The sequence below is a fragment of the Micromonospora sp. NPDC052213 genome (genome assembly GCF_040679695.1).
Taxonomy (GTDB): domain Bacteria; phylum Actinomycetota; class Actinomycetes; order Mycobacteriales; family Micromonosporaceae; genus Micromonospora.
In genome coordinates this window covers 1-53,276 of the sequence record NZ_JBFAVI010000031.1, presented here as the reverse complement: position 1 = coordinate 53,276, position 53,276 = coordinate 1, and the positions used below count along the sequence as shown (strand labels likewise).

Annotated in this window: 46 protein-coding genes and 1 pseudogene; 25 read left to right on the top strand and 22 right to left on the bottom strand. The window is 74.9% G+C overall.

Translation table 11 applies throughout. From position 1 onward, the window contains the following. Nucleotides 1-68 precede the first annotated feature (68 nt). The gene (gene thrS, locus AB0L34_RS11000; protein ID WP_363703874.1) at nucleotides 69-1,286 is read right to left on the bottom strand and encodes a threonine--tRNA ligase; all 1,218 of its coding nucleotides are present in this window, start codon (nucleotides 1,284-1,286) and stop codon (nucleotides 69-71) included. Between the two features lie 547 nt (nucleotides 1,287-1,833). Here thrS and AB0L34_RS10995 point away from each other — a divergent pair. Together AB0L34_RS10995 and AB0L34_RS10990 are read left to right on the top strand one after the other, a co-directional pair. Further along, nucleotides 1,834-2,502, top strand: coding sequence for a DedA family protein (locus AB0L34_RS10995; RefSeq protein ID WP_363703872.1), 669 nt, complete (start codon nucleotides 1,834-1,836; stop codon nucleotides 2,500-2,502). A gap of 72 nt (nucleotides 2,503-2,574) precedes the next feature. Next, a complete protein-coding gene (locus AB0L34_RS10990; RefSeq protein WP_363703870.1) occupies nucleotides 2,575-3,222 on the top strand; it encodes a DUF998 domain-containing protein in 648 nt (215 codons plus the stop codon). Here AB0L34_RS10990 and AB0L34_RS10985 read toward each other — a convergent pair. Then, complete coding sequence (locus tag AB0L34_RS10985) at nucleotides 3,200-4,603, bottom strand: NAD(P)H-quinone dehydrogenase (protein ID WP_357458426.1); 1,404 nt, start codon at nucleotides 4,601-4,603, stop codon at nucleotides 3,200-3,202. The genes AB0L34_RS10990 and AB0L34_RS10985 overlap by 23 nt on opposite strands. Nucleotides 4,604-4,709: 106 nt before the next feature. Between AB0L34_RS10985 and AB0L34_RS10980 the strand changes: the two genes are divergently transcribed. Beyond that, nucleotides 4,710-5,165, top strand: a complete 456-nt coding sequence (locus AB0L34_RS10980) for a gamma-glutamylcyclotransferase (RefSeq protein ID WP_350703507.1) — start codon at nucleotides 4,710-4,712, stop codon at nucleotides 5,163-5,165. A 90-nt stretch (nucleotides 5,166-5,255) separates the two neighbouring features. On the opposite strand, the gene AB0L34_RS10975 is transcribed toward AB0L34_RS10980, so the two are convergent. The 4 genes from AB0L34_RS10975 to AB0L34_RS10960 all read right to left on the bottom strand — a co-directional run bounded on the left by AB0L34_RS10975 (nucleotide 5,256) and on the right by AB0L34_RS10960 (nucleotide 8,716). Further along, nucleotides 5,256-6,218 (bottom strand): GNAT family N-acetyltransferase, encoded by a 963-nt coding sequence (locus AB0L34_RS10975; RefSeq protein ID WP_363703868.1) that lies wholly within the window; start codon nucleotides 6,216-6,218, stop codon nucleotides 5,256-5,258. A 131-nt stretch (nucleotides 6,219-6,349) separates the two neighbouring features. Then, entirely contained in the window at nucleotides 6,350-7,093 is a 744-nt protein-coding gene (locus AB0L34_RS10970) for a hypothetical protein (protein WP_357458432.1), read from the bottom strand. Between the two features lie 37 nt (nucleotides 7,094-7,130). After that, on the bottom strand, nucleotides 7,131-8,081 hold the full coding sequence (locus tag AB0L34_RS10965; protein WP_363703866.1) for a hypothetical protein: 951 nt from the start codon (nucleotides 8,079-8,081) through the stop codon (nucleotides 7,131-7,133). 5 nt (nucleotides 8,082-8,086) lie between these two features. Beyond that, nucleotides 8,087-8,716 (bottom strand): MBL fold metallo-hydrolase, encoded by a 630-nt coding sequence (locus AB0L34_RS10960; RefSeq protein WP_363703864.1) that lies wholly within the window; start codon nucleotides 8,714-8,716, stop codon nucleotides 8,087-8,089. A gap of 117 nt (nucleotides 8,717-8,833) precedes the next feature. On the opposite strand from AB0L34_RS10960, the gene AB0L34_RS10955 reads away from it, so the two are divergent. Beyond that, nucleotides 8,834-9,829, top strand: coding sequence for a DUF4349 domain-containing protein (locus AB0L34_RS10955; protein WP_363703862.1), 996 nt, complete (start codon nucleotides 8,834-8,836; stop codon nucleotides 9,827-9,829). Here the strand turns inward: AB0L34_RS10955 and AB0L34_RS10950 are convergent. Next, the gene (locus AB0L34_RS10950) at nucleotides 9,786-11,045 is read right to left on the bottom strand and encodes an amidohydrolase (protein WP_363703860.1); all 1,260 of its coding nucleotides are present in this window, start codon (nucleotides 11,043-11,045) and stop codon (nucleotides 9,786-9,788) included. The genes AB0L34_RS10955 and AB0L34_RS10950 overlap by 44 nt on opposite strands. Before the next feature lie 638 nt (nucleotides 11,046-11,683). After that, the gene (locus AB0L34_RS10945; RefSeq protein ID WP_363703858.1) at nucleotides 11,684-13,267 is read right to left on the bottom strand and encodes a methylmalonyl-CoA mutase family protein; all 1,584 of its coding nucleotides are present in this window, start codon (nucleotides 13,265-13,267) and stop codon (nucleotides 11,684-11,686) included. A 206-nt stretch (nucleotides 13,268-13,473) separates the two neighbouring features. Between AB0L34_RS10945 and AB0L34_RS10940 the strand changes: the two genes are divergently transcribed. Next, the gene (locus AB0L34_RS10940) at nucleotides 13,474-15,630 is read left to right on the top strand and encodes a serine/threonine-protein kinase (protein WP_363703856.1); all 2,157 of its coding nucleotides are present in this window, start codon (nucleotides 13,474-13,476) and stop codon (nucleotides 15,628-15,630) included. A gap of 47 nt (nucleotides 15,631-15,677) precedes the next feature. Further along, nucleotides 15,678-17,402 (top strand): phospho-sugar mutase, encoded by a 1,725-nt coding sequence (locus tag AB0L34_RS10935; protein WP_363703854.1) that lies wholly within the window; start codon nucleotides 15,678-15,680, stop codon nucleotides 17,400-17,402. 179 nt (nucleotides 17,403-17,581) lie between these two features. Here AB0L34_RS10935 and AB0L34_RS10930 read toward each other — a convergent pair whose 3' ends face one another. The 4 genes from AB0L34_RS10930 to upp form a co-directional block, all read right to left on the bottom strand. Then, nucleotides 17,582-18,259, bottom strand: a complete 678-nt coding sequence (locus tag AB0L34_RS10930; protein WP_363703852.1) for a GPP34 family phosphoprotein — start codon at nucleotides 18,257-18,259, stop codon at nucleotides 17,582-17,584. A 142-nt stretch (nucleotides 18,260-18,401) separates the two neighbouring features. Next, nucleotides 18,402-19,463 (bottom strand): hypothetical protein, encoded by a 1,062-nt coding sequence (locus tag AB0L34_RS10925; protein ID WP_363703850.1) that lies wholly within the window; start codon nucleotides 19,461-19,463, stop codon nucleotides 18,402-18,404. A 10-nt stretch (nucleotides 19,464-19,473) separates the two neighbouring features. After that, nucleotides 19,474-20,013: a sigma-70 family RNA polymerase sigma factor gene (locus tag AB0L34_RS10920; RefSeq protein WP_363703848.1), complete on the bottom strand. Its 540-nt coding sequence runs from the start codon at nucleotides 20,011-20,013 to the stop codon at nucleotides 19,474-19,476. Nucleotides 20,014-20,186: 173 nt separating this feature from the next. Further along, entirely contained in the window at nucleotides 20,187-20,819 is a 633-nt protein-coding gene (gene upp, locus AB0L34_RS10915) for a uracil phosphoribosyltransferase (protein WP_334558303.1), read from the bottom strand. Between the two features lie 134 nt (nucleotides 20,820-20,953). Between upp and deoC the strand changes: the two genes are divergently transcribed. The 10 genes and pseudogenes from deoC (at nucleotide 20,954) to AB0L34_RS10865 (ending at nucleotide 32,352) form a co-directional block, all read left to right on the top strand. Next, nucleotides 20,954-21,913, top strand: a complete 960-nt coding sequence (deoC, locus tag AB0L34_RS10910) for a deoxyribose-phosphate aldolase (protein ID WP_357458465.1) — start codon at nucleotides 20,954-20,956, stop codon at nucleotides 21,911-21,913. Nucleotides 21,914-21,919: 6 nt separating this feature from the next. After that, entirely contained in the window at nucleotides 21,920-23,350 is a 1,431-nt protein-coding gene (locus AB0L34_RS10905) for an aldehyde dehydrogenase family protein (protein ID WP_363703845.1), read from the top strand. Continuing rightward, the gene (locus AB0L34_RS10900; protein ID WP_357458470.1) at nucleotides 23,343-24,167 is read left to right on the top strand and encodes an aldehyde dehydrogenase family protein; all 825 of its coding nucleotides are present in this window, start codon (nucleotides 23,343-23,345) and stop codon (nucleotides 24,165-24,167) included. Before AB0L34_RS10905 ends, AB0L34_RS10900 begins: the two co-directional genes overlap by 8 nt. 189 nt (nucleotides 24,168-24,356) lie before the next feature. Continuing rightward, complete coding sequence (locus AB0L34_RS10895; protein ID WP_363703843.1) at nucleotides 24,357-24,821, top strand: BlaI/MecI/CopY family transcriptional regulator; 465 nt, start codon at nucleotides 24,357-24,359, stop codon at nucleotides 24,819-24,821. A 10-nt stretch (nucleotides 24,822-24,831) separates the two neighbouring features. Next, nucleotides 24,832-25,734, top strand: a complete 903-nt coding sequence (locus AB0L34_RS10890; RefSeq protein ID WP_363703841.1) for a M56 family metallopeptidase — start codon at nucleotides 24,832-24,834, stop codon at nucleotides 25,732-25,734. 136 nt (nucleotides 25,735-25,870) lie between these two features. Beyond that, nucleotides 25,871-27,121, top strand: a complete 1,251-nt coding sequence (locus AB0L34_RS10885) for a cytochrome ubiquinol oxidase subunit I (RefSeq protein ID WP_363703839.1) — start codon at nucleotides 25,871-25,873, stop codon at nucleotides 27,119-27,121. A gap of 9 nt (nucleotides 27,122-27,130) precedes the next feature. Then, nucleotides 27,131-28,138 carry a cytochrome d ubiquinol oxidase subunit II gene (cydB, locus tag AB0L34_RS10880; protein ID WP_363703837.1) on the top strand — a complete coding sequence of 336 codons (1,008 nt, stop codon included), beginning with the start codon at nucleotides 27,131-27,133 and terminating at the stop codon, nucleotides 28,136-28,138. Next, the gene (gene cydD / locus AB0L34_RS10875) at nucleotides 28,135-29,814 is read left to right on the top strand and encodes a thiol reductant ABC exporter subunit CydD (protein WP_363703835.1); all 1,680 of its coding nucleotides are present in this window, start codon (nucleotides 28,135-28,137) and stop codon (nucleotides 29,812-29,814) included. Before cydB ends, cydD begins: the two co-directional genes overlap by 4 nt. Before the next feature lie 47 nt (nucleotides 29,815-29,861). Beyond that, nucleotides 29,862-31,592, top strand: a pseudogene (gene cydC / locus AB0L34_RS10870) (thiol reductant ABC exporter subunit CydC); the annotation flags it as partial. A 91-nt stretch (nucleotides 31,593-31,683) separates the two neighbouring features. Next, nucleotides 31,684-32,352, top strand: coding sequence for a permease prefix domain 1-containing protein (locus tag AB0L34_RS10865; protein WP_363703833.1), 669 nt, complete (start codon nucleotides 31,684-31,686; stop codon nucleotides 32,350-32,352). A gap of 121 nt (nucleotides 32,353-32,473) precedes the next feature. On the opposite strand, the gene AB0L34_RS10860 is transcribed toward AB0L34_RS10865, so the two are convergent. Further along, entirely contained in the window at nucleotides 32,474-32,815 is a 342-nt protein-coding gene (locus AB0L34_RS10860; protein WP_350703543.1) for a helix-turn-helix transcriptional regulator, read from the bottom strand. Between the two features lie 117 nt (nucleotides 32,816-32,932). On the opposite strand from AB0L34_RS10860, the gene AB0L34_RS10855 reads away from it, so the two are divergent. From AB0L34_RS10855 to AB0L34_RS10845, 3 genes are all read left to right on the top strand, one after another. Further along, nucleotides 32,933-33,871 (top strand): DNA primase, encoded by a 939-nt coding sequence (locus AB0L34_RS10855; protein ID WP_363703831.1) that lies wholly within the window; start codon nucleotides 32,933-32,935, stop codon nucleotides 33,869-33,871. Nucleotides 33,872-33,911: 40 nt separating this feature from the next. Then, nucleotides 33,912-36,257, top strand: coding sequence for a transposase (locus tag AB0L34_RS10850; RefSeq protein WP_363703829.1), 2,346 nt, complete (start codon nucleotides 33,912-33,914; stop codon nucleotides 36,255-36,257). Between the two features lie 129 nt (nucleotides 36,258-36,386). Then, entirely contained in the window at nucleotides 36,387-37,610 is a 1,224-nt protein-coding gene (locus AB0L34_RS10845) for an ABC transporter substrate-binding protein (RefSeq protein WP_363703827.1), read from the top strand. Nucleotides 37,611-37,698: 88 nt separating this feature from the next. On the opposite strand, the gene AB0L34_RS10840 is transcribed toward AB0L34_RS10845, so the two are convergent. The 4 genes from AB0L34_RS10840 to AB0L34_RS10825 all read right to left on the bottom strand — a co-directional run bounded on the left by AB0L34_RS10840 (nucleotide 37,699) and on the right by AB0L34_RS10825 (nucleotide 42,771). Next, nucleotides 37,699-38,292: an ATP/GTP-binding protein gene (locus tag AB0L34_RS10840; protein WP_242796714.1), complete on the bottom strand. Its 594-nt coding sequence runs from the start codon at nucleotides 38,290-38,292 to the stop codon at nucleotides 37,699-37,701. A gap of 1 nt (nucleotide 38,293) precedes the next feature. Next, nucleotides 38,294-38,671: a DUF742 domain-containing protein gene (locus AB0L34_RS10835; RefSeq protein WP_030329021.1), complete on the bottom strand. Its 378-nt coding sequence runs from the start codon at nucleotides 38,669-38,671 to the stop codon at nucleotides 38,294-38,296. 93 nt (nucleotides 38,672-38,764) lie between these two features. Beyond that, a complete protein-coding gene (locus tag AB0L34_RS10830; protein ID WP_007455462.1) occupies nucleotides 38,765-39,169 on the bottom strand; it encodes a roadblock/LC7 domain-containing protein in 405 nt (134 codons plus the stop codon). Then, nucleotides 39,166-42,771, bottom strand: coding sequence for a nitrate- and nitrite sensing domain-containing protein (locus tag AB0L34_RS10825; RefSeq protein ID WP_363703825.1), 3,606 nt, complete (start codon nucleotides 42,769-42,771; stop codon nucleotides 39,166-39,168). Before AB0L34_RS10825 ends, AB0L34_RS10830 begins: the two co-directional genes overlap by 4 nt. Before the next feature lie 459 nt (nucleotides 42,772-43,230). Here AB0L34_RS10825 and AB0L34_RS10820 point away from each other — a divergent pair, with 459 nt between their 5' ends. Further along, on the top strand, nucleotides 43,231-43,569 hold the full coding sequence (locus AB0L34_RS10820) for a hypothetical protein (RefSeq protein WP_350712086.1): 339 nt from the start codon (nucleotides 43,231-43,233) through the stop codon (nucleotides 43,567-43,569). A 21-nt stretch (nucleotides 43,570-43,590) separates the two neighbouring features. On the opposite strand, the gene AB0L34_RS10815 is transcribed toward AB0L34_RS10820, so the two are convergent. From AB0L34_RS10815 to AB0L34_RS10805, 3 genes are all read right to left on the bottom strand, one after another. Continuing rightward, nucleotides 43,591-44,670 (bottom strand): adenosine deaminase, encoded by a 1,080-nt coding sequence (locus AB0L34_RS10815; protein ID WP_363703823.1) that lies wholly within the window; start codon nucleotides 44,668-44,670, stop codon nucleotides 43,591-43,593. A gap of 110 nt (nucleotides 44,671-44,780) precedes the next feature. Then, the gene (locus AB0L34_RS10810) at nucleotides 44,781-45,194 is read right to left on the bottom strand and encodes a PPOX class F420-dependent oxidoreductase (protein ID WP_363703821.1); all 414 of its coding nucleotides are present in this window, start codon (nucleotides 45,192-45,194) and stop codon (nucleotides 44,781-44,783) included. After that, nucleotides 45,191-45,457 carry a hypothetical protein gene (locus AB0L34_RS10805; RefSeq protein WP_363703819.1) on the bottom strand — a complete coding sequence of 89 codons (267 nt, stop codon included), beginning with the start codon at nucleotides 45,455-45,457 and terminating at the stop codon, nucleotides 45,191-45,193. Before AB0L34_RS10805 ends, AB0L34_RS10810 begins: the two co-directional genes overlap by 4 nt. 57 nt (nucleotides 45,458-45,514) lie before the next feature. On the opposite strand from AB0L34_RS10805, the gene AB0L34_RS10800 reads away from it, so the two are divergent. The 5 genes from AB0L34_RS10800 (at nucleotide 45,515) to AB0L34_RS10780 (ending at nucleotide 51,010) form a co-directional block, all read left to right on the top strand. Further along, the gene (locus AB0L34_RS10800) at nucleotides 45,515-45,988 is read left to right on the top strand and encodes a MarR family transcriptional regulator (RefSeq protein ID WP_357457330.1); all 474 of its coding nucleotides are present in this window, start codon (nucleotides 45,515-45,517) and stop codon (nucleotides 45,986-45,988) included. Between the two features lie 115 nt (nucleotides 45,989-46,103). Beyond that, a complete protein-coding gene (locus AB0L34_RS10795) occupies nucleotides 46,104-48,287 on the top strand; it encodes an MMPL family transporter (RefSeq protein WP_363703817.1) in 2,184 nt (727 codons plus the stop codon). Next, nucleotides 48,284-49,501, top strand: coding sequence for a sensor domain-containing protein (locus tag AB0L34_RS10790; RefSeq protein WP_363703815.1), 1,218 nt, complete (start codon nucleotides 48,284-48,286; stop codon nucleotides 49,499-49,501). The genes AB0L34_RS10795 and AB0L34_RS10790 overlap by 4 nt, the downstream gene beginning before the upstream one ends. Then, the gene (locus AB0L34_RS10785; protein ID WP_350712079.1) at nucleotides 49,489-50,133 is read left to right on the top strand and encodes a response regulator transcription factor; all 645 of its coding nucleotides are present in this window, start codon (nucleotides 49,489-49,491) and stop codon (nucleotides 50,131-50,133) included. The genes AB0L34_RS10790 and AB0L34_RS10785 overlap by 13 nt, the downstream gene beginning before the upstream one ends. A gap of 1 nt (nucleotide 50,134) precedes the next feature. Then, on the top strand, nucleotides 50,135-51,010 hold the full coding sequence (locus AB0L34_RS10780; protein WP_363703813.1) for a putative RNA methyltransferase: 876 nt from the start codon (nucleotides 50,135-50,137) through the stop codon (nucleotides 51,008-51,010). A gap of 42 nt (nucleotides 51,011-51,052) precedes the next feature. Here AB0L34_RS10780 and AB0L34_RS10775 read toward each other — a convergent pair whose 3' ends face one another. Both AB0L34_RS10775 and AB0L34_RS10770 read right to left on the bottom strand, forming a co-directional pair. Next, nucleotides 51,053-51,733: a DUF4272 domain-containing protein gene (locus tag AB0L34_RS10775; RefSeq protein ID WP_357457322.1), complete on the bottom strand. Its 681-nt coding sequence runs from the start codon at nucleotides 51,731-51,733 to the stop codon at nucleotides 51,053-51,055. 110 nt (nucleotides 51,734-51,843) lie between these two features. Further along, nucleotides 51,844-53,124, bottom strand: coding sequence for a thymidine phosphorylase (locus AB0L34_RS10770; protein WP_363703811.1), 1,281 nt, complete (start codon nucleotides 53,122-53,124; stop codon nucleotides 51,844-51,846). Between the last annotated feature and the right edge of the window lie 152 nt (nucleotides 53,125-53,276).

Sequence of the window (53,276 nt, the reverse complement as noted above, 5' to 3'; positions counted from 1 at the left end):
CCCGGGCCCGGGACGCCGGCCTCGGCACCGACCGGCGGTGACGGCGCCGGCCGGTGCCGGGCCCTCGGTCAGCCGACCGGCAGCAGGTCGTGGGCGCGCTCGGCCACCACCGCGCCGATCAGCCGGAGGGCGTCGGCGGCGGGCATCGGGTCCAGGGCGCGGCCGCCGCGCAGGCGCAGCGAGACGTCGCCCTCGGCCGCCTCGCGGGGACCGATCACGGCGGCGTACGGGACCCGGGCGCGGGCGGCGTCGCGGATGCGGGCGCCCAGCGAGCCGGCCGACTCCACCTCGACCCGCAGCCCCGCCGCGAGCGCGTCCCGGGCGAGTCGGGCAGCCGCCCCGGCCTGGTCGTCCCCGACCGGCAGCACGACCAGCTGCACCGGGGCGTACCAGGCGGGAAAGGCGCCCTCGTGCACCTCGATCAGGTACGCGAACAGCCGCTCCATGCTGCCGACGAGGCTGCGGTGCACCATCACCGGCCGACGCCGCCCCCCGGTCGGGTCGGTGTACGACAGGTCGAACCGCTCCGGCTTGTCGAAGTCGAGCTGGACGGTGGAGAGGGTGGACTCCCGCCCGGCGGCGTCCAGCACCTGGATGTCGATCTTCGGCCCGTAGAACGCCGCCTCCCCCGGGGCCTCGGTGAACTCCACCCCGTCGAGCGCGGCACGGAGCAGTTCCTCGGCCCGCGCCCACTGGTCGTCGTCCCCGACGTACTTCTCCCCCGGCCCGCGCAGCGACAGCCGGAACCCCGCCGGCCGTACGCCGAGCGCGGCGTGCGCCTCGCGGATCAGCCGGAGGATCTCCGCCACCTCCTCGCCCACCTGCTCCAGTGCGCAGAAGTTGTGCGCGTCGTTGAGCGAGATGGCCCGCACCCGGGACAGCCCGCCGAGCACCCCCGAGCGCTCGGCCCGGTACATGCCGCCCAGCTCGGCGATCCGCAGCGGCAGTTCCCGGTAGGAGCGGCCCCGGGCCCGGTAGACGAGGGCGTGGTGCGGGCAGAGCGCCGGGCGCAACACGAACTCGTCGTCGGCGGAGAGCTTCATCGGGGGGAACATGTCGTCGGCGAAGTAGCCGAGGTGGCCGGAGAGCTCGAACAGCTCCCGTTTGCCCAGCGGCGGGGTGTGCACGTGCCGGTAGCCGGCCCGGCGCTCCAGGTCGCGGACGTACTCCTCGACGGCGTGCCGGGCGGCGGCGCCGGCCGGCAGCCAGAGCGGCAGTCCGGCGCCGGCCAGCGGGTCGGAGACGAACAGGTCCAGCTCCCGGCCGAGCCTGCGGTGGTCGATCATGTCGCGCTCCTTGATCGGGTACGACCCGGAAGCGACCCGGTCACCGGACGCCACGAGGCCCCGGGGCGGATCGCCCCGGGGCCTCGTCGACGGTCAGGTCAGTGCGGCGCGCCAGGGTCTCCCGGCGTCGTCGTCAGCACCGCACTGCTCATGCGGCGACGGTACGCCCGCCCGCGCGGGTGCGGCAGCCGATTTTTCGCGGGCGGCGCGGCACCTCGCGCCCTGCCCGGGGTCGCGGGAGCGGGCGGCCCGCGGAACGGGGGCGGGCCGCCGGCACGGGACCTGCCGGCGGCCCGCGGCGGCCCGGTCGTCGAGAACGGGGGACCCGACGGTGGTGGGGCCGCGCGCCGACAACGGTACGCCGACCGACGCGGATCCGCCGACCCTCGGCGGTACGCCGTCGCGTCACCTTCGCCGACGCCCGCTCGTTGGTCCCGGGTAGCCCTGCCGTGTCGGCGGTCACCACGAGCCAGGGCCGTGCCCGGTGACGCCGGACACGCCGTCAGGCTCGACACACCGATCGGCCCCATCCGGCGAGGTGGCAGTGGTGCCCGAACTACTCACTGAGGTCGCGTCGCCGACCTGGGCGTACCTCGCGCTGCTCGGGCTGCTGATCGCCGACGCCTTCGTCCCGGTGATCCCCACCCAGGTCGTCATGATCACCAGCGGCGCCCTGACCGTGTACGGCGGGCTGAACCTGCCGGTGACCATCGCCGTCGGCGCGCTCGGCGTCTTCGCCGGAGACCTCGCCTGCTACCTGCTCGGGCGGGGCGCACCCGGTCGCCGGTCGCCGCGCGACGTCGCGCCGGGCCGCGCCCGACGGGTCGCCAGCCGGGTCACCCAGGGGCTGCGCCGGCCCGGCCCGCTCGTCATCCTGCTCTGCCGCTTCGTGCCGGGCGGCCGGATGGCGGCCTGCTTCTCGGCCGGCCGCAGCCGGTACCCGTACCGGCTGTTCCTGCTCTACGAGGGCCTGGCGGCGCTGGGCTGGGCGACGTACGGCGGGCTGGTCGGGCACCTGGGCGGGACGGCGCTGACCGAGTCGGCGTGGCGGCTGGCGGTGATCGCGGCGGTGGCGGCGGCCGGGTTCGCGGCGGCGGGCTGGGCCATGACCGTCGTCGGTGCCCGGCGGGCGGCCGGGCCGGATCCGGCGGTGCCGGTCGTCGTCGGGGCGCGGGCGGACGTTCCCGGGGCGGACCGACCCACCCCGGCCGCCTAGGGGTGGTCCCCGGGGCCGATCTCGGTGGCCCGCCCGGATCCGTCTGGGGTCCCCTGCGGGACAGGCTGAGGCATGCCTGGTACCCGGAACAGTGGACTGCTGGCCCTCGGCGGGATCGCCGTGGCGGCGCTGCTCGCCGTGATCGGCCACCTCGAGGTGAACGACGACCTGGACCCCTGGGCACTGACCGTCAGCGACTTCGCGGTCTCCGACCGCGGTGGCGTGATCGACGCGGCCATGGTCGTGCTCGCCGCGGCCACCGCCGTGCTCCTGCCCGCCCTGCGGCGCGCGCACCGCGCCCCCGCCGCCCGCCCGGGGCGGGCCGCCGAACTGCTCCTGGCCGCCTGGATCGGCGGGCTGCTGCTGGCCGCGGTCGTGCCGACGAACGAGCCCGGCCTGCCCATGGACACCGCCGCCTACGTCCACCGGTACGCCTCGGTGGTCGCCTTCCTGGCGCTGCCGCTCGCCGGCTGGCTGCTCGCGGCCCGGCTGCCGGCCATCGCCCGCGCGGTCCGCGGACTCACCCTGGTCAGCCTGGCCCTCGCCGCGACGATGGTCTGGTCGGCCTACCCGGGCGACCGGCTGCTGCTCGGGCTGGTCGAGCGGCTGCTCATCCTCACCGAGGTCGCCGTGCTCGCCGTCGTCGCGGTCACCCTGCTCCGCCGGTCACCCACGGCCGACCTCCCGGGCGGCCGGGTCACTCCAGCTCGTGGAGCATGAGCTGGCGGGCGGCCTCGGTGATGGAGCCGGAGAGGCTCGGGTAGATCGTGATGGTCTGGGCCAGCTCGTTGACGGTGAGGTTGTTCTCCACCGCCATGGTGATCGGCAGGATCAGCTCGCTCGCCTTCGGCGCCACCACCACGCCGCCGATCACCTGGCCGCTCGCCGGTCGGCAGAAGAGCTTGACGAAGCCGTCGGCGAGGCCGTCCATCTTCGCGCGGGCGTTGCCGTCCAGCGGCAGCATGACCTGCCGGGCCGGCACCTTGCCCGCGTCGACCTCGTCCTGCGAGACGCCGACGGTGGCCAGCTCCGGGTCGGTGAACACGTTCGCCGCGACGGTACGCAGCCGCAGCGGCCGGACGGCCTCGCCGAGCGCGTGCCACATCGCGATCCGGCCCTGCATGGCGGCGACGCTGGCCAGCGGCAGCACCCCGGTGCAGTCGCCGGCGGCGTAGATGCCGGGCACGTTGGTGCGGGAGACCCGGTCGACGGTGACGTACCCGCCCCGGGCCAGCTCGACGCCGTACTCGGCCAGGCCCAGGTCGGCGGTGTTGGGGATCGAGCCGACCGCGATCAGCGCGTGCGAGCCGGACACCTTCCGGCCGTCGGAGAGCTCGACCTCCACCCCGTCGGCGGTGCGGCGCACGGCGTCGGCCCGGGAGTTGTTCAGGATGCTCATGCCCCGGTTGCGGAAGACCCGCTCGATGGCCATCGCCGCGTCGGCGTCCTCGTGCGGCATCACCCGGTCGCGGCTGGAGACCAGGGTCACCTGGACGCCCATCGCGAGGTAGGCGCTGGCGAACTCGGCGCCCGTGACGCCGGAGCCGACCACGACCAGGTGCTCGGGCAGCTCCGGCAGGTCGTACACCTGGCGCCAGGTCAGGATGCGCTCGCCGTCCGGTACGGCGGTGGGCAGTTGGCGCGGGGTGGCGCCGGTGGCGATCAGCACGGTCGACGCGTCGATCGTGTGCTCCCCACCGCCGTCGGCCGGGGTGACGACCACGCGGTGGGTGTGCCCGAGCGTGTCCTCGCCGAGCCGGGCAGTGCCCGCGACGAAGGTCACCCCCGCCTTGACCAGCTTGGCGTGGATGTCGGCGGACTGGGCCAGCGCGAGGCGCTTGACCCGCTCGTGCACCGCCCGGGCGTCGACGGTGACGGCCTCCAGCCCGTCGGAGTGCACCCCGAACTCCTCGGTGTCCCGGTAGCCGGTCACCACCTCGGAGCTGGCGATGAACGTCTTCGACGGGACGCAGTCGGAGAGCACGCAGGCCCCGCCGGCGCCCTCGGCCTCCACGACGGTGACGTCGGCGTCAAGCTGCGCGGCGACCAGGGCGGCCTCGTAGCCCGCCGGTCCGCCGCCGATGATCACGATCCGGCTCACAGCGCTCGCCCTTCGTCAGTGCTCACAGTGACTTTCTTCTCCCGAACGCGTCCGACACGCACCGTCGTATTCTCCCCCACCCGGCGGGCGGGCTATCGTCATCGCCGTGCGTCATTACGCCGCCTACGGCTCAAACCTCGACCCCGCCCGCATGCGCGCCTACTGCCCGCATTCGCCGATGGTGGGCACCGGCTGGCTGGAAGGCTGGCGGCTCACCTTCGCGGGCGAGGACGTGATCGGCTGGGAGGGCGCGGTCAGCACCGTCGTCGAGTCCCCCGGCGACCGGGTGTTCGTGGCGCTCTACGACATCCACCCCTACGACGCCGCCCAGCTCGACGAGATCGAGGGGGTTACCGCCGGCACGTACCGCAAGCTGCACGTGCGCGTCTCCACCCTCGACGGTGACGTGACCGCGTGGGTCTACGTCTTCGACGGCTACGAGGGCGGCCTGCCCACCTCGTGGTACCTGTCGGAGATCGCGAACGCCGCCGAGAAGGCGGGCGCGCCGGACGACTACGTCACCGATCTGCGGTCCCGCCCCACCGGCACCGCGTCTGCCTGACGCGGCCCGTCGGCCCAGCGCGATTCCCACGGCCCCAGTCTGCTACCGGGCGGACCGCCGCCACGATCCGGCCCCGGCCGGGGTCGTCAATCACACACCCGTGGCCGGGACGACCAACTCGTACATGTCGGTCCAGCGCACCTCGCGCAGCCCCAAGGACCGGTAGAGCGTGACCGGGGCGGTCGGATTGGTCAGGTCGACGCCCAGCCCGGCGGACTCCCGGCCCTTGGCGGCATAGACGGTGAAGGCCCGCCACAGCAGCGCCGCCCCCACCCCCCGCCGCCGGTACGCCGGCAGCACCGACAGGGCCCGCACGAAGCCCTCGTTCTGCTCCAGCGCCTGGTCGGAGGACTGGAGCGCCCCGGCCGGCACCCCGTCGACCTCGGCGACGAACCACTCGTCCCAGGTGGTGCCGAACGGGATGATCCGCTCCCGCCACCGGTCGAAGCCGACGGGCTCGTAGTCCGGGGTGTCGCGGAACGCGATGTCGTAGATGCGGTGGAACTCGCGCAGGTCGGCCTCGTCGTCGCCGCGCAGCGGGCGGACGGTCACCCCGGGCGGGGGCGGCGGCTCGGCGGGCAGCCCGGCCAGCGACCGGCGCATCCGCACGTACCGCTTGGCGAGGGTGAACCCGGCCTCGGCCAGTTCCGCCGCCCAGCGCGTCTCGGGGGCGAAGCCGGCGGTGCGGACGGTCAGGGCCGGCACACCCCGCTCGGCGGCGCGTTCGGCGACGCGGTCGAGCTGCCGGGCGAGCAGCGGCGCGCGCACGTCGGCGCCGCGCTCCGGGTCCACGTACACCTCGACGAACTCGCGCCCCACGCCGGTCGGGTTGTCCAGCGTCGCCCAGGCCACGACCACGCCCTCCGGGTCGGTGACCAGCCACGAGTCGCGCGCCGGGTCGAAGAACGGTGCGGTCAGCGCAGCCGTCACGTCCTCGGCGTCGAAGTCGGGGTAGCCGACGGCGAAGGTGTCGGCGGCGTGCACCACGGCCAGGATCGCCGGGACGTCGTCCAGGGTGGGGCGGCGGGCGTGCCAGCCGGCGGGGAGAGTCACGGGGGCGATCCTGACAGGCGGGGCGCCGGACCGCCGCCGAATTTCGCGCGGCCCCAGGTCACGCCGGCCGGGCGTCGGGCGTCGGCCCGTACCGGTCCGGGGCGCCGGCACGGGTGCGGGCGGAAGCGGGCTCAGCCCCGGCCCGCCAGGTGGGCCCGGGTCGCGAAGAGCAGGTCCACCAACTCGGCGCCGTCCGCCGGACCGAGTGCCGCGAACGCCGGCGAGGCCAACCGGTCGGTCACCGCCTCGGCCCAGAGGCGCCGCCGGACCAGCGGCCCGACCGGCGGGTACGGCGGCTGCCAGCCGCAGGCCACCGCGCCCGCCTCCCCCTCCGGCCCGGCGAGGACGGCCTCCAGCGGAGTCATCCCGCCGGCCCGGACGGCGAGCAGGTACGCCCCGGCGAAGTGCTCCCGGAGCAGGCGCAGGCCGACGGCCGCCCGGGCGCCGGCGGTGCGCTCCGGCACCGGCATCGCCCGCCACGCGGCGAAGAGCGGCATGCCGCTGGCGTCCGCCGCCTCGACGGCCCGGCCGAGCAGCGCCGCGAGCCGACCCGCCCCGGGGAGGGCGTCGAGGTGTTCGTCGCCCCAGCGGCAGCACTCGGCGAGGGTGGCGGCGGCCACCTCGACCGGCCGGACGGTGCGCAGGGCCGCGTCCCATCCGTCGGCGACCGCGTCGGGGGCGAGGAAGCCGAGGGCGGCGGCGACCGTCTCGGCCCGGACGTCCCCGAGGGCGCCGGCCCGGCCGGTGACGTAGAACGCCCAGCCGGAGATCCCGAGCAGCCGGGCCCGGCGCAGGGTGGCCGGGCAGCGGGTGAACGCGTCACCGAGTTCGAGCACCACGGGCTTGCTGGCCGCGGCGACCTGCTCCGGCGTCATCCGGCCGCTCCCGGGTCGACCCGTCCCTCCACAGGGGTCAGTCTGCCGCGTCGTCGCCCGGCTCGGCATCCCCCTCTTCGGCGTCGAGGGCCTCGACCGCCGCCTCGACCTCGCCGGCGCGGCGGCGGGCGGCGGTGGCCGTCCGTTCCGCCCCGCGGCGGGCGAGCTTCGCCCGGCTCAGGTCCTGCTCGGCGACGGCCCGCCGCCGTTCCAGCTCGGCCAGCTCCGCCTCGATCGCGTCCAGGGCGGCGGCGCCGTCGCGCTCGGCCGCCGTCGCGTCGGCCAGCTCCGCCTCGGCCCGTTCCTGGTCGGTACGCGCCTTCGCCAGTTCCTTCTCCAGCGCCCGCCGCCGGCGGGCCCGTTCCGCCCGGGCCGCTCGTTCCGCCTGCTCGGCGCGGAGGGCGGCCCGGTCGGCGCCGGCCCGCCGCTTCCCGGCCGGCTCGGGCCGGGGCTCCGGTTCCGGCTCCTCGCCGCCGGTCACCAGGCGCAGCTGCGGGCGGGGCACCTCCCCGAACCCGGCGTAGTTGGCGGCCCGCAGCAGCCGGCCGGAGCGGACCTGCTCGGCGACCTCGGTGTCGGAGAGCGCGGCGTTGAGGGTGCCCTCCACCTCGGCCAGCGGCAGCTTCCCGGCCGACGGCGCCCCCTCGGCCTCGGCCGCCAGCTTGCGCACCTCGGCGACGAGCGCGCCGACCACCGCCCGCCGCTGGGCGGACAGCTCCCGCAGCCGGGGCCCGCGCAGTTCGCGCTGGGCGGACCGCAGCGCCTCGGCGAGCTGGGCCAGGTCGGCGACCAGTTCGGGGCGGCGGATGGCGAGCAGGTTGACCAGCCAGGCGGCCACGGTGGGACGACGCAGCCGGGCGATCTCCCGGGCGGTCTTCGGGTCGCCGGCCCGGCGCGCCTCGGCGGCGGCCTCGTCGCGGATCGCGACGAACCGGTCCGGCGGGGTGGTGTAGAGCCGGTGCACCAGCTCTCGGGGCGGGCCGGGCATCGCCGTCAGGCGTCGATTCGCGTGCCCGGTTCGAGCCGGCGGTAGTCGACCTCGGAGAGCCGGGTGAAGTTGCTGTTCAGGACGCCGAGCCCGTGGTCGTTGAGCAGCCCGTCGTGCAGCGCGTACGCCCGGCGCGGGGCGACGGCGCGGAGGAAGTCCAACGACTCGGAGAACTTCGTCCACGGGGCGTGGATCGGCAGGAAGAGCGTGTCGACCTGCACGTCCTCCGGGACGACCAGGGAGTCCCCGGGGTGGTAGACCACGTCGCCGATCAGGTAGGCCAGGTTGTCCACCACCGGGAGGTCGGGGTGGATCACGGCGTGCCGGCCGCCGTAGGCGCGCACCGGCACCCCGGCGGCCGTGAACGACTGTCCGGGCTGGACCGGGTCGAGCGCCTCGGCCGCGTCGCCCAGGGTGCCGGCGAGGGAAGCCGGGCCGTGGATGCGGAACGGACGCCGGTCGAGCTGCCGGGTGACCGCCTCGACGTGCACGTGGTCGGGATGCTCGTGGGTGATCAGCACCGCGTCCGCCCCGTCGAGCGCCGCGGGCTCGCTGAACACGCCCGGGTCGACGACGAGCACTCCCCCGTCGTGCTCCACCCGGAGGCAGGAGTGGGCGTACTTGGTGATGTGCATCGTGACTCCAAGATTATCGAATCGTGATGTCCTGAGCGCAGTCTGCCGGAACCGGCGTGTTGGCGCGCCGCGTCTGACGTATCGCCCCACACGGGGGCGAGGACGAGGGGAGCCGGGATGGACGGACGGGAACGACGGCGTCGGGGCGTACGGCTGACGGCCGCCGCGCTGGTCGCGCTGCTGGGGTTGGCGGCCTGCGGCAGCGGCGACTCGGGCGGGAGCAACGACTCGGCCGTCAGCGCGCCGCAGGCCGCCCCGGCGGACAAGGACCGGGCCGGCGGCAGGGCGGAGCAGGGCGGCGGGCAGGCCGAGCGGGGCGGCGGGCAGGCCGAGCAGGGCGGTGCCGGCGCGCCGGACCTGCGGGTGGACCAGCGGTCCATCATCTACACCGGCACGATGCGGGTGCAGGTGGACGATGTGGACGCCGCTTCGCGGAGCGCGATCGCCACCGTGACGGCAGTCGGCGGCTTCGTCGGCGGCGACCAGCGGCGCAGCGCCGACGCCGACGCGACGGCGCAGCTGGAGCTGCGGGTGCCGGCGGCGAAGTTCCACGAGGTCGTCGACGAGCTGGCGAAGCTGGGCCGGCAGCAGCGCCGGGAGATCCACACCGAGGACGTCACCGAGCAGGTGGTCGACCTGGACGCCCGGATCACCACCCAGCGCGCCCGGGTGGAGAGCGCCCGCCGGCTGCTGGCCCGGGCCACCACGATCACCGATCTGGTGTCGCTGGAGAACGAGCTGTCCCGCCGGGAGGCCGACCTCGCCTCGTTGGAGGCGAAGAAGAAGCGGCTGGCGGACCTGACAAGCCTGTCCACGATCACCGTGTCGCTGGTCGGGCCGGACGTCAGCACCGCCGACGAGGAGACCGAGATCGGCTTCCTGGTCGGGCTCAAGGGCGGCTGGCAGGTCTTCCTTACCTCGATGACCGTCCTGCTGACCGTGCTGGGCGCGGTGCTGCCCTGGCTGCTGGTGTTCGGCGTACCGCTGGTGGTGCTGCTGGTGGTGCTGCGCCGGCGGCGGCGCAGGGGCCCGCCGCCGGTGACGCCGGCCGGGCCGGCGGCGCCGCTGCCTACCGCGCCGCCGCCAGTGCCCGCAGCGCGGTCTGGACCATGAGCCGCACGCCGACCGGGATGGCCCGCTCGTCGACGTCGAACGAGGCGCGGTGCAGGTCCACGTTCGGGCCGGAGCGGCCCACGCCGAGCCGGGCGAGCGCGCCGGGGACGTACTCCAGGTACCAGGAGAAGTCCTCGCCGCCCATGCTCTGCGGGGTCTCGGCGACGCCCTCCGGCCCGAGCGCGGCGGCGGTGGCGGCGCTCAGGATCTGGATGGCCCGCGAGTCGTTGCTGACCGGGGGGCGACCGCGCAGGTATTCGAGGTCGACGGTGGCCCCGGTCGGCGCGATGACGTCGCGGACGACCTGACCCACGATCTTGGGGGCCAGCTCCCAGGTGTCGCGGTCCATCACCCGCAGGGTGCCGGAGGCGCACGCCTCGGAGGGGATGACGTTGTAACGGGTGCCGGCCGAGGCGTGGCCGAACACCAGCAGCAGCCCGCTGTTGGCCGGCACCCGGCGGCTGACCAGGGCCGGCACCTCGGTGATCAGGCGGCCCAGCGCGTCGACCAGGTCGACGGTCAGGTGCGGTCGGGCGGTGTGCCCGCCGGGGCCGGTGAGCCGGACGGTGACGTTGTCGGCGGCGGCGGTGATCGGGCCGACCCGCAGGCCGACCTTGCCGACCGGCTGGTTCGGGTCGCAGTGCAGCGCGAAGATCTGCACCACGTCGTCGAGGCCGCCGGCCTCGATGACCTCCAGCGAGCCGCAGGGCAGGATCTCCTCGGCCGGCTGGAAGATCAGCCGGACCCGGCCGGGCAGCTCGCCGAGGTCGGCGAGCTGCGCCAGCAGCATGCCGACGCCGAGCATGACGGTGGTGTGCACGTCGTGGCCGCAGGCGTGGCAGACGCCGTCCACGGTGGAGCGGTACGGCACGTCCTTCGAGTCGGTCAGCGGCAGCGCGTCGATGTCGGCGCGCAGCGCGACCACCGGGCCGTCGGGGCGGCCGTCGATGTCGCAGATGACCCCGTTGCCCTTGGGGAGCAGTCGCGGGCTCAGCCCCGCCAGGGAGAGCTCCCGGGCGATCAGGGCGGCCGTCTCGAACTCCTCGCCGGAGAGCTCCGGATGCGAGTGGAGGTGACGGCGGGTGGCGATCAGCCCGGGCACCCGGAGGGCGAGCAGGTGGTCCAGCTCGAACGGCAGGGGCTGGGACCCGGACGGCGCCTCCGGCCAGGACGACGCCAGCTGGTTGCCGGTCGGCAGCGTCAACGCACTCGTCACGTCGAATTCTCGTTCACTAGAGATGGATGGATCATCAGGAACAGCAGACAGCCTAGACCTCCGGCGGTGACGCTGCGCAACGTCGTTCCGGTGATGATCAGAGCGCGCAGCGTCACGAATGCCCTGCTGGGAGCGTTCGTAGATCTGCGGGACAGCAGGTAGATCGCGTTCGAACGCCGTCATCTGCCCCACACCTCCTACACCGCGTAACCGACCCGGTCGTCACCGAATCGACGCCGATCTCGGGAGCCGTCGTTCCGAATTGTCGCATTAGTCGGTCCGGTGAACTGACACTCGGACAATTACGCGACCGCTGTCGGCGGCGAGGCCCCGAAGACGGTCACACGGCCGAGCACGGAACGACCGCACACCCTGTGCGTCCGGTTCCACCCCGTCGGGATACCCCCGAACCCCTCCGGCAACCGCCGTGACCGGTGGGCCACGCCGCCCCGCCGCACGCGGAAGCCCCTCCGGCGGCGTCGCCGGGCCTGCTCCGCGGTCTGCGTCGCCGATCGGCGACGGGAACTGACTCCGACTGTAGCGCTCGCCCGGCACGCGGCGCGACCTGCGCAAACGCCCCGACCGACCGGCCTGCGGAATCCGCCGGAACGGCCGACGGCCGGTGGGGTCGGAAGCGGTCAGAAGCGGTCGGCCGGGCGGTGCAGCCCCCACACCTGGCGCAGGGTGCCGCAGACCTCGCCGACGGTGGCGCGGGCCCGCAGCGCCTCCTTCATCGGGTAGAGCACGTTCTCCGTGCCCTCGGCGGCGGCCCGTAGCTCCGCCAGCGCCCGCTCGACCGCGCCCGCGTCCCGCTCGGCGCGCAGCCGGGCCAGCCGGTCGGCCTGCGCCGCCTCGATCGCCGGGTCGACCCGCAGCGGCTCGTACGGCTCCTCCTCGTCGATGGCGAACCGGTTGAGGCCCACCACCACCCGCTCGCCGGAGTCGATCTCCTGCGCGATCCGGTACGCGGACTGCTCGATCTCCCGCTTCTGGAAGCCCGCCTCGATGGCGTCGACCGCCGAACCGTGGTCGAAGACCCGGTCCATCAGCTCGGTCGCCGCCGCCTCGATCTCGGCGGTCATCGCCTCCACCACGTACGAGCCGGCGAACGGGTCGACGGTGGCGGTCAGGTCGGTCTCGTACGCCAGCACCTGCTGGGTGCGCAGCGCCAGCCGGGCCGCCTTCTCGGTGGGCAGCGCGATGGCCTCGTCGAAGCTGTTGGTGTGCAGCGACTGCGTGCCGCCGAGCACCGCGCCGAGCCCCTGCACCGCCACCCGGACCAGGTTCACCTCGGGCTGCTGGGCGGTGAGCTGCACGCCCGCCGTCTGGGTGTGGAAGCGCAGCATCATCGACTTCGGGTCCTTGGCGCCGAACTCGTCGCGCATCAGCCGGGCCCAGATCCGCCGGGCGGCCCGGAACTTCGCCACCTCCTCCAGCAGCGTGGTGCGGGCGACGAAGAAGAACGACAACCGGGGTGCGAAGTCGTCCACGGCCAGCCCCGCCGCGAGCGCGGCCCGGACGTACTCGACGCCGTTGGCCAGGGTGAACGCGATCTCCTGCGCGGGCGTCGCGCCGGCCTCGGCCATGTGGTAGCCGGAGATGGAGATGGTGTTCCACTTCGGCACCTCCTTGCGGCAGTAGCCGAAGGTGTCGGCGACCAGCCGCAGCGAGGGCTTCGGCGGGAAGATGTACGTCCCCCGGGCGATGTACTCCTTGAGGATGTCGTTCTGGATCGTGCCGTTCAGCGCCGTGCCGGGGACGCCGTTCTCCTCGGCCACGAGCTGGTAGAGCAGGAGCAGCACCGAGCCGGGCGCGTTGATGGTCATCGACGTGGAGACCTTGTCCAGCGGGATGCCGTCGAAGAGCAGCCGCATGTCCTCGATCGAGTCGATGGCCACCCCGACCTTGCCCACCTCGCCGTGCGCGATCGGGTCGTCGGAGTCGTAGCCCATCTGCGTCGGCAGGTCGAAGGCGACCGAGAGGCCCATCGTGCCGGCCCGCAACAACTGGTGGTACCGCGCGTTGGACTCGGTGGCGGTGCCGAAGCCGGCGTACTGGCGCATCGTCCAGGGACGGGAGGTGTACATGGTGGGGTAGACCCCCCGCGTGTACGGGAACTCGCCCGGGCCGCCCAGCCGGGAGTCCAGGTCCTCCGGAAGGTCGGCGGCCGTGTAGACGCCCTTGATCGGGAAACCGGACTCGCTTGACCGCCGTTCGCTCATTAGCGGATGGTAGGACGCGCGACGGCGCCGGCGGGTGAGGGATAGCGCACACCCGACCCGTGGACATCGACGAGAGGTGAACGTCAAGGCACGTATGGTCCAGTTCGGTAAACGTCCGTCGCGTCGGGTTTCGCATCGGGCGTCGGAACCAGCAAGATAGGGGAGTTGTGTCCCAGCCCCCCTCGATTTCCCCCGGTGGCTTTTCTGTGACTCAGATCCCGACGTGGAGCGGCGGACCAGTCAGTCCCCCCAACGGACGCGCGACCCCCGGCACGACCATCGGTGGTCGTTACTCGCTGCGTTCCGCGGTGGGCAACGGCGGCATGGGCACGGTCTGGCGTGCCACAGACACGCTCCTGCGGCGGGACGTCGCCGTCAAGGAGGTCGTCCTGCCCCCGGGTCTGGCCCCCAGCGACCGCGACGCCATGTACGAGCGCACCCTGCGCGAGGCCCGCGCGGCGGCCGCGATCCAGCACCCGGCCGTCGTGCAGGTCTACGACGTGGTCACCGAGGGCGGCCGGCCCTGGATCGTGATGGAGCTGCTCGACGCCCGCAGCCTCGCCGACATGGTGATCGAGGACGGGCCGGTCGCGCAGCGGGTGGTCGCCAAGATCGGCATAGCGCTGCTCGGCGCGCTGGAGGTGGCGCACGCGATCGGCGTGCTGCACCGCGACGTCAAGCCGGCCAACGTCCTGATCTGCGCCGACGGCCGCTGCGTGCTGACCGACTTCGGCGTGGCCCGGATGCCCACCGACGTGCAGCTCACCACCCCCGGGATGGTGCTCGGCTCGCCGCACTTCATCTCCCCGGAGCGGGCGATGGGCCAGGAGTTCGGCCCGCCGAGCGACCTGTTCTCGCTGGGCGTCACGCTCTACACGGCGGTGGAGGGGCGGCCCCCGTTCGACAAGGGCGACCCGATCGAGACCATGCACGCGGTGGTCGAGGACCCGCCCGCCCCGCCGCAGCGCAGCGGGCCGCTGACCCGGGTGCTGATGGGCCTGCTGGAGAAGGACCCGGCCCGCCGCCTCGACGTGCACACCGCCCGGGCGATGCTGCGCGAGCTGCTCGCCGGCCCGCTGACCAGCAACGCCGCCGCGGTGAACTCGATGACCGACCCGTACTCGGTCGTGCCGGTGCAGCAGCGGCCGCTGCCCGCCCCGCCGGCCGCCCAACCCGAGCAGCCGAAGCCGACCGGGCAGATCGGCGGGCGGGCGATGCTCAACCCCGGCGAGTCGCTCACCGACCGGCTGGCCGCGCTGCGCCGGGGCGAACGCCCCGCGCAGGCCGCCCTCCCCGCCAGCCCCACCGCGATGGAGGACACCAGCGCCGACGCGCTGGCCGGGCCGCTGCACACCCCCACCGGCGCGATGCCGGCCCCGGGCACCCCCGCGCCGGCCGCCCGCACCTACGGCGGCCCCGAGGCCACGCCGCAGGTCGCCGGCTCCGACGCCACCCAGCAGCTGCGCACCAACGCGGCCGGCCTGGTCGGGTTCGGCGGCCAGCCGGACGCCACCCAGCGGATGGCGACCGGCGCGCCCGCCTTCGGGCAGCCGGACGCCACCCAGCGGGTGGGTGTGGGCGCCCCCGTCTTCGGCGGCCCGCCGGAGGCCACCCAGCACCTCGGCGGCACGTACGGCGGCGGCCAGTGGTCGGTGCCGGGCACCGGGCAGCCCTGGGCGACCCCCGCCACCGCGCCGGCCGCGGGCGGTCCCGGCGGCGGGCTCGGCGGCCGGGTGGGCGCGATCGGCAACCAGATCGTCGGCACCGTCAAGGGCTGGCCCCGCAAGGTGCAGCTCGCCGCCGCCGGCGGCCTGGCCGTGGTGCTGCTGATCGGGGCGGTCGTCCTGTTCACCGGCGGCGACGACACGCCGACGGTTCCGCAGACCGCCCCGACCACGGCGGCCCCGGCCGGCGGCGCGCCCGAGATGAAGGAGCACTCCGGCAAGGGCGTGCGGGTCATGGTGCCGCAGGGCTGGGAGCGCAAGAGCGCCGGCAACTGGGTCGACTACGTCGACCCGCAGGACGAGGGCCGCAAGGTGCGGATCCTGGTGGAGGACTTCCGCACCACCTCGATCCGCTGGGCCGAGGTCGCCGAGGACGGTCTGAAGAACCGCTCCAAGTCCTGCGCGAAGCCGTACGCCCAGCTCGCCATGAACGAGATGGAGTGGGTCGGCAAGCAGGCGGCCGAGTTCGAGTACACCTGCGGCGAGGGCGAGGCCAAGCGGCACGGTGTCTGGCGCGGCGTGGTCCACGACGGCAAGTCGTACTCGTTCTACCTCACCTCCACCGACGCCAAGTTCGCCGAGAGCAAGCCGATCTTCGACGAGATGGTGAAGACGTTCCAGCTCACCGACGCCGGCTGATCGCAGGGGAAGAGAAGCGGTGATCCGCCGGCGTGCTATCAAGAGGCATGCCGGCGGAAACCACTGACATCGACGACATTCGCGAGCAAGCACGGCGCTGGCTCGACGACGACCCCGACCCGGCCAGCCGGGACGAGCTGCGGGCGGTGCTCGACCGCCTGCCGGCGAGCGCCCCGGAGCTGGCCGACCGGTTCGCCGGCCCGTTGACCTTCGGCACCGCCGGGCTGCGCGGCCCGCTGCGCGCCGGCCCGAACGGGATGAACCTCGCGGTGGTCACCCAGGCCGCCGCCGGCCTGGTCGCCTGGCTCGCGGCCCAGGGCGGCACCGGCCCGCTGGTGATCGGGTACGACGCCCGGCACGGCTCCCGGCAGTTCGCCGAGCGGACGGCCCAGGTCGCCACCGGCGCGGGGCGCCCGGCGCTGCTGCTCCCCCGCCCGCTGCCCACCCCGGTGCTCGCGTACGCGGTGCGGCACCTCGGGGCGGTCGCCGGAGTGATGGTGACCGCCAGCCACAACCCGCCGCAGGACAACGGCTACAAGGTCTACCTCGGCGCGGAGCTGGGCGGGGCGCTCGGGGCGGGCGCGCAGATCGTGCCGCCGGCCGACGCCGGCATCGAGGCCGCGATCCGGTCGGTCGGCCCGCTGGCCGAGGTGCCGCTCGGCCCGGCCGGGCAGGTGCTCGGCGACGACCTGGTGGCCTCCTACGTGGAGCGGGCCACCGGGGTGATCGACCCGGACGGGCCGCGCGACCTGGCCGTGGCGTACACGCCGCTGCACGGGGTGGGGGCGGCGGTGCTCACCGCGGCCTTCGCCCGGGCCGGCTTCCCCGTGCCGGGGGTGGTGCCCGAGCAGGCGGAGCCGGACCCGGCATTCCCGACCGTCTCCTTCCCCAACCCGGAGGAGCCGGGGGCGGTGGACCGGCTGGTCGCCCTCGCCGAGTCGACCGGCGCGGACATCGCCATCGCCAACGACCCGGACGCGGACCGCTGCGCGGTGGTCGTCCGGGACACCGGCCCGGCGGCGAGCGCCCGCGGGGAGGTCGCCGGTCCCACGGAGCCGGACGCCGACCGGCCCGGCTGGCGGATGCTGCGCGGTGACGAGGTGGGCGTGCTGCTGGCCGACCACCTGATGCGGCGCGGCGTCACCGGCCTGTACGCCACCACGATCGTGTCGTCGTCCCTGCTGCGGGCCATGTGCGCCGCCCGGGGCCTGCCGTACGACGAGACGCTGACCGGGTTCAAGTGGATCGTGCGGGCCGGCGGCGGGGCCGAGCCGCTGGTCTACGGCTACGAGGAGGCGCTCGGCTACTGCGTCGCCCCGGAGCACGTCCGCGACAAGGACGGCATCACCGCCGCGCTGACGGTGGCCGAGCTGGCCGCCGGGCTGAAGACGCAGGGACGCACCCTGACCGACCGGCTGGACGAGCTGGCCGCCGAGTTCGGCGTGCACCACACCGACCAGCTCTCGGTGCGGGTGGACGACCTGCGGGTGATCGCCGACGCCATGGCCCGGATCCGCGCCGCGACGCCGACCGCGCTGCTCGGCCACCCGGTCACGGAGGCGCAGGACCTGCTGCCCGAGGCGGACGTGGTGATCCTGCGCACCGGGGCCGCGCGGGTGGTGATCCGGCCGTCCGGCACCGAGCCGAAGCTGAAGGCGTACCTGGAGGTGGTGGAGCCGGTGGCGGACGGCGACGTCGCCGCGGCCCGCGCCCGGGCCGCGGAGGCCGTCGCGGCCCTGCGCGCGGAGATCGCGGCCGCCCTCGGTCTCTGATCGGGCTTCCGGGCACCCGCCCGCTGCGCCCTTTGCTCTGCTTCACCCGACGCAACGGAAACGCGCCACACGTGTTGCGTGGGTTGAAGCAGAGCAAAGGGGCCGGGGTGGTGTCGGATCGGGCGTGCGCGTGGCGTCAGCGGCGCGGGCAGCGCCGGATCGCTGGCGTGCGCGTCGTGTCAGCGGCGCGGGCCGAGGGCGGCGTCCACCGCGCTCCCCAGGGCGGCCACGACCAGGCCCACCGAGGGGCGGACGACCGAGTCGTCGAGGCTGACGTTGCCGGAGAAGCCGGCACCGCCGGCGATCTCCTCCAGGCGGCGGCGGGCGTCCCGGGCCGCGTCGCCGGTCAGGCCCAGGGCCGGCTCCATCCGCAGCACCGCGACCAGGGTGGCCAGGGCGGCGGTCCGCTCGTCGGGGAGCTGCCCGTCGGCCAGCGCCTCGGCGAGCCGGCGCCGGGTGTCCGCCTCGACGGCGGGATCCACCGTCGGGTAGCGGTGCACGTGGATGAAGCCCAGCTCGGTCTCGTCGACGTCCCGCACCACGCCCTGGGTGCACAGGGCGTCGAGGATCTTGTCGCGCAGGCCGTGCCGCAGCCGCTGCACCCAGGACGACGGGCTGTGCGGGGTGTCGGCGGCGATGCGGGCGAGCACCCCGTCAACGAGCGGCTCGCCGGTCGGCGTCGGGTCGGCCACCGTCAGGGCCCCCTCGGAGTAGACGATCCGCCCGGCCAGGGCCAACTCGATCAGTACCGCGGCGGCCATTCCCAGGTCGAGGCTGATCCGCGGCATGGTCGCCTTGCCGGTCTCGTCGTCGTACGCGAGGAGAAGCAGCTCTTCGGCGAGAGCAACACCAGTCATGGCCGGAGACGCTAGCGGGTGCGCGCATTCCGCGCACCAACTCGACGTCGATGGCGCGCCGCCGCCCCCGTACGCCTCCTCGCCTCCGCCGTCGTCGGGGCAGGTGAAGTGCCTGCTCCACCCGCCCGGACGATCGTGGTGGTCAGCCGAGCGTGTCGGTACGAGTGGCCTCGATCAGCAACGCGTAGTGCAGGACGCGCCGCCGTGGGGCCAGCTCCAGGTACTCGTGGGCGAGCAGGTCACCGGTTGACGAGTCGAAGACCAGCAGCATCTGCGCCCGCTGCGGGATCTGCGGCCCGTCCGCCGGTGGGGTGAGGTCGGCGGTGACCGCCACGCCCGAACGGCCGGCCCGGTCGACGACCCGGCCGCGCCACACGAAGCCGGGCTTGTCCGCCAGGAGGGTGAGGATGTCGGCCCGGGTCCGCCGCGGCACGAGGTGACGGGCGAAGGTGTCATAGACCCTCTTGGCCACGTCGCCGGCCGGTTGACCGGTCAGGAGTTCACGCGCAAGCGCCGGCCGATCGTTCGGCAGCCGTCGCTCCTCCCAGCCGCGTGGCTCCTCCACAGGCCTTCCCTGGGGCGCGGACGACCCGCTGGGGCTGGGCCGGGTCGCGGTCGCCCGCATCCGGGTGGACCAGTACTCCCGGGACGCCGCGTCGGGGAACTCGACGTCCAGGACTCTCGTGTCCGACCACCGGCCGCCGTCGTGCGCCGCCCAGCTGCGGCGTTCCTGCACGTAGCTCATCATGTGACCCTCGGGAGACTCCGTGATCATGCCTCCCCAGGACTTGACCCGGTGGTAGGCGTAGCGGCCACGGGCTCCGTCGTGCGGCGCGTCCGCGAGGCGCGCGGCAAGTGCCCGCAGGTGCGGCCCGGCTGGTTCGGCGCCAGCGGCGACCTCGTAGGCCACCGGTTGGAGCACGGCCCCATCGACCGGCTGCGGCAGGGTCGGGTCGGCGGGCACCGTCTCATCCCGCAGCACACGCACCATGCCGGCGGAGCCGAGCGCGGCCACCGTGGCGGCTGCGCCGACCAGCACGGCGCGCCGGGGCGTCACCGACCGAGCCGGCCCGGCCGGGGTCGCGGTCGCGTCCTCCGCGCGGAGGATCAGGTCGTGTGCGGAGAACGGTGCCGGCGGTACGACGACGTCACGCGCCGGGTCGGCCGGGTGAAGAAGCTCCCGGACCTGCTGCTTGGTGCGCATGCTGCTCCTCTCAGACGTGGACGGACGCCGGCCGGGCGGCGCGGGCGGGGGTGGGGGCGGCCAGGGCGGTGCGCAGTCGGCGCCGGGCCCGGTAGAGCCGCACGGCGGCGGCGGACCGGGTGCAGCCCAGGACGACGGCGGCATCCGCGACGCTCAGGTCCTCCCAGCCGACCAGCCGGAGGATCTCCTGGTCTGCTTCGGGCAGCGTGCGCAGCGCCCGGTGCAGGTCGAGCACCGGCGCGACGGCGTCGGGCTCGACGATTCGTGCCGGTACGTGGTCCGCCTCGGCGAGCGGGAGCAGGCTCGGACCGCCGCGCCGGGACCGCCACCGGTTCGCCACCACGTGACGCGCGACGGCGTAGAGCCACGGAAGGGCGCGTTCGGGCACCTCGCCGCGCCGCCGCCAGACGACGACGAACACGTCCTGGGCGAGTTCGGCTGCCGCGTCGGCATCGGGAAGCCGGCGCAGGCCGTACCTGACGATGTCCGGGTAGTGCGCGGCGTAGAGGCTGGTGAACCAGCCCTCGCCCCGCTCACCCACGGGTTTCATCTGATCGATCTCCCGACCGCAGTTCCTGACAGGGACACCAGGTATGTGTCGCGGGCGGGGCGGATCGTTACCGGCGACCGGGCGGGAAGTCACCGGCCGGGTGGGACGGCCCTGTCGGCCGGGGGCACCCGCCCCGGCGGGCCGGGGCGGGTGGGGTGGTGTGGGGGCTCCGCCTAGAAGCGGGGCATGCCGCCGAACTGGCGGTCGCCGGCGTCGCCGAGGCCCGGCACGATGAACATCCGGTCGTTGAGGCCCTCGTCGATCGAGGCGGTGACCAGGCGCAACGGCAGGCCGGAGCGCTCCAGCCGCTCGATACCGACGGGCGCGGCGAGCACGCAGAGCACGGTGATGTCGGTGCAGCCCCGGTCGGCCAGCAGCCGGCAGCAGTGCTCCAGCGAGCCGCCGGTGGCGAGCATCGGGTCGAGCACCAGCACCGGCAGGCCGCTCAGGTCCCGGGGCAGCGACTCCATGTAGGCGCGCGGCTCGTACGTCTCCTCGTCGCGGGCCAGGCCGACGAAGCCCATCGAGGACTCCGGCAGCAGGCCGAGCGCGGCGTCGGCCATGCCCAGGCCGGCCCGCAGCACCGGCACGAGCAGCGGCGGATTGGCCAGCCGGGTGCCCTCGGTGCCGGTGACGGGGGTCTGCACCGGGTACTTCTCGATCGGGAACGAGCGCGCGGCCTCGTACACCAGCATGGTGGTGAGTTCGTGCAGCGCCGCCCGGAACGAGGAGGAGTCGGTGCGCGCGTCCCGCATGGCGGTCAGCCGCGACTGGGCGAGCGGATGGTCAATGACGTGTACGTCCACGATCGCTCAACCTACCGGTCCGCCCGCGCCCGCACTGCGGGTGCGGGCGGAGCAGCGACGTCGCTCACCACCCGGATCGACCGACGGCACCGTGACCAAGATCACGCAGCGGTCGGATGCGTAGACTTCGGAGCATGACGGCGACAGCGACGTCGGCCCGGTCGGAACTCTCCGAGCTGGGACGATCCGAGACCGCTCTGCGGACCTTCCTGCACGGCCTGCCCGGCGTGGACCAGGTCGGCGCGGAGCAGCGGGCGGCGCAGCTCGGCACCCGCTCCATCAAGACCACCGCCAAGGCGCAGGCCATCGACCTGGCGATCCGGATGGTCGACCTGACCACCCTGGAGGGGGCGGACACCCCCGGCAAGGTGCGGGCCCTCGCGGCCAAGGCGCTGCGCCCCGACCCGGCCGACCCGTCCTGCCCGCACGTCGGGGCGGTCTGCGTCTATCCCTCGATGGTCCCGCACGTCGCCGAGGTGCTGCGCGGCAGTGGGGTGCACCTGGCCAGCGTGGCGACCGCGTTCCCGTCGGGTCAGGCGCCGCTGGAGGTCAAGCTCGCCGACACCCGGGCCGCCGTCGCGGCCGGCGCCGACGAGATCGACATGGTGATCAACCGGGGCGCGTTCCTCGCCGGCCGCTACAAGGAGGTCTACGACGAGATCGTGGCCACCAAGGAAGCCTGCGGGGACGCCCACCTCAAGGTCATCCTGGAGACCGGCGAGCTGGCCACGTACGACAACGTGCGCCGCGCCTCCTGGCTGGCGATGCTGGCCGGCGGCGACTTCATCAAGACCTCCACCGGCAAGGTCCCGGTGGCCGCCACCCCGCCGGTGACCCTGGTGATGCTGGAGGCGGTCCGCGACTTCCGCGCCGCCACCGGCCGGCAGGTCGGCGTGAAGCCGGCCGGCGGCATCAAGACCACCAAGGACGCGATCAAGTACCTGGTGATGGTCAACGAGACCGTCGGCGCGGACTGGCTGGACCCGGACTGGTTCCGGTTCGGCGCCTCCAGCCTGCTCAACGACCTGCTCATGCAGCGCACCAAGCTGACGACCGGCACCTACTCCGGTCCCGACTACTTCACCCTGGACTGAGAGCCGATGTTCGAATACGCACCCGCCCCCGAGTCCCGCTCGGTGGTGGACATCAAGCCCTCGTACGGGCTCTTCGTCGACGGGAAGTTCGTCGACCCGACCGACGGCGGCAGCTTCAAGTCGATCAACCCGGCCTCCGAGGAGGTGCTCGCCGAGGTCGCCGAGGCCGGCGCGCAGGACGTGGACCGTGCCGTCCGCGCCGCCCGGCAGGCGTACGAGCAGGTCTGGGGTCCGATGCCGGGCCGGGACCGGGCCAAGTACCTGTTCCGGATCGCCCGGATCATCCAGGAGCGCTCCCGCGAGCTGGCGGTGCTGGAGTCGCTGGACAACGGCAAGCCGATCAAGGAGTCCCGCGACGTCGACCTGCCCCTGGTCGCCGCGCACTTCTTCTACTACGCCGGCTGGGCCGACAAGCTCCCGTACGCCGGCTTCGGCGCGAACCCGCAGCCGCTCGGCGTGGCCGCACAGGTCATCCCGTGGAACTTCCCGCTGCTGATGCTGGCCTGGAAGATCGCCCCGGCCCTCGCCGCCGGCAACACGGTCGTGCTGAAGCCGGCCGAGACCACCCCGCTGACCGCCCTGCTCTTCGCCGAGATCTGCCAGCAGGCCGACCTGCCCGCCGGGGTGGTCAACATCGTCACGGGCGCCGGCGAGACCGGCCGCGCGCTGGTCGAGCACCCGGGCGTGGACAAGGTCGCCTTCACCGGCTCGACCGAGGTGGGCCGGGCCATCGCCCGCGCGGTGGCCGGCACCCGCAAGAAGCTCACCCTGGAACTGGGCGGCAAGGCGGCCAACATCGTCTTCGACGACGCCCCGGTCGACCAGGCGGTCGAGGGGATCGTCAACGGCATCTTCTTCAACCAGGGGCACGTCTGCTGCGCCGGCTCCCGACTGCTGGTGCAGGAGTCGGTCGCCGACCGGGTGCTGGAGTCGCTGAAGCGGCGGATGGCCCAGCTGCGCGTCGGCGACCCGCTGGACAAGAACACCGACATCGGCGCGATCAACTCCGCCGCCCAGCTCGCGCGGATCCGGGAGCTGTCCGAGGCCGGGTCCGCCGAGGGCGCCGAGCGCTGGTCGCCGCCGTGCGAGCTGCCCGAGCGCGGCTTCTGGTTCGCGCCGACGATCTTCACCGGGGTCACCCAGGCACACCGGATCGCCCGCGAGGAGATCTTCGGCCCGGTGCTGTCCGTGCTGACGTTCCGCACCCCGGCCGAGGCCGTCGAAAAGGCCAACAACACGCCGTACGGGCTGTCGGCCGGGATCTGGACCGACAAGGGCTCCCGGATCCTGTGGATGGCCGACCGGCTGCGCGCCGGCGTGGTCTGGGCCAACACGTTCAACAAGTTCGACCCCACCTCGCCATTCGGCGGCTACAAGGAGTCGGGCTACGGTCGCGAGGGCGGCCGGCACGGGCTGGAGGGCTACCTCAATGTCTGAGCGGGTCGCGGTACGCAAGACGTACAAGCTCTTCATCGGCGGGAAGTTCCCGCGCAGCGAGTCGGGACGGTCGTATCTCGTGCAGGACGCGAATGTCTCCCTGGCCTCCCGCAAGGACGCGCGGGACGCCGTCGTCGCCGCCCGGGCCGCCGTGAAGGGCTGGGCCGGGGCGACCGCGTACAACCGGGGTCAGATCCTCTACCGGGTGGCCGAGATGCTGGAGGGCCGGCGCGAGCAGTTCGTCGCCCTCGGCGTGCCCGGCGACGAGGTGGACGCGGCGGTCGACCGCTGGGTCTGGTACGCGGGCTGGTCCGACAAGCTCCCCCAGGTGTACGGCGGTGCCAACCCGGTCGCCGGGCCGTACTTCAACCTCTCCTCGCCGGAGCCCACCGGCGTGGTGGCGGTGGCCGCCCCGGAGCAGCCGGCGCTGCTCGGCCTGGTCAGCGTGATCGCCCCGGCGATCGTCACCGGCAACACCGTCGTGGTGGCGGCCTCGCCGGCGGCGCCGCTGGCCGCGGTGACCCTGGCCGAGGTGCTGGCCACCTCCGACCTGCCGGGCGGGGTGGTCAACATCCTGACCGGCCGCCTGTCGGAGACCGTGCCGACGCTGGCGAGCCACATGGACGTCAACGCGATCGACCTGACCGGGGTGACCGACGCCGAACTGGCGGCGGAGCTGGAGGTCAAGGCGGCGGAGAACCTGAAGCGGGTGCTCCGGCCGGCCCCGGCCGACCACGACTGGTTCGCCGACCCGGGGATCACGCGGATGACCAGCCTCCTGGAGACGAAGACGGTCTGGCACCCCAAGGGGGTGTGACGGTCCCTGTCCTGGGTTTTCCGGGGAGCCCCGCCCGCTCCGGGCGGTCAGGCTTGATCCCTGCGCGGGCGGGGCTCCCCGGAAAACCGTCCGTGGCCAGGTCCGCGGAAGGGGGTCGGGCTCGGGTGTACTGCCGTGGGAGAAGTGCTGCCGTCGGGGCGGGTCTACTACCAGGGGTAGGATTGCGGCGTGACTCGGCTTGGTGATCTCGAACGTGCGGTGATGGACGTGCTGTGGGACTCGGTCCCCGCCACGTCGGACGGGATCACCGTGCGCGAGGTGGCCGACGCGCTGGACGGCCGCGAGCTGGCGTATACCACGGTGATGACCGTGCTGGACCGGCTGGCCGGCAAGGGCATGGTGCAGCGCGAGCGGGAGGGGCGGGCCTGGCGCTACCGGGCCGCCGCCAGCCGCGAGGCGCACATCGCCCAGCTCATGCTCGACGCCCTCGACCTCGGCGGCAGCCGGGACGCCGCGCTGGTGCGCTTCGCCCACTCGGTCACCGGCACCGAGGCCGAGGTGCTGCGCGCCGCGCTGGCCGCCGAGGCCGCCGGCGGCATGCCGGCTGCTCCGGGTGAGCTGACCGACCGGGTCGAGGCGCCGACCGACCGGGTCGTCCGCCCGCCCGTCGCCGACGAGGTCGCGGACCGGTAGGGCGACGGCCGTGGCGTACGCTCTGCACTTCGCCGCGTCGATGCTGGCCTGTCTGCTGACCGCGCAGGTGCTGGCCCGCTCCACCTGGCCGTGGCGCAGCCCCCGGGTCGCGATCCTCTGCTGGCAGGCGATCGGGCTGGCGCTCGGCCTCTCCGAGGTGGGCCTGCCGATCGCGGTGGGTCTGGCTCCGTACGAGCGGCCGACCGGGAGCGCGCTGCTGGCCCTGGGCGGCGATCTGGTGCACGGCACCCTGCCGCCCGGGCTCGGGCCCGTCCAGCTGAGCCTGGTCGCCTCCGGCTTCGGCATCGGCGCCGTGCTGCTGACCGCGACCGTACGCACCCTGCTCCACACGCTGCGCGCCCAGCGCCGGCACCGGGACCTGCTCGCCCTGGTCGCCCGGAACGATCCGGCGGCGCCCGGCGCGCTCGTGCTCGACCACCCGAGCGCGGCGGCGTACTGCCTGCCGGGGGTGAAACCGCAGGTGGTGGTCAGCGCCGGGACGCTCAGCCTGCTGGACCGCGCCGAGCTGGCGGCGGTGCTCAGCCACGAGCGGGCCCACGCCCAGGAACGGCACGACCTGGTGCTGCTCCCGTTCACCGCGCTCTGCCGGGCACTGCCCCGGTTCGGTTGGGTGCGCGGGATCCACGAGCGGGTCGCGTTGCTGGTCGAGATGCGCGCCGACGACAAGGCCCGGGAGGCGCACCCCGAGGCGCTGGGCCGCGCGCTGCGCCGGTTCGCCGCAGCCGGGAGTCGGATCACTCCGGCCGGTGCCCTCGGTCTCGGCGACCGGGACCTGGACGTCCGGGTACAGCGCCTGCTGATCGCCGACCGGCCGCCCCGGGTGCTCGGCGCCGTCGCCCTGTCGCTGGCCACCACGCTGGCCGTCCTGCCGATCTCGCTCTTCCTCAACTGACCCGGGGCGTCCGACGCGCCCCCAAACTACTACGCATTGTCGTACTCTTTTCTACGACAATGCGTAGTAGTCATGTGTAGGCAACCTACGTGTAGGCTCACTACGACAAGTGAGCCGACAGTACGGAGAGCCGGCCATGGACACGCTGCTCCTCGCCCGCCTGCAGTTCGCCACCACCACCTCGATCCACTTCCTGTTCGTGGTGGTCACCCTCGGCCTGGTCACCCTGCTCGTGGGGTTGCAGACCACCGCCGTACTGACCGGCAAGCCGGTCTACGAACGGCTGACCCGCTTCTGGGGCCAGCTCTACGTGATCAACTACGTGCTCGGTATCGCCACCGGCATCGTGATGGAGTTCCAGTTCGGGCTGAACTGGAGCGGCCTGTCGCGCTACGTCGGCAACGTCTTCGGGGCGCCGCTGGCCATCGAGACGCTGGTCGCGTTCTTCCTGGAGTCGACGTTCCTCGGCATGTGGATCTTCGGCTGGCACCGGCTACGTCGGGGCGTCCACCTCGCCCTGCTCTGGGGAGTCGCGCTCACCGCGTACGCCTCGGCGTTCTGGATCATGGTGGCCAACTCCTGGCTCCAGAACCCGGTCGGCTACGAGGTGCGCGACGGCGTCGCCCACCTCACCGACTTCACCGCGCTGCTGACCAACCCCAGCCTCGGCATGGCCTTCGCCCACGTGGTCTCCGCCGCGCTGCTGGTCGGCGGGATGCTGATGGCCGCGGTCAGCGCCTGGCACCTGATCCGGCGCACCCCGGACTACGTGCTGTTCCGCACCTCGCTGCGGATCGGCCTGGTCACCGCGGCGCTGTCGATCAGCATGGTGCAGAGCTTCGGCTTCGCCCAGTTCGGCCCGGTCGGGCAGGTGCAGCCCACCAAGTTCGGCGGGGGCCCCGCGGCGGACGCGCTGGTCGCCGACTGGACCGCGCGGTTCGGCCCCGGCGACTACAGCCCGCCCGTGCTGGCCAGCGTCGGCCTCGGCTTCATGATCCTGATCGGCTTCGGTCTCGGCCTGCTCTGGCTGCTGCTCCCCCTGCTCTGGCGGGACTGGGCCGTGCGGCTGCGCTTCCCGCTCTGGATCATCCTGCTCGCCCTGCCGCTGCCGTTCGTCGCGGTGATCCTCGGCTGGATCGCCCGCGAGGTCGGCCGCCAGCCCTGGGTCGCGTACGGGCTGCTGCCGGTGGACCGGGCGGTGTCGCCGGTCGACCCGTGGCTGATGCTCGCCTCGCTGATCGGATTCAGCCTGCTGCTCGGCACCCTCGCCGTCACCAACTGGGTCCTGCTGGCCCGGCACGCCGCCCGGGGCGCGCACGACCCCGCCCTGGGCCGCCCGCCGCAGCAGCCGCCGGCCGACCCCCGCCCCGAGCCCGCCTTCGCCTGAGGAGACGACGTGGAACTCGCCTGGTACGCCCTGCTCGGCCTCTTCTTCGCCACCTACCTGGTGCTCGGCGGCTACGACTACGGCGTCGGCCTGCTGCTCGCCCGGGGCGCCGACCCGGCCCGCCGCCGCGCCGCCCTGAACGCCGTCGGCCCGTTCTTCCTCGGCAACGAGGTCTGGCTGGTGGCCGCCGTCGGCATCCTGTTCGGCGCCTTCCCCGTGCTGGAGGGGGAACTGCTCTCCGGCTTCTACCCGGCCGTGGTCGGCGCGCTGGTCGGGGTGATCCTGGTTACGGTCGGCGTGCAACTGCGCAGCCGCCCGACCGGCCCACGGGCCCGCGCCGGCTGGGACCGGATCGTGGTCGTCGGCAGCCTGCTCGCCGCGCTCGGCTGGGGCGCCCTGCTGGCCGGGATGCTCCAGGGCGTGCCGCTGCACGCCGACGGGCACGTCGCCGGCGTGACCCACCTGTTCACCCCGTTCGTGGCCGCCACCGGCCTCGCCGTCGTCGCGCTGGTCGCCCTGCACGGTGCGACCTTCCTCACCCTCCGGCTGCCGGACGCCGAGGCCGCGCCGGTCGGGCGGCTGGCCCGCCGGCTCGTCCCGGTGGCGCTCGTCGCCGTCGGCGCGGCCAGCGCGCTCGGCCTGCTCTCCGCCGACGTACGCGCCGCCGCGCGGCAGCCCGCGGTGGGCGTACTGCTGCCGTTGCTGCTGGTGGCGGCGGTGCTGGCGGCCCGGGTGGCGCTCGGCCGGCGGCGGCCCGGGCTCGCCTTCGCCGCCACCGGGGCGGCCCTGGCGCTGCCGGTGGCGCTGGTCGGCGCGACCCTCTGGCCCTACGCGCTGGTCTCCACGGTCGACCCCGGCGCGTCCCTGACGGTGGCCGACGCGGCGGCGAGCGCGCCCACGCTGCGGCTGCTGGGCTGGCTGACGGTGCCGCTCCTGCCGGCCCTATTAGGCTTTCAGGCGATGTGCTGGTGGGTTTTCCGGGGACGGACCGACGGCAGGGCACCGGTGTACTGGTGAACCGCCGCCCGTTCGACCCGCGTCTGCTGCGCCGGGTCCCCGCGGCCCGGCGCGACCTCGCCGTGCTCGCGGTGCTCGGCGTGCTGGCCGCGGGGCTGGTCGTCGCGCAGGCCACCGCGCTGGCCGCGCTGCTGGCGACCGGGTTCGACGGGCGGCTGGACCGGCCCGTCCTGGCCGGCTTCGTCGCCGCGGTGGCCGCCCGCTCGCTGCTGGTCTGGGCGCAGGGCACGGTGTCGGCGCGGGTCGCGGCGACGGTCAAGGCGGCGCTGCGCGAGGAGCTGCTGGGGGCGGTCGGGCGGCAGGGCCCCGGCTGGGTCGCCGGCCAGCGCGCCGGGCAGCTCGCCACGCTGGCCGGGCGCGGGCTGGACGCGCTGGACGCCTACTTCACCGGCTACCTGCCGCAGCTCGTGCTGAGCGTCACCGTGCCGGTCGCCGTGCTGGTGCGGGTCTTCGTCGCCGACTGGAGCTCGGCGCTGATCATCGCGGCCACCCTGCCGCTGATCCCGATCTTCGGCGCGCTGCTCGGCTGGCAGGCGCAGGCCGCCACCCAGCGGCAGTGGCGGCGGCTCTCCCTGCTCGGCGGGCACTTCCTCGACATGGTCGCCGGGCTGCCCACGCTGCGCGCGTTCGGCCGGGCCCGGGCGCAGACCGACGCCGTCCGCCGGATGGCCGACGGGCACCGGGTGGCGACCATGAAGACGCTGCGGATCGCGTTCCTCTCCGCCCTGGTGCTGGAACTGGTCGCCACCCTCTCGGTGGCGCTGGTCGCCGTGCCGGTGGGCGTGCGGCTGCTCGGCGGCGGCCTGACCCTCCAGACCGCGCTGCTGGTGCTGCTGCTCACGCCGGAGGCGTACCTGCCGCTGCGGGCGGCCGGCAGCCGGTTCCACGCCAGCATGGAGGGCCTGACCGCGCTGGACGAGGCACTCACCCTCTCGGCCGCCGCCCCCGCGCCGGTCGCGCACGGCGGGGGCGCGGCGACGCCCGACGGCCGGGGCGAGATCCGGTTCGAGTCGGTGACCGTCGCGTACGAGCGGACCACCGCGCTGCGCGACGTCACGCTGACCATCCGGCCGGGCGAACGCGTCGCGGTCGTCGGCCCGAGCGGCGCCGGCAAGAGCACGCTGCTCGGCCTGTTGCTCGGCTTCGTGGCCCCGACCGCCGGCCGGGTCACCGTCGGCGGGGTGGACCTGGCCGGCACGGACCTGGACGCCTGGCGCCGCCAGGTCGCCTGGGTGCCGCAGCGGGCCCACCTCTTCGCCGCCTCGCTGGCCGACAACATCCGGCTCGGCGCCCCCGACACCCCGGACGCGGCCCTCGCCACCGCCGTCCGCGACGCCGCCCTGGACGACGTGGTCGCCGGTCTGCCCGACGGGCTCGCCACCGTGCTCGGCGAGCGCGGGCACGGCCTGTCCAGCGGGCAGCGGCAGCGGGTCGCGCTGGCCCGCGCGTTCCTGCGGGACGCCCCGGTGGTGCTGCTCGACGAGCCGACCGCCCGGCTGGACACCGCGAGCGAGGCCGTCGTCCTCGACGCCACCCGCCGGCTGGTGGCCGGGCGGACGGCCCTGCTGGTGGCGCACCGTCCGGCGCTGCTCGCCGACGCGGACCGGATCCTGCGGATCGAGGACGGCCGGGTCACGGAGCTGACGCCGGCGGCGGCCGGGGAGGCGACCCGATGACCGACGAGCGGATGCCGCCCGGCGGCTCCGCCGGGACCCGCGTCCGCTCCCCCGAGCGGACCGTGCTGCGACTGGCCCGGCCGTACCTGAACCGGCTGCTCGGCGCGGGGCTGCTCGCCGCCGCCACCGAGTTCGCCGGCCTCGCCCTGATGGCCACCGCGACCTGGCTCCTGATGAGCGCCGCCGGCCGGCCCCCGCTGGACCGCCTCACCGTGGCGATCGTCGCGGTCCGGGCGCTGGCGGTCGGCCGGGGGGTGCTCCGCTACACCGAGCGGCTCGCCGGGCACGACGCCGTGCTGCGGCTGATCACCGACGTCCGCGCCCGGGTATTCGCCAGCCTCGCCGCCCGGCCGACGCTCCGGCAGCGCTCGGGCGACGCCCTGAGCCGGCTCGTCTCGGACGTGGAGGCGGTTCAGGACCTGCTGCTGCGGGTGCTGGTGCCGGCCTCGGCGGCGGCCCTGGTCAGCCTGGTCGCGGTCGGCGGGGCGGCGCTGGTCTCGCCGGCCGCCGCCGGGGCGCTCGCCGTCGGGCTGCTGGTCGCCGGGGTCGCGCTGCCCGCCCTGGCCACCGCGCTGACCCGGCGCGCCGCCGCCGAACTGGCGCCGCTGCGCGGCGCGCTCGCCACCGACGCGGTCGACCTCACGCACGGCGCCGCCGACCTGGCCGCGTTCGGCGCCACCGGGCACGCGCTGGACGCGGCCGGGAAACGCGCGCGGCGCCTGGCCCGGCTGGAGCGGCGGCTCGCCGCCACCGGGTTCGCCGTCGACGCGGCCGGGGTGCTGGTGGCCGGGCTGACCGCCGGCGCGGTGGTACTCGCCGCCCTGGCGGCGGACGTGGACGGGGTGCTGGTCGGCGTACTGGCGGTCGGCACGCTCGCCGCCGTCGAGATCGCGCTGGCGCTGGTCGGGGCCGCCCGGCAGTGGACCCAGCTCCGCACCGGCCTGACCCGGGTGGCCGCCCTGCTGGAGAGGGCGGACGAGGCGCCCGCGTCCGACGGGGCGCCGGTCGGCCCCGGGCCGTACGACGTGCGGTTCGAGGAGCTGACCGTCCGCTACCGGGAGGGCGCCGCGCCCGCCCTGGACGGGCTCGACCTGGAGCTGCCGCCCGGCCGCCGGGTGGCCGTGGTCGGGCCGAGCGGCGCCGGCAAGAGCACCCTCGCCGCCGTCCTCACCGGCTCCGTACGCCCCGAGCGCGGGCGGGTCACCCTGGACGGGCGGGACCTGTCGACGTACCGGGCCGGGGAGCTGCCCCGCGCGGTCGGCGGGCTGCTCGCCGAAGCGTACGTCTTCCACGCCACCGTGCGGGAGAACCTGCTGCTCGGGCGGCCCGACGCCGACGAGGACGAACTGGCGGCGGCGACCGCGGCGGCCGGGCTGCTGGACTGGGTGCGCGCGCAGCCGGACGGCTGGGACACCGTGGTCGGCGAGGAGGGCGGTCAGCTCTCCGGCGGCCAACGACAGCGGCTCGCGCTGGCCCGGGCGCTGCTCGCCGCGCCGGGCGTACTGGTGCTCGACGAGCCGACCGAGGGGCTCGACCCCGCCGCCGCCGACGCGGTGCTCGCCTCCGCGCTGGCGGCCACCCCGGCCGGGCACTCCGTGCTGCTGATCAGCCACCGGCTCAGCGGGCTGGCCGACCTCGACGAGATCGTGGTGCTGGACGCCGGCCGGGTGGCCCAGCGCGGCCGGCACGCCGACCTCGTCGCGGCCCCCGGCTGGTACCGGGACCAGTGGCTGCTCCAGGAGGCCGCCGAACGCGGGTACCTGGCGCTGCGCCCCTGAGCCCGGCCCGCTCCTCCCCGGCCCCCACCTCCGGGTCGGGCCAGGGTTGCCCCGGACGCCGCCCGGCGGCCATCCGTGGCAGGGTGGTGCCATGCGGTGCGACGACGCGACCATGGTGGAGGAGCGGCTGCGGGAGTTGGACGCGCGCCTGCGTGGGCCGCGCCGGCTGAAGTCCGGCCTGCTGACCGAGGCGCGGCACGGCCTGCTGGACGCCGTCGACGCGTACCGGGAGGACGGGCTGCCGGCGGCGGAGGCCCAGCGCCGGGCGGTGGCCGAGTTCGGCTCCGCGGCGCTGCTGGCCCCGGCCTACCAGGCCGAGCTGGCGGTGGGCGCGCTGCGCGGGCTGTCGCTGCGGGTGCTCGGGCTGGCCGCACTCGCGTTCGTCGCCGGCGACCTCACCTGGCGGGGGGCGAGCTGGAGCGACGGGCCCCGCCCGCCGGCCGGCTACCAGCTCCTGTCGGCCTCGGTGAACTGGATCTGGGCCGCCGCGTTCGTGCTGGCGGCGGTCGGGCTGCTGCTGGCCGGGGCCGGCCGGTGGGCGCTGCGCGGCAACGGCGCGATCGGCCGGGCGGTGGGCGCGGCGCTGACCGGGCTCCTCGCCCTCGGCGTGCTGGCCGGCGCGGCCCTCTTCGCGTGGTCGATCGGGCTGTGGGAGGACGCGCTCACCTGGCCGCCGATGCTCGTCGGGGCCGTGGCGGCCGCCGCCGGCTACGTGTGGCTCGGCCGGGCCGCCCGCACCTGGCTGCTCGCCGCCCGCTGACCCCGCGGGCCGACCGCCCCGCCGAGGCGCCCGCCGAGCAGCTTGTCGCCGCCGGCGGTGACCAGGGCCGCCCCGGCCCGCGATCGCGGTACCGGACGTCGGCGGGCCGGGCCGGGCGTCGTCAGGCCGGCGCGGTGGGTGGGGCGTCGGTGTCGAGGAACCGGCCGACGGTGCTGCTGAACTCGCGCCACCCGGACCGCTCCCCGGCCAGCGCCCGCCGCCCCGCGTCGGTGAGCTGGTAGGTCCGCCGCTCGCGCCCGTTGACGGTGCTCCAGGTGCTGGCCACGTGGCCGGCCCGCTCCAGCCGGCGCAGCGCCGGGTAGATGGTGCCGGTGGGCAGGTCGAGCTGGCCGTCACTGCGGTTCCGCAGCGCCTCGATGATCGCGTAGCCGTGCATCGAGCCCTGCTCCAGCACGGCGAGCAGCAGCGCGTCGAGGTGTCCGTGCAGCGCCTGGGCCTTCATGCGTAGAGAGGCTACTTGTTGGCGGGCCGCTCCGCCACCGGGGTGCGGCCACGGTCACCCGGAGTCGCCCACTAGGGTATGTGCCCAGAGTCACTCGTCGGCGGCGCACGCCGGCGGGTGGGCAACCCGAAGCACACGGAGGTCAGCGTGGCCCGCCAGTCGCCCCAACGGCCCGACGCCGACGAGCCCGAGCTCGACGACGTGGACGACACGGCCGAGTCCGACACCGCAACCGTCTCGGCCGAGGCCGCCCGCGCCCTCTGGGACGAGCTGCGGATCGACCCGGTGGAGATCGCGCTGCCCGCCGGCACCGGCTACACGCTCCGGGCGTACCGGCCGGCGCGGGAGCTGACCCCCACCGACGTCGCCGAGCGCGACCAGGACGACCCGTTCCTGGCCCGCCGCCAGGTCGTCGAGGAGGACGAGGACGACGAGACGGTCGTCATCCTCGACGAGGAGGTCGCCCAGGAGTTCGCCGAGAGCGACGAGGAGGACGGCAAGACCCGCCGCGACACGGCCGACGACGAGGACGCCGAGGCGGCCGCCGAGGCCGAGGACGAGGCGGGCGACGAGGAGGTCCCGGTCTTCCTCAGCCACCGCGGCAAGCTGCTGCTGTTCAAGACGCCCGAGTCGCTGGTCAGCTTCATCCGTTCCGGCGCGCCCAACGACCTGTCCCAACTGGACAGTTGGAGCGAGCTGTCCGAACGGGTGGAGCCGGCCGACATCGCGCCGCTGGACGAGGACATCTACGAGCTCGACCTGGTGGTGGAGAACCTCCGCGGCGGGCACGACACCTGGGACCCGACGCTGCTCATCGAGGCCGGCGAGGTGGCCCGTGACCTGGCGTACGCGCTGCGCCTGCCCGCGGTGCTGGACATGCTCTCCGCCGGTTCCAGCCTGGACGACCTGGACGAGGCGCTGCGCGCCACGGTCGACGGCGGCGTCGGTGGGTTCTTCGGCCGGCGGCGGCTGAAGAAAATCGGGGCACAAACCGCAAGTCTGGGTTGGCGCACCATTGTCGGCAAGATCTCTGCGGTCGTGGACTGGCGCGACTGACCCTTTACGGGGAGCATCAGTCTCTGGCAGAGAAAGCCTTGTGTCCCGGGAGGAGGACGACGCCGTGGCGCTCGTGCGCGTGTACTGCGGTCTGGCCTCGGCGGATCCGGCCGACCGACCGGCTTCGGCCGGTTCGGCGCTGACGTCCGCTGTGGTCGACGACGCAGGCCGTCTGCTGCATGTCTGCGAGATCGGCGACGACCCGGCTGGCTACGCCCAGCTGGTCGCGCTGCTCGTGGAGCGGTCGGGCGGGCCGAGCGGTGCGGCGATCGCCGCCGACAGCGACGACCACACGGTCACCTCGCTGCTCAGCGCCGCGGGTCGTCCCCTGGCGATCGCCGACGACGACTCCGTCGACGACTTCGCCGAGCGGTTCGCCGACGACGACTCCCTGGAGGAGATGCAGTCGCCCCCGGCCGAGCGGCGCGCCGTCGGCCTGGCCCGCGCCCTGCAGGCCGGCGCGCTCTCCGCCGTCACCCTCCCGACCCCCCGGGACCTCGCCGGATACAAGCAGGTGCTCGCCGCGCACGCCGCGCTGGCCAGCGGGCGGCACTCCGCCGCCGTCGCGCTGCGCGAGGTGCTCCGCGAGCTCTACCCGGCCGCGTTACGCGCGTACCCGGACCCGGCCGAGCCGGTCTCGCTGGCCGTCCTGGACGCGCTGCCCGAGCCGGGCATGCTCAGCGGCCGCGAGGTTCCGGTCGCTGCCGACGCGGTCGCGGCGCAGCTCGCGGCCGACGGGGTCGCGGGCGCCGAGGAGCTCACCGACGCCGTGACGGCCCTGCGGGTCGCCATCAGCGAGACGCCCCGGCGCGCCACGGTCAACCGCGTCCTCACCTCCGCCGTGGCGGAGACCGTGCGGCAGGCCGTCGCCTCCGTCCGGGCGTGCGACGCCGGCTGCGAGGCACTGGTCGGCGCGCTCAACGCCCGCACGGGCACGCCCGCCGCGGCGGCCCCCGGACGTCGGGCCGCGGCCCGACGCGGCGAGCCGGTCGGCGACCTTCCCGGCCTCGCCCCCACCGGAGCGGGCCTGCGTCCCGTCCGGGTGACGGAGCCCGAGCCGGCCCCGTCCGGCGGTCGCCGGAGCCGGCCGGAACCCGTTTCCGGCGCGACGCCGCCCCCGGCGCCGCGGCCACTCGGCCCGCCGCCGGTCGCGCCGGCGCCCGTCGCGCCGCCACCGGTCGCCCCGGCGCCGGTGACCCCGGCCGCGGTGGCCGGTCCGCCCGTCTCCGCGCCGCCCGCACGGCCGGCCTCGGCGCCGAGCCGGATCGACGGCCCGACCAACCGCCCGGTCTCCGCGCCGCCGCCCCCGCCGCCCGGCATCACCCCGATCGCCCCGGCACAGCGCGGCACCGTGCCCCCGGCCGAGGCCGGGGAGCCGTTCCGGCCCACGCTGACCACCGCGGCGATCCAGAACGCCCGCGCCGAGCGGCAGCGCACAGTGATCCCGCCCCGGCCCAAGACCACCGGCGAGCCCCCCGCACCCACGGGCGGCTTCAGCGCCACCGACCACAGCGTGCCCGTGCCCACACCGCGGCCCGACCAGGAGTCCGCTCCCCCCGGGTCCCGGGCCAACTGGCCACTGGTCAACAACCCGGAGGACCCGTCCGACAGCCCGGCCAAGAACCCGGTCGCCGGCTCCTACCGCGACCGGGGCGGGAGCGGCATCGACGCGCCGACCGACCCGGGCGCCGAGCGTCGGGTCACCCCGCCCTGGCTCGCCGACGACCTGCCCCAGGAACCGCCGATGCTGCGCCTGGTCGAGCCGCCGCCGCTGGCCGACCGCGCGCTGCGCGGCGGGCCGGGCCAGGCCGCGGAGCCGGAGACGCCGCCGCTGCGGCTGGTCGACCGCGAGGAGCCCGGACGCAACGCTCGACCGGCCCCCCGCGCCGAACGCCCGGTGGCCGAGCATCGACCGGCGCCGCCCGTGGAGCGGCGGCCCCCGCCGGTCTCCGACGAGGGCGACGGCGACCTGCTGATCTTCGCCCAGGCGAAGTCCGCCTGGTTCGTCGGGCACGCCGAGGAGTCCGACCTGGACTGGTCCACCACGGCCGACACCGGCTGGCAGGCCGCCGAGCAGGCCGCCCGCCCGGCGGTCGGCGCGGAGACCGCGGCCGGCCTGCCCAGGCGGGTCCCGCAGGCCAACCTCGTCCCCGGGTCCCCGCTGCGGGACGAGCGTCCGCTGCGGATCGTCCGGGACGCGGCGAGCCTCGCCGAGAACACCACCGGCTACTTCCGCGGCTGGCGCCGCGGGCAGGAGATCGGCGGGTTCGCAGTCGGCGGCCGACCTGGCCGGGAGGCCGCCGGGGGCTGGGACTTCAGCCGCGACACCGGCGACCGCGACGACGACCGGGAATACGAGTACCGCTCCGCCGGCTACCGCTCCTGAGTGGACAAACCGCCTTCCACCTGCGTGTTCCTGCCCACACCCGGATAATTTGACGCCGGGTCGCGGCGGCCGGGAGCATACCCGGCGGAACAGCCGGCGGCAGGGGTCGCCGGGGTGGGAAGGCGACTCGTGGCGACATCGGCAACCAACCCCTCCGTGCTCACCCGTCGCGGCCTGCTGGCCGCGGCGGCGGGCAGCCTGCTGCTCAGCGCCTGCGGTCGCGGCGATGCTGGCGAGGGTGATCCCGTCAGGACGGCCGCGCCGGGCGGTCACGAGCTGCTGATCGGGGCCAGCCTGGAGCTGACCGGGCCCGGTGCGGCACTCGGCGTACTCCAGCAGCGGGCGCTGGACATCACCGCCGAGGCGCTCAACGACAAGGGCGTGCCGGTCGGCAACCTGCGCCGCACCGTACGGCTGGAGGTGCGGGACAACGCCGGCGATCCCCGGCTGGCGGCCCGGCAGGCCACCGAGCTGGCCCGCGACACCGGCGTGCACGCCCTGCTCGGCGGCACCATGGCCGAGACCTCGATCGCCCTCGCCGAGGTGGCGCAGCAGCAGCGGGTGCCGTTCCTCTCGCTCGGCTTCGGCGACGGCATCGTGCTGCCGCTGCCGCAGCGGACGTACGTCTACAAGCTCACCCCGGACGCCGGTGACATGGCCCGGCGGCTGGCCCGGCTGGTCGCCTCGCAGCGGCTGCGCCGGGTGGCGGTGCTGGCCGCGCACGGGCTGCACGGCGACTCCGGCGTACGGGCCATGACGGGGGCCCTGCGGACGGCCGGGATGGAGCCGGCGGCCAGCGTCCGGCTGCCCCGCACCGGCGAGGACTTCCGTCGCGCCGCCCGCTCGACGACCGCCGCCCGCCCGGACGGCGTGGTGGTCTGGGCGACCGCCCCGGACTCCGCCGCCGCCGTCGGGGCGCTGCGCCGGGCCGGTTACGACGGGCCGGTGTTCCTCGACGCGGGCGCGGTCGCCGAGGAGACCCTGGAGGGCACCAACGCCTCCCTGATGGAGGGTGCGTACGCGGTCCACCCGGTCTCGCTGGGCGGCGCCATGCTCGCCAACACCACCATGTCGGCGCTGCAGCGCAAGGACTTCGTCTACCGCTACGTGCAGCTGCACGGCGGGTTCAGCGGCTTCGCCCCGTACGCGTCCGACGCCGTGCAGCTGATCGCCGACGCGGCCCGGCTCTCCACCAGCGTCGACCGTGGACGGCTGCGGGCGTTCCTGCAGAACCAGGTCACCGAGGGGATGGTGGGGATGTACTCCTTCACCCCCATCCGGCACGGTGGCATGGACCAGGGGTCGCTGGGCCTCTACACCGTCAGCTCGGGCGCCTGGACCCGGGTGTCCTGACGCCCACCCGCGCCGGCCCGACCGGGACGCGGGCAGCGACGAGCGCCCGGTGACGGCCGAAGCCGCCGCCGGGCGCTCGTCGAGGCGATCAGGCCGGGGCGACGGCGCGCGAGCGCCGCATGGTGAGCACGTACTCGACCAGCGAGATCAGCACGTGCTTCGTCGACTCCCGGTTCCGGGCGTCACAGGCCACCACCGGCACCTCGCTCGAGATCGCGAGCGCGTCCCGGACGTCCTGCGGGTCGTGGTACTGCATCCCGTCGAAGCAGTTGATGGCCACCAGGTAGGGCAACCGCCGGTGCTCGAAGAAGTCGATCGCCGCGAAGCAGTCGGCCAGCCGGCGGGTGTCCACCAGCACGACCGCGCCGATCGCGCCGCGCACCAGCTCGTCCCACATGAACCAGAACCGGGTCTGACCCGGCGTACCGAACAGGTACAGGATCAGATCGCGGTCGATCGAGATACGACCGAAGTCCATCGCCACCGTGGTCGTCGTCTTGCCCGGCACCTGCCGGGTGTCGTCGACGCCCACGCCGGCGGAGGTCATGATCGCCTCGGTCGTCAGCGGCGTGATCTCCGAGACCGAGCCGACCAGCGTCGTCTTGCCGACGCCGAATCCACCGGCGATAACGATCTTCGCCGACGTCACGCGCCCGCTCGGGGCCGGCGGCCGGTGCGACATGTCAGAGCCTGCGAAGTCCACTCAGCACCCTCTCCAGCAGTTCAGTGCCCACCGCGTCGTCCGAGTCGTCCAGAATGGTCGGCTCGTGGACCGCGACCAGGCCGTCCGTCGCCATGTCGGCGATGAGCACCCGGGCCACACCGAGCGGGAGCTGCATCCGCGCCGCGATCTCGGCGAGCGACTGCACACGTCCGTCACACAGCGCGGCGATGTACTGGTGCTCGCGACCCTGGCCGCCGTTGCCATTGGCAGCGGCCCGGCCGCGCACCGTCGTCTCGACGAGCGCCTCCAACGCGATGTCGAGACGGGGGCGGGTACGACCGCGGGTCACGGCGTATGGACGGACCAACGCTCCGGTCGGTTCGTCACGATCGGCCATGTCGCCGCTCACCTCCTTCGCACCCGGCACCGGCTCCGGATGGAGCCCGTCGTTGTCGTTGTCGCCCCGCCGACCTCACCGGTCAGCAGGTCGTCAGCCCAGCATGCCCGCGGCCGCACGCGGCTGCGGGGTCAACGCGTCGCCCACCCGGTCGACCAGCAGGGCCATCTCGTAGCCGACCTGCCCGACGTCGCTGCTGCGGGCGGCGAGCACCGCGAACGACGAGCCGTCCGAGATGGACATCAGGAACAGGAAGCCGTTGTCCATCTCGACCACCGTCTGCAGCACCGCGCCTCCCTCGAAGCAGCGGGCCGCGCCCTGGGTGAGGCTGACCAGGCCGGACGCGATCGCGGCCAACTGGTCGGCCCGGTCACGCGGGAGGTCCCGAGACGACGCGAGGAGCAGGCCGTCCGCGGAGACGGCGACCGCGTGCGCGACGCCGGGCACCCGGTCCGCGAAGTTGGCCAGCAGCCAACCGAGATCCTGCGTAGTTGTCATCCTTCTTGCTCCTTCTGCCTGCTCCCGGCCACCGGGCCTGAGCCAGACTGCGAGGATTGCTGCCCTCCCGGAGTCGCCTCCGGGTTGGTCGGGTTGCTGTCCGACGGATGTGTACGCCCCCGCTGCACGCCCCGGTGGTATGCCGAGAGCAGGCCACGGACACCCTCCGGCGTGCGCCGCTGCACGGAGGTGGCGGGCTTCTCCACCGCCCCCGGCACCAACTGTGCCATGGGGGTGCGCTTGGGCAGCCCCGTCGAGGTGGTCGCCGCCACCGGCACCTCGGTCGCCGCCGAAGCCGCCCGCCACCCGTCGTCGGCGGCGGTCTGCCAGCCGCTGCCCTGCTGCTGCGAGGGCCGGCGATAACCGAAGCTGTCGGCGACACCGGGGCGGGCAGCCCCGTTGACCGATCCGTTCTCGCGCGGCGCTCCTCCGGCCGTCGGCTTCTCTGCCATCGGTGCGTTACCTGTCCCGAGTGGTGTCTGCTGCGGGCCCGGACCGCCGGCGTCGACCCGGGCGAACTGCTGGGTCGCGGCGCCGTTGGCCGCCGTCTTCGCGGCGGGCGCTGCCGCCTCCTCCGGGCCCGGCCGACGGGTCCGGAACCAGGCCGACTCGAGCTCCCGGAAGATCGGCAGCTCCATCGTCTCGTCCGCGTACCGCTGCCGGTTCTGGGCCTGCTGCGGGGCGGGCGGCCGGGCCGGCGCGGCAGCCGGCTCCGGCGCCGGGGCGGCCGGGTGCTCCGCGCCGGGGCGCGGCACCCGCGGCAGCTCGGTGGTCATGTCCAGCGCGGCGGCGAGGCGCTCGGGCACCGGTGGGGTCACGGTGTCACGCTCCGCCCCGGCGACCGGCGGCCAGGCCGGCGGTGCCGGCGTGGCTGGGCCCTGCGCGCCGGGGACCGGGCGCTGCGGCAGCGGACCGCTCGGCGGCGCCGAGACCGGCGGGCCGGAGAACGGCGCGGCGGAGACCGGGTGGCCGGAGACCGGCGACGCCGAGACAGGATGGCCGGAGACCGGCGACGCCGAGACCGGCATGCCGGAGACCGGCGGGCTGGACACCGGGGGCGCGGAGTAGGGAATCGGCGGGGTCGACACCGGCGGGCCCGCGTAGGGCGCCGGCGGCGCGGAGGTCGGCGGAGCCGAGTAGGGCCGGGCCTCGGGGCTGCTGGGCAGCTGCCGCGGGACGGCGGACTGCTGGCCGGTCGCGTCGGGGTCGTCGCTGGACCGCCGCTGCGGCAGCGGGTCGATCGGCTGGCCGTTGGAGGTGCGCGGCCGGAATGCCTCGCCGTTGGTGGTGCCGCTGGCGCCGGTCAGGTCGGACCAGGCCGGCATGGACCGCGTCCCACCCGTCGAGGCCGACGTGCCGGCCCCGTTACGCGGCGCCGGGTCGAACGGCCGACCGCCCAGGGTGACCTGGTTGCCGGACTCGCCGGGGCGCTGGGTCGGCGGCGGGTTGGCCGGGCGGCTGCCGAGCGCCGGCAGCGCGCCGAAGGCCGGGGCCGAGCCGGACGACGGCCCGCCGAAGGCCGGGGCGGGACCGGAGGACGGCCCGCCGAAGGCCGGGCCGGACGACGGGGCGCCGGAGGCGGGCAGGGCGGGCGACGACTGCGGGCGGCCGGAGAGGGCCCGGGGCACGAGCACCGACGTGGGCATGACCACCTCGGCGACGGTGCCCCGGTCGGTGCCGGGACGCAGCTCGACCTTGACGCCGTGGCGGGACGCCAGCCGGGCGACCACGACCAGGCCCATCATCCGCGAGACCGCCACGTCCACCTGCGGTGGCGTGGCGAGACGCTCGTTGAGCTCGTTGAGCTGCTCGGGGCTGATGCCGATGCCCCGGTCCTCGACGTAGAGCGACGCGCGGTCGCCGACCCGGCGGGCCTCGACCATGACGTGCGAGTCCGGCGGCGAGAACGCGGTGGCGTTGTCGAACAGCTCGGCGACCAGGTGCACCATGTCGTTGACGGCGTGCGCGGCGACCTCGATGTCCCGGTCGATCACCCCGAACTCGATCCGGGTGTAGTGCTCGACCTCGGACTGGGCGGCCCGGAGCACGTCGATCAGCGCGGCCGGCTCGCGCTGCACGCGGGTGGAGTCGGCGCCGGCGAGCACCAGCAGGTTCTCGTCGTTGCGGCGCATCCGGGTGGCCAGGTGGTCGAGCTGGAACAGCTCGGCCAGCCGGTCCGGGTCCTCCTCGCCGCGCTCCAGCCGGTCCAGGTGACCGATCAGGCGGTCGACCAGGATCTGCGACCGGCGGGCCAGGTTGACGAACATCGTGGCGACGGACGCGCGCAGCGCGGCCTGCTCGGCGGCGGTGCGGACGGCCTCCAGGTGGACCGCGTTGAACGCCTCCGTCACCTGGCCGAACTCGTCCTTGCTGCGCACCGGCAGCGGCTCGGCGATCTGGTTGGCGAGCTGCACCGGGGAGAGCTGGCCGGTGACCTGGGGGTCGCGCAGCCGGGCCACCGCCTGGGGCAGGCCGTACTGGGCGATCGAGAGGGCGCCCTGCCGCAGGTCGCGCAGCGAGCGGGCCATCGAGCGGGCGACGAGGTAGGCGAAGAGGATGGCCAGCAGCAGCATGCTGAGCAGCAGGCCGGTCTCCAGGAACACCTGGCGCTGCACGTCCGAGCGCAGGTCGTCGGCGACCGCAACGACGTCGCCGTCGATCTTCGACTCGACCGTGCGGATGAGCTTGGCGTTGGCCACCATGGCCGCGTCCCACTCGTCCGCGTCGAACGGCGCGCCGGTCAGGGTGTCGGCGGTGGTGATGCCGTTGAGCCAGCTGTTGTAGGTGTTCGCCTCGCGCAGGTCGGGGCCGGCGACCACCTGCGCGTAGTACTCCTGCTCGGACTGGGAGGCCACCACCCGGAAGCTCTGCAGCCACTGGCTGGAGCCGGTGCTGGCGGCGATGTACTCGTTGCGCAGGTTCGGTGTGAGCCGCTGCTGGATGAACGCGCGGTGCACCACGTCCCGGCGGCGGGACAGGAACTCCTTGTTCCGGGCGGTGGCGGTCGCGGCGCGCATCTGGTCGCTCAGGTCGTTGTCGCCGGCGAGCTGGGTGGCCGAGTCGCGGACGCTCAGCAGGTTGTCGATCAGGCCGTCGTACGCCTGCATCGCGGGGACGAGCCCGAGCTTGCCGTTGAAGACCTGGCTGCGGGTGCCGGAAAGGTCGGTCAGGGTCTGGTCGATCTCGCGCAGCAGGGTCTCGAGGTTGGCCGGGAGGTCCTCGACCTTGCCCCGCTGCTGGGAGTACGGGCCCCATGCCTTGTCGACCCGGCCGTTGGCCTCCTCGTACGCCTGCTTGAAGCGGGCCGCGTCCTGCCCCTTCGGCACGCCCAGCAGGCGCAGCGCGTTGGTCCGTTCGTCCTGGAGCGTGTCGACCAGGTCACCCGAGTAGCCGACAAGATTGGCCAGGTCACCGGCGCGGTTGGCATTGTTGAGGGTCTCCAGGTGGTCCACCAGACCGCTGGTGCCCACGACGACCGTGGCGATGGTCGGCACGATCATGATGAGACCGAGCTTGGACCAGATCGGCATGTCGCGGAGCCGGCCGGCCGGCCGGCGCAGCCGCGACAGGAAGGAGCCCGCCGTCTTTGGCCGTTTGCTCACGTCACCGCCCTCGCGATTATGCGTCCGCGTCGCCCTCGGGCAACGCCCAGCGGCCGACCCGGCGGGTCGGACCATCCGAGATTCCATCACGCTACCCCTCAAAGAGAAAGCCCAGGTTGGCCGTCACTCGAGGTGTGATGAGATGTTGATGCAATTTGATCGCAGTCCGTCTGGCCGGAGTCACTGAAGGTAATGGATCACCCCCACCGCGTTGTCCTGCTCGCCGGCCCTTCCGGCTCGGGAAAGTCGTACATAGCGCAGCGAACTGGCCTCCCGGTGCTCTGCCTGGACGACTTCTACAAGGACGGCGACGACCCTACATTGCCGCGACGCGACGGCCTGGTCGACTGGGAGTCACCCCGGTCCTGGGACGCCGAAGCGGCCGTGGAAACGATTGCCCGACTGGCCAGGGAGGGCAAGGCCGATGTGCCGGTTTATGCGATCGGTGAGGACCGCCGCGTGTCCACCCGGCCATTCGACATAGCTGGTTCGCCACTTTTCGTTGCCGAAGGGATTTTCGCTGCCGACATCGTCGAGGAGTGCCGCCGGCGGGGGCTGCTCGCCGGGGCGTACGCCCTGCGCCGGCCGCGCGGCGCGACCTTCGTGCGCCGGCTGGCCCGCGACCTCGCCGAGCAGCGCAAGGCGCCCCGGGTGCTGGTGCGCCGGGGGCTGACGCTGCTGCGCAGCGAGCCGGCCGTGCTGCGCCGGCAGACCGGCCTCGGCGCGGAGGCCGCCCGGGCGGGCGAGGTGTTGCGCCGGGTGGCCGGCCTGCTCGCCGGCCACCCGCACCGCCCGTGACGCCGGCCGCGCGGCCCGCGCTCAGCCCAGCAGCTTGGCGTACGCCGGCTTGATCACCTCGTCGATGATCTTCAGCCGCTCGTCGAACGGGATGAAGGCGCTCTTCATCGCGTTGATGGTGAACCACTGGAGTTCCTTCCAGCCGTAGCCGAAGGCGTCCGCCAGCAGGGCCATCTCCCGCGACATCGAGGTGCCGCTCATCAGCCGGTTGTCGGTGTTCACCGTCACCCGGAAGCGCAGGTCCCGCAGCAGCCCGATCGGGTGGTCGGCGATCGAGGCGGCGGCGCCGGTCTGCACGTTCGACGACGGGCACAGCTCCAGCGGGATGCGCTTGTCCCGCACGTACGCGGCCAGCCGGCCGAGCACCGGCTCCGGGCCGGGGGTGATGTCGTCGACGATCCGCACCCCGTGACCGAGCCGGTCCGCCCCGCACCACTGGATCGCCTGCCAGATCGACGGCAGGCCGAACGCCTCGCCGGCGTGGATGGTGAAGTGGAAGTTCTCCCGCTGGAGGTACTCGAAGGCGTCCAGGTGCCGGGTGGGCGGGAAGCCGGCCTCGGCGCCGGCGATGTCGAAGCCGACCACCCCGACGTCCCGGTGCCGGACGGCCAACTCGGCGATCTCCTGCGACCGGGCGGCGTGCCGCATGGCGGTGAGCAGGGTGCCGACCCGGATGGGGGTGCCCGCCTCGGCGGCCAGCGCGCTGCCCTCGGCGAAGCCGGCCAGCACCGCCTCCACCACCTCGTCCAGGGTCAGGTCCCGTTCCAGGTGCTGCTCGGGGGCGAACCGCACCTCGGCGTAGACCACCCCGTCGGCGGCCAGGTCCTGCGCGCACTCCCGGGCCACCCGGCGCAGCGCCGGCGCGGTCTGCATGACGGCGACGGTGTGCGCGAACGTCTCCAGGTAGCGCTCCAGGGAGCCGGAGTTGGCCGCCTCGACGAACCACCGGCCGAGCGCCTCGGGGTCGGTGGTGGGCAGCTCGTGGCCTGCCTCGGCGGCCAGCTCGACGATTGTCGCCGGCCGCAGGCCGCCGTCGAGGTGATCGTGCAGCAGCGCCTTCGGGACCTTGACGATGTCCTCGTACCGGATTGTCGCGACCATGCCCAGACCCTAGTCGGCCCCGCCGTCCCGGCCCACACGACCGGCAGGGGCCGGGGTCACGCCCCGGGAGGCCGCCGGTGCCACGGCCGGACCGGGCGACGCCGCGCCGGTCAGGGGCGCCAGCCGTAGAGCCGGTCGACGGGGAGCCGGAGCACCAGCCGGCCGTCGGCGACCATCGCCGCCCGGTAGTCGGCCCAGTCGGGGTGCTCGCCGCGGATCCGCCGGTAGACCTCGACCAGTTCCTCGACGGTGGCGTCGTCGGGCGCCGCCGCCGGCGGGGTGAGCGCGGCCGTCCCCTCCGCCACGGCGTACGCCCCGCCGTCGGCCGTGGTGACGTGGAAGCTGACCCGGGGGTCGCGGCGCAGGTTGCGCACCTTGGCCCGGCCGGCGGTGGTGGAGCACCGGATCAGGCCGGGCTCGGCCAGGTAGTCGACGTTGGAGAGCTGCGGTCGGCCGTCCCGGCGCAGGGTGACCAGCACGCCCCGGCCGCGTTCGCCGAACAACTCCCACAGGCGGGCGGTCACGCCGACACCCGCAGCGGGGCGCGGGCGGCGTCGCCGGTCTCGCTCCACTCCCGGGTGCGCCGGTGCAGGTGGCGCCCCTCGGACGGGTGGTGCGGCTCGTCGTGGCAGGGGTGACCGAGTTCGACGAGGCGTACCTCGCCGAAGGCGCCGTGCCGGACGGCGACCTCGGTGAACCCGTCGCCGGGCCGGCGGCCCACCCGGCCGGGTCGGGTGCTGGCGACGATGACGTTCGGACGGGGCATGGCGGGCAATCTGGTTGACATGTCACGCACCCTAGGAGCCGGTTGATGACATGTCAACCAGATGGCTACGATGACGGCATGGAGCAACCACGCTGGCTCGACGACCGGGAGCAGCGCGCCTGGCGGGGCTACCGGCGGATGCGCCGCCTGCTCGACCTGGAGCTGGCCCGCGAGCTCGCGCGGGACGCGGGCCTGTCCGAGCCGGACTACGACGTCCTGTCCGACCTCTCGGAGACCCCCGACCAGCGGCTGCGGCTCAGCGAGCTGGCCGACCGGATGCTCTGGTCCCGCAGCCGGCTCTCCCACCACCTCACCCGGATGCAGCAGCGCGGCCTGGTCACCCGCGAGGAGTGCGCGACGGACGGCCGGGGCGCGGTCGTCGCGCTCACCCCCGAGGGCCGGCGCGCGATCGAGGCCGCCGCCCCGGGCCACGTGGCGGCCGTCCGCCGGCACCTCATCGACCTGCTGACCCCCGACGAGGTCGCCGCGCTGGACGCGCTGACCCACCGCGTGGTCGACCACCTGACCGGGATGGACCGGGCCCGACGGTGAACCGATGGTGGTGCAGGCACCACCATCCGACCGGCGTGCGCGCACCATCGAAGTGACCCGTCCGGCTGCCTAGCGTCACTGGCGTCACCAGAAGCCGACGCGGGGAGAGTTGCACGTGTTCACGACATTGGCCACGGCGGTGGTCCGGCGTCCGGGGCGGGTGATCGCCGGCTGGCTGCTCGCCATCGCCGCGCTGACCGCCGCCACCTACGCCGTCTACGGGCCGGAGGGACCTCGGCCCGCCGACAGCCAGGCCGAGTTCCTGCCCGACCGGTACGAGTCCGCGCGGGCCGCCGCGATCGGATCCCGGATCTTCCCCGAACCACCGGGCAGCAGCGCGGTGCTGGTCGTCCGACGGGCCGACGGGGCGGCACTGACCGCCGACGACAGCGCCCGGATCGACCGGCTGCCGCAGCAACTGCGGGTCGTCGGCGTCACCGGGGTGACCGCCGGCGCGACCGCCCCGGACGGGCGGCTCCGCCTGGCCGAGGCGCGCCTGCCCGACGCCGCGCACGCGGAGACGACCGTCCAGACGGTCAAGCGGCTGCGGGCGGCCACCGACGACGCGCTGGCGGGAACCGGCCTGGTCGGTGGCTGGACCGGGCAGGCCGCCGGCGCGGCCGACAGCTTCCTGCTCGACATGATCGTCCACGGCGCCATGATGCTGGTGATCCTGGTCCTGCTGCTGGTCGTCTTCCGCAGCCCGGCGATCGCGCTGCTCAACCTGTTCCTCGTGCTGCTGGTCGCGCAGGCCGCCGCCGGGCTGCTCGCCCTGGGCGGGAAGGTCTTCGGATACGCCCTGGACGCCTCCACCACGGGCCTGCTTCCGGTCGTGCTGCTCGGCATCGGCACCGACTACGCCGTCTTCCTGCTCTTCCGCTACCGGGAACGTCTCCGGGCCGGCGACGACCGCCGTACCGCGATGGTCCACGCGGCCAGCCGGATCGGCGGGGTGGTCACGGTGTCCGCGCTGGTCGTGGCGGTGGCGTTCGGCGCGCTGGTGCTCTCCCGGCTCGCCTCCTTCCAGGTGCTCGGCCCGGCGCTGGCCGTCGCCGTCCTGCTCATGGTGGCCGCCGCGCTGACCCTGTTCCCCGCGGTCTACTCACTGCTCGGCCGCCGGGGCTGGTGGCCGGCGAAGCTGGTCGCGCCGGGTGCCGGGTCGACGCCGGGCCACGGCGGCGACGAGGCGACCGGGCGGTCGGCCCGGACCGCCCGCCTGGTCGCCCGCCGGCCGGCCCGGGTCGCGCTGGCCACGGTCGCCGCCCTCCTGCTGCTCGGTCTCGGCGCGCTGCAGCTCCGGCCCAGCTACGAACTCGACACGTTGCCACCCGGCTCCGAGTCGGCCCGGGCGCTGGAGTGGCTCCACTCGGGCCTGCCCGCCGGGACGCTCTCCCCGACGGTCGTGTACCTCACCGGCACCGGGGTGGACGCGGCCACCACCGAACGGTTCGCCGCACGCCTCGCCGAGGTGCCGATCGTGGCGGCCCCGGGCGGGGTCGAGATCGAGGGGGACGTGGCCCTGGTGCGGCTGCTGCTCACCGAGCCCCCGTACTCGCAGCGGGCGATGGATGCGGTGGAGAACCAGCTACGCCCGGCCGCGCACGCCGCCGCACCGCCCGGCACCCGGGCGTACGTCGGTGGGGAGACCGCCACCTTCGCCGACATCCGGACCGTGCTCGACGAGGACCTCCGGCTGATCCTCCCGGTGGCCGCCGGGCTGATCGGGCTGCTCCTGCTGCTGATGCTGCGCGGCCTGCTCGCCTCGCTGGGCCTGCTCGCGGCGGTCGCGCTCGGGTTCGCCGCCACCCTCGGCACCAGCGTGCTGGTGTTCCAGGTCCTCGGCGGCCAGTCGGGGCTCAACTTCCAACTGCCGCTGGTCGTGTTCCTCTTCGTCACCGCGATCGGGACCGACTACAACATCCTGATGATCGCCCGGTTCCGGGAGGAACTGCGCGCGGGACGGCCGCCCCGTCAGGCCGCCGCGGAGGCGGTACGCCGGGCCGGCCCGGCGGTCGCCGCCGCCGGGGTCATCCTGGCCGGCAGCTTCGGGGTGCTCGTGGCGTCGCCGATGCTGGCCCAGATCGGGCTCGCCGTCGCGGTCGGCGTGCTGATCTCGACGTTCGGGCTCTCCTGGCTCCTGGTGCCGGCGCTGGCCGCGCTCACCGGTCGGGCCGCCTTCTGGCCGGCCCGTACCCGCCCCCGACCCGGCCCCGCTCCCCTGCCGGGCGTCGCGCCGGAGGCCGGACCGGTCCCCGCGCCGACGGGGGACGCCGCGCCGGCTGGGACAATGGCCCGATGAGTGGGGTGCGGCGGGCATGGCGGGAGCTGCACCAGTTGGCCGTCGCGGCGGGGCTGGCCGGGGCGGGCATCGGGTTCGCGCTGGCCACGCTCCTCACCGCCGGGCTCAGCCTGCTCGGCGTCGGCCTCCCCCTGCTCGACCGCACCCTCGCCGGCACCCGGACGCTGCTGGACCGGCAGCGCCGCCGGGTGCCGGGCCCACCGGTCCGGTCCCCGTACCGGCCGGTGACCGGCGGGCTGGCGGCCCGGTTGCGGACGGCGGCCGGGGATCCGGCCACCTATCGGGACCTGGCGTTCCTGTTCGCCCACTTCTGCCTCGCCCCGGTCGCCGTGGTGCTGGCCGTGGGGCTCTGGCTCGGCGTCGTGCAGGGCCTCGCCCTGCCGCTGATCCACACGGTGGCGCCCGGCGCGGTCGACAACTTCCTCGGCCTGCCGATCGACTCGCTGCGCAACGCCGCGCTGGCCGTGGTGCTCGCGCTGCTGGTGGGGGTCGGGGCGTACTGGCTGCCCCGGGGGCTGCTCCACCTGGAGCACCGGCTGACCCGGGCGCTGCTCGCGCCGACCGCCCGGGCGGCCCTCGCCGAGCGGGTGGAGGAGCTGGCCGACACCCGCGCCCAGACCGTCGACGCCCAGGCGGCCGAGCTGCGCCGGATCGAGCGCGACCTGCACGACGGCGCGCAGGCGCGGCTGGTCGCGATGGCGATGAACCTCGGCCTCGCCGAGGAACTGCTGGCCCGGGACCCGGAGGCGGCCCGTGGGCTGGTCACCGAGGCCCGCTCCGCCGCCGGCACCGCCCTGTCCGAGCTGCGCGACGTCGTCCGCGGCATCCACCCGCCGGTGCTGGCGGACCGGGGGCTCGCCGGGGGCGTCGCCGCCCTCGCCCTCGGCGCGGCCCTCCCGGTCGACCTGGACGTCGACCTGCCCGAGCGGCTGGCGCCGCCGCTGGAGTCGGCGCTCTACTTCACCGTCGCCGAGCTGATCACCAACGCCGCCCGGCACAGCGGCGCGGCCCGGGTGGCGGTGCGGCTGCACCGGGTCGACGGCACGGTCCGGCTGACCGTCTCCGACGACGGTCGGGGCGGTGCCGACCCGGCGCGGGGCACGGGCCTGGCCGGCATCCGGCGGCGGCTCGCGGTCTTCGACGGCCGGGTGCGGATCAGCTCCCCGGACGGTGGGCCTACCGTGGTGGACGTGGAGCTGCCGTGCGCATCGTGATCGCCGAGGACCTGGTGCTGCTGCGCGACGGGCTGATCCGGCTCTTCACCGCGTACGGCGACGAGGTGGTGGCCGCCGTGGAGACCGGCGACGACCTGCTCGCCGCCCTGCTGGAGCACCGCCCCGACGTCGCCGTGGTGGACGTCCGGCTGCCGCCCGGGCACACCGACGAGGGGCTGCGGGCGGCGCTGGCCGCCCGCGCCCGGGTGCCCGGCCTGCCGGTGCTGGTCCTCTCCCAGTACGTCGAGCAGCTCTACGCCCGGGAGCTGCTCTCCGACGGCGCGGGCGCGGTGGGCTACCTGCTCAAGGACCGGGTGGCCGACGTCGCGCAGTTCGTCGCCGCGGTGCACCGGGTGGCCGGGGGCGGCATGGCGATGGACCCCGAGGTGGTCTCGCAGCTGCTCGCCCGGCCGGCCCACGCCGCGCCGCTGGGCCGGCTCACCCCCCGCGAGCACGAGGTGCTGGCGCTGATGGCCGAGGGACGCTCCAACGGCGCGATCGCGCAGCGCCTGGTGGTCACCGAGAAGGCGGTCAGCAAACACATCAACTCGATCTTCACCAAGCTCGACCTGCGCGACTGCGACGACGACCACCGGCGGGTACGCGCGGTGCTGACGTACCTGGACGCCTGACGTGGACACCCGTGTCGTCGACCGGCTCCGCTGCCCGGTCTGCGCCGAGCCGCTGGCGGAGGCCGCCGCCGGCACCGCCACCGCGCTGCGCTGCCCCCGCCGGCACAGCTTCGACGTCGCCCGGCAGGGCTACGTCAACCTGCTCGCCGGCCGCGCCCCGCACGCCGGGGACACCGCCGAGATGGTGGCCGCCCGCGCCGACTTCCTGGCCGCCGGCCACTACGACCTGATCTCGACCGCGCTCGCCACCGCCGCGACGGAGGCCGCGGACCGGGTCCGCGCGGCGCGGCCCGAGGCGTACCCCCTGGTGGTGGACGCCGGCGCGGGGACCGGCCGGCACCTCGCGGCGGTGCTGGCGGCGCTGCCGGACGCGGTGGGTCTGGCCCTGGACGTGTCGAAGCCGGCACTGCGCCGGGCGGCGCGGGCGCATCCCCGCGCGGCGGCGGCGCTGGCCGACACCTGGCAGCGGCTGCCGCTGGCCGACGCCGGCACCGCCGTGCTGCTGAACGTCTTCGCCCCGCGCAACGGCGCGGAGTTCCACCGGGTCCTCGACCCGGCCGGGTCCCTGCTGGTGGTGACGCCGGCCGAGGAGCACCTCGCCGAGCTGGTCGGCGCGCTCGGCCTGCTCCGGGTGGACCCGGCCAAGGCGGACCGGGTCGCCGAGAGCCTGGGCGGGCGCTTCGCGCAGGTGGCGTCGACCGGGCACCGGCGGGAGCTGGCGCTGACCGGGCCGGAGGTCGCGACGCTGGTCGGGATGGGCCCGAGCGCGTGGCACACCGACCCGACCGGGCTCGCCGCCCGGGTCGCCGCGCTGCCCGAGCCGGTCCGGGTGACCGTCGCGGTGGACCTCACCGTCTGGCGGCCGGCCCCGCGCTGACCCGGCAGGTCGGGGTGGCGAGGCCCCCGGCCGACCGGCGGGTCAGGTGGAGAGGTCGACCTCTTCCCAGCCCGGGGGCTCGTCGTGGTAGGGCCCCCGCAGGATCACCGCCCACTCCAGCGCCCAGCGGCGCTGGCCGATGGCGTTGGCGTCGACCAGGCCGGGCGGCGTGCGGCCCGCCCGCTCCGTCTCCAGGTACGCCCAGTCCAGGCAGTAGTGCAGGTCGAGCAGCGCGGCCGCGTCGGCGGGGTGCTGCGGGGCCGCGAGGATCCGGGCACGCCACTGGCCGAAGGTCTCCCCGCCGGGGATGTGCGGCATCCGCTCCACCAGCCGCTCGTCCACCGGCAGGGTCGGGTCGAGCTGCTTGGTCAGGCCGAGCACCCAGGCCAGCGCGAAGAGCGCGTCGTGGTGCAGCACGAACGACCGGTGGTCGCCCTTGCCGCCGGTCACGAACTGGAACTCCGGCGGCGTGACCATCTCGACCAGGTGCGAGGTGAGCAGCCAGCTCATCGCGGCCTGCGGCGGCATCCCGAAGCAGCGCGCGAGGATCAGGTGCAGCACGGCGATCCGGGCCTCGATCTCCGCGGTGGGTCGCAGTTCGATCTGGTCGCCGGGCTCCCACACGAGCGGGAACTGGGGTGGCGGCAGCGGGAGACGCAGCCGGGACAACTCGTCCAGGCTCGCCTCACGCACCTCCCGCGGATCGGGGGCAGGTACGGTCACGGCGGAAATGTCCTGTCTGCTCGCGACGACTCGGCGCCGGTTGTCCCCCTGGCCAGGGAGGATAGCGCTCCGAGCCGGCCGGCACCATGCCGCCCCGGCGACCGCCCCGCTCAGCCGATGCGCTCGATGACCAACGGCGTCGCGGCGGGCGCGGTCGGCGAGATCCGCACCGCCCGCGCGGCGTCCTCCCGCGCCGCCGGAATCCGGGCGGCGTGCTCCGCGCGCAGCTCGTAGAGGGGGTCGCCGGCCCGCACCGGGTCGCCGGGCCGCTTGTGCAGCACCACCCCCGCCGGCACGCTGACCGGGTCCTCCTTGCGCGCCCGTCCGGCGCCGAGCCGCCAGGCGGCCACCCCCATGGCGTACGCGTCGACCGAGGCGACGAAGCCGTCCGCGTCCGCGCGGACCACCTCGACCTCGTTCGCGGTGGGCATCGGGGCGTCCGGGTCGCCGCCCTGGGCGCGGATCATCGCGCGCCAGGAGTCCATCGCCCGGCCGTCGCGCAGCGCGGCCTCCGGGTCGGCGTCCGGCAGCCCGGCCGCGTCGAGCATCTCGCGGGCCAGCGCCAGGGTCAGCTCGACCACGTCGGCGGGGCCGCCCCCGGCCAGCACCTCGACCGACTCGGTCACCTCGACGGCGTTGCCGATGGCCAGGCCGAGCGGGGTCGACATGTCGGTGAGCAGGGCGACGGTCCGCACGCCGTGCGCGCCGCCCAGCTCCACCATCGTCCGGGCCAGCTCGCGGGCCTGCTCGACGGACTTCATGAACGCGCCGGAGCCGACCTTCACGTCGAGCACCAGCGCCCCGGTGCCCTCGGCGATCTTCTTGCTCATGATCGAGCTGGCGATCAGCGGGATGGCCTCGACGGTGCCGGTCACGTCGCGCAGCGCGTACAGCTTGCGGTCGGCCGGGGCGAGCCCCGCGCCGGCCGCGCAGATCACCGCCCCCACGTCCCGGAGCTGGGCGATGAACTCCTCGTTGCGCAGCGCCGCCCGCCAGCCGGGGATGGACTCCAGCTTGTCGAGCGTGCCGCCGGTGTGGCCGAGGCCACGGCCGCTGAGCTGCGGCACGGCCGCGCCGCACGCCGCCACCAACGGGGTCAGCGGGAGGGTGATCTTGTCGCCGACGCCGCCGGTGGAGTGCTTGTCGACGGTCGGCCGGTCGACGGCGGAGAGGTCGAGCCGCTCCCCGCTGGCGATCATCGCGGCGGTCCACCGGGCGATCTCCGGCGCGGTCATGCCACGCAGCAGGATCGCCATGGCCAACGCCGACATCTGCTCGTCGGCGACCAGCCCCCGGGTGTACGCGTCCACCACCCAGTCGATCTGCGCGTCGGAGAGCACACCCCCGTCCCGCTTGACCCGGATGACGTCAACCGCCGCAAAACCACTCATCAGAAGATCTTCCCTAGTCGTGTGCAGATACCGATCCGCGGACCGCGACCACCGACGGCTGGGGCCTGCCGTGCCCGGCGGAGGGATCAAGCCTGACCGCCCGGAGCCGGGCGAGGCGGGGACCCGGGGGGAATAGAGAAAGAACCCCCACG

Bases quoted from the DNA above. Each gene is read 5' to 3' on its own strand.
- AB0L34_RS10790 (WP_363703815.1), top strand. From the start codon at position 48,284: ATGAGTGGGGTGCGGCGGGCATGGCGGGAGCTGCACCAGTTGGCCGTC.
- AB0L34_RS10800 (WP_357457330.1), top strand. From the start codon at position 45,515: ATGGAGCAACCACGCTGGCTCGACGACCGGGAGCAGCGCGCCTGGCGG.
- AB0L34_RS10865 (WP_363703833.1), top strand. From the start codon at position 31,684: ATGCGGTGCGACGACGCGACCATGGTGGAGGAGCGGCTGCGGGAGTTG.
- AB0L34_RS10925 (WP_363703850.1), bottom strand. From the start codon at position 19,463: ATGCGCACCAAGCAGCAGGTCCGGGAGCTTCTTCACCCGGCCGACCCG.
- AB0L34_RS10935 (WP_363703854.1), top strand. From the start codon at position 15,678: ATGCCGGCGGAAACCACTGACATCGACGACATTCGCGAGCAAGCACGG.
- AB0L34_RS10770 (WP_363703811.1), bottom strand. From the start codon at position 53,124: ATGAGTGGTTTTGCGGCGGTTGACGTCATCCGGGTCAAGCGGGACGGG.
- AB0L34_RS10815 (WP_363703823.1), bottom strand. From the start codon at position 44,670: ATGGTCGCGACAATCCGGTACGAGGACATCGTCAAGGTCCCGAAGGCG.
- AB0L34_RS10905 (WP_363703845.1), top strand. From the start codon at position 21,920: ATGTTCGAATACGCACCCGCCCCCGAGTCCCGCTCGGTGGTGGACATC.
- AB0L34_RS10900 (WP_357458470.1), top strand. From the start codon at position 23,343: ATGTCTGAGCGGGTCGCGGTACGCAAGACGTACAAGCTCTTCATCGGC.
- AB0L34_RS10970 (WP_357458432.1), bottom strand. From the start codon at position 7,093: ATGACGCCGGAGCAGGTCGCCGCGGCCAGCAAGCCCGTGGTGCTCGAA.
- AB0L34_RS10805 (WP_363703819.1), bottom strand. From the start codon at position 45,457: ATGTCAACCAGATTGCCCGCCATGCCCCGTCCGAACGTCATCGTCGCC.
- AB0L34_RS10840 (WP_242796714.1), bottom strand. From the start codon at position 38,292: ATGTCGCACCGGCCGCCGGCCCCGAGCGGGCGCGTGACGTCGGCGAAG.
- AB0L34_RS10990 (WP_363703870.1), top strand. From the start codon at position 2,575: ATGCCTGGTACCCGGAACAGTGGACTGCTGGCCCTCGGCGGGATCGCC.
- AB0L34_RS10860 (WP_350703543.1), bottom strand. From the start codon at position 32,815: ATGAAGGCCCAGGCGCTGCACGGACACCTCGACGCGCTGCTGCTCGCC.
- AB0L34_RS10835 (WP_030329021.1), bottom strand. From the start codon at position 38,671: ATGGCCGATCGTGACGAACCGACCGGAGCGTTGGTCCGTCCATACGCC.
- thrS (WP_363703874.1), bottom strand. From the start codon at position 1,286: ATGATCGACCACCGCAGGCTCGGCCGGGAGCTGGACCTGTTCGTCTCC.
- AB0L34_RS10830 (WP_007455462.1), bottom strand. From the start codon at position 39,169: ATGACAACTACGCAGGATCTCGGTTGGCTGCTGGCCAACTTCGCGGAC.
- AB0L34_RS10955 (WP_363703862.1), top strand. From the start codon at position 8,834: ATGGACGGACGGGAACGACGGCGTCGGGGCGTACGGCTGACGGCCGCC.
- AB0L34_RS10920 (WP_363703848.1), bottom strand. From the start codon at position 20,013: ATGAAACCCGTGGGTGAGCGGGGCGAGGGCTGGTTCACCAGCCTCTAC.
- AB0L34_RS10930 (WP_363703852.1), bottom strand. From the start codon at position 18,259: ATGACTGGTGTTGCTCTCGCCGAAGAGCTGCTTCTCCTCGCGTACGAC.
- AB0L34_RS10945 (WP_363703858.1), bottom strand. From the start codon at position 13,267: ATGAGCGAACGGCGGTCAAGCGAGTCCGGTTTCCCGATCAAGGGCGTC.
- AB0L34_RS10885 (WP_363703839.1), top strand. From the start codon at position 25,871: ATGGACACGCTGCTCCTCGCCCGCCTGCAGTTCGCCACCACCACCTCG.
- AB0L34_RS10960 (WP_363703864.1), bottom strand. From the start codon at position 8,716: ATGCACATCACCAAGTACGCCCACTCCTGCCTCCGGGTGGAGCACGAC.
- deoC (WP_357458465.1), top strand. From the start codon at position 20,954: ATGACGGCGACAGCGACGTCGGCCCGGTCGGAACTCTCCGAGCTGGGA.
- AB0L34_RS10965 (WP_363703866.1), bottom strand. From the start codon at position 8,081: ATGCCCGGCCCGCCCCGAGAGCTGGTGCACCGGCTCTACACCACCCCG.